This window comes from Bradyrhizobium sp. WYCCWR15520 (assembly GCF_056174665.1).
In genome coordinates this window covers 56,666-112,377 of sequence record NZ_JBWBWM010000024.1, presented here as the reverse complement: position 1 = coordinate 112,377, position 55,712 = coordinate 56,666, and the positions used below count along the sequence as shown (strand labels likewise).

Genomic DNA, 55,712 nt, shown 5'->3' with positions numbered 1-55,712 from the left:
ACGCCCTCCTGTTACGCGTCTATCACGAAAGGTTTTGGCTAGCGGAACGGCATTGGCGCTCCTTCTGGTCTCTGCAGCCGTCCTCTGGGCCTTGCAGAACAATCGTACACGCGTACCTGCATCCGAAGAACTCTACAGTACCGATCACCACAACGTGGCCGATGGCCTGGCCGGACTGCCACGCGACTATACGGGTACTCCGCGCGACGTGCCTCGCCTCGGACCGCCACTGCCTGGCGATCTCGGTCGTCCCATCGTTGCGGCTCAAGCTCAATCAGGACCGCTTGCGGTCGATGCCGAGCAGCAGCGAATGAACCAGGAAAGCGAGGCCGCGCGCATCAGCAAGGTTTTTACGTCAACGAATGTTCGGCCATCCGCGGCAACCACTCCCGCCGAGCCTAGCCCGAATGCCGTGTCATCGCCCGATGAGGCCTATGCTCAGAACGGACAGGATCGCAAGCTCGCCTTCGTCAACGCCTCGATAGATCGCCGGACCACGAGCCCCGATCGTGTGACGAAGCCGGCTTCGCCTTACGTCGTGCAGGCCGGGTCCGTGATTCCCGCGGCGCTCATCACGGGTCTTCGCTCCGATCTGCCGGGGCAGATCATCGCGCAGGTGACCGAACCCATCTTTGATTCGCCGACGGGTCGCTCGCTGCTAATTCCGCAGGGAGCGCGACTCATCGGAATCTACGACAGCCAGATCGCCTACGGCCAGTCGCGCGCCCTCTTGGTCTGGACACGCTTGATTCTGCCGAACGGCCGATCGATCATCCTTGAGCGCCAGCCGGGGGCCGACACAGCGGGATATGCTGGGCTTCAGGACGAGGTCGATCATCATTGGGGCGAGCTATTCAAGGCGGCGCTGCTGTCAACCTTGCTTAGCGTCGGGGCCGAACTCGGCGCTGGCGCCGGCAACGGTGACAGTGCCGTCCTCCAGGCGCTTCGCCGTGGGGCAGGGGACTCTATTAATCAGACCGGCCAAGAGATCGTTCGGCGTAACCTCAGCATGCAGCCTACCCTGACTATTCGACCGGGTTTCCCGGTGCGGGTGATCGTCAATCGCGACTTGGTCCTTGAACCGTACAGAGTGTGAGAGAAGAAATGGCCAAGTTAAAGCTCGGCGCCATTGCCGATGACAAGCCTGTCAAGCTTACTGTGGATTTGCCAGCAAATGTTCATCGGGACCTCGCCGTTTACGCCGACCTGCTCGCCCGTGAGACCGGACAGTCAATAACGGATCCAGCAAAACTGGTCGCGCCGATGCTGGCGCGGTTCATGGCGACCGATCGAGCTTTTGCGAAAGTGCGCCGCAAGAGTCAGCCTGCGCAGGGCAAGGGATAGCGTTCGCTCAACAGTTTGAGAAAATTTGCGAGCGCCGGATTATCGTTATCCTTGCGCCAGTGCGCTGAATAGTGAACTTGGCTCGGCCCTGTGCCGTCACGTACCTCTCGATAGGTGAGGCCAGCAAAATTGACGCCGATGTCGGATTCTGCGACCAGGCTGACACCCAAGCCTATGGTGATGAGGGTCTTGATGATGCCTCTACTAACGTCATGGCGCTCGATTTTGGGACGATCTGCTGTCGAAACGAGCTTGGCCATCAAGAGATCTTCGAGTTCTCGTCCCGGATCATACTGGCTTAGAAGAACCGTCTCATCCCGGAGATCGGTCCAGTAGATCGATTTCCTGGTAGCGAGTTGATGACCCTCTGGCAGGGCAACCAAAATGCGTTCGCTCCACAGCGGCACGACCTTACTTTCAAAAAGAGGCCCCGCATCCGTTGCAATGACAACGTCAATTGCGCCATTGCATAATGCGGTCACCAAGCGCATCCGGGATCTTTCAACCATGCGAAGTTCGACTTGCGGGCACCGCTGCCTGAAATCAACCAACGTCGCCCGCAAGTTGCCGGCGGACAGAGACGTATAAAAACCCACAGCCAGCCTACCGGCCTCTCCGCGGCCGTCGTAGCGCGCGGACGTAACGAGCGCATCCATTTGTTCGAGGATAGATCGCGCCGTTCGGAGGAAGTTTCGTCCAGCCGTCGTCGTACATACGCCGCCACTCGATCGCTCGAACACGGTCACGCCGATGGATTCTTCGAGTTGACGAATGCAACGGCTCAGCGTCGACTGTCGCATAAGCAGGACCTCGGCAGCCCGGCGAAAGCTTCCGTATTCCGCGGAAATTACGGCGTATCGGAGTTGCTGGAGGGCGACGGTCGACGATTGATTGCGAAGAGACAGGTACTTGTATTCTGGTTCGTTGATCATTCTCGATCGTCTGATGCTTTTTAAAAGGCAACAGCACCGACAAAATACCCAGAATTGGGTGATTTTCAGCGGCTGGTTGTGTTCTTTCTTGGGCGTTGTCATTTGGCGCCGTGGTGCCGGCCTCTAGTGCTGGGGGACGTTGGGGCCCGCGCGTTCCTGCGTCCATGAGCATACCGTAAGCATCACGGTGCGGAAGCCAACGAGCCGATTTAATTGCGATTGGAGGACTCAGGTGAAGATTCGGGTCGGCTATGAAATAATCTACGACTTTCCGCAGCCCACACCCATGATCATGGTACTGGGTGCACATTTTACTCGCGCTTCGGATGTTATCGTACCCGATTATCTAACAACTGACCCCTCAGTTGCGATCGTCCCATACCGTGATGGCTTCGGTAATTGGTGCAGCCGCATCGTTGCTCCAACTGGTCGGATACGCCTGGCGGCTGACGGCATAATTCGCGACACAGGCTTGCCGGACATCATTGCGCCCTCGGCTTCCCAACACGCGGTCCAGGACTTGCCGGCAGAGACGATCGTATATCTCCTTGGCAGTCGCTATTGCGAAACCGACCAGCTGTCCGATGTCGCCTGGAAGCTCTTTGAGAAGGAGCCGCCCGGATGGAGGCGCATTCAGGCGGTCTGCGATTTTGTTCACAATCATATTCAATTTGGCTATGAGCACGCGCGTGCAACCAAGACGGCACGGGATGTGTTCAACGAGGCAAGGGCGTTTGTCGCGACTACCTGGCCATTACATTCTGCCGCTGCATGAACGTTCCGGCAAGATACTGCACCGGCTATCTAGGCGACATCGGCATGCCACCGCCATTCGCCCCAGGCGATTTCGCTGGTTGGTTCGAAGCCTACATTGGCGGGCGTTGGTACACGTTCGATCCGCGTAACAACATCCCACGAATTGGACGTATACTGATTGCTCAAGGGCGTGACGCTGCTGACGTCCCGATTACCCAGACGTTTGGACCCAATACCCCGGTCAGTTTTAAGGTGTGGACCGATGAGATCACGTCCTAGCGCCCCGTCGCTCGATTTCTGCTGGAGCTGGTGCAGTACTGCCCATCAAAGAGCCAGTTGATCTGAATCAAAACGTCCCTTGCGCAATTTAACTACGGTATCGCACATACCGCAAAGGTGATCTCTGCCTCGTAAGGTATCCGCGGGGAGTGCCATGAAGAAGCGGTGCCGCTTTAAGCAGACAAAGTCCCTCGACGAGCGCCTTGCCGAAGAGGAAGCGGTTGCGTGAGGCAGCCAAAATGGCTTCCGACAGGCGCGAAGCGCCAGGAACTGATACGTAAAGCCCGGCAGGCCGAAATCGGCCTGAACATAAGCGAATGGCTACGAAGACCGGGTCTCCAGCCGGCGGATTAGCCCTCCTACTTGGCCCCGGGGTGGAATACCGGGTTCACCACGACTGTTGCTTTTGGAGTAGACCATGAGTGACGCACCCACGTCTCGGCAACAAACTTTAGTTCAAGCAGCGGCATTTCAACGGCCCCAAGATTGCCCACGCGCATTTTGCATTGCGATTGAGGCGGGGCAGAAGGAAATCGAAAGGCTAAATCACACAGAAGCCCAATTACGAGACGCTCTCGCGCGCGAACAAGTGCTGTTAGATCAGAAAGAGGAATTAATTAAGCACAAAGATCTTATGGGCCGTGAGTCTGACCATAGACTGATGAATGGCCTTCAAATGGTTGCAAGCTTGCTTTCATTGCAAAGCCGTGAAACGCGGAACGCGAAGGCAGCCGAGCAATTAAAAATCGCCGCAAATCGCGTCGCCACAATAGGCAGCGTACATAAACGTCTTCACGCTCTTGATCACGTCGGAAGTGTCGAGCTTAAAAACTATCTTGAGAACCTCTGCCACGACCTGAGCGGGATCCTTCCGGGCGAGCATCGCGAGCGTAATCTTACAGTTGAAGGGATTGCGCTGGAAGTGCCGACCACGATCGGAGTACCGCTGGGATACATTGTCAGTGAGCTTGTTACGAACTCCGCCAAACATGCCCATGGAAAGATTACAATAAGGCTGGGCATGAATGCGGGAGGCTACGAACTTTCGGTCTCTGACGATGGTCCCGGCTTTCCGAGAGGGTTTGATCCAACGAAATCGAACGGTCTCGGGATGAAGATCGTTTCATCTCTGGTCAATCAAATTGGTGGTCAGGCGATTTGGGGCGCAAATCATCCTGGGCAAGGCGCGCGTTTCACCGTGCGGTTCGCGCTCGACCCGCGCGCAACCGGGGCGGCTAAGATTCCTGTTCCGGAACGCGTATCATCTGGCTTGGGTGGTAAAGAGATGACTGGATCTCTAAACACGCGGCCTATGTGTCCGGTATGTAAGCACCGGATGGCGTTGGCGCGCATATCTCCGGGCAAACGTGGATTCGAGGAGCGCACTTTTGAATGCTCGACATGCGAACGCACAGAAGTTGTATCTTTCGCCGTGGATCCAATGAAGACGGATGCGGTCGGCTGGCGGGCAGGCGAGGTAAAGCCGCCGCACTAATTTGGCAGCTTCGTGTTTTCACTGCCACTGGCCTGGTTCATCGCTCCCATGATGATGAGCGGCTCATTCAAGCGCGCCAAAACCACTGATCCGCTCAAGTGCAATCCGTGCGCGAGGATGCCCCGAACTCCGGTATTGAATCGGTGTTTTGAAGTGGGTGTTTTCGAGTAACAAGAGCTGCGAAAGCCGAGAGCGAGCGCGGTTCACCCGGCTCTTAATCGTCCCGACGGCGCAGTGGCAAACTTTTGCTGCCTCTTGATACGAATATCCGGACACACCAACCAAGGTTAGCGCTTCGCGCTGATCGATCGGGAGCTTTGCGAGCGCATCACGGAGTTCCTGGAATTCTAGATGGCTGATTTGACTGGGTTGTGATTCCAGCTTTTCGGCAAAGCTGCCGTCGACGTCTTCGACCTCCCGCCGTTGCTTACGATATTCCGACCTAAAATGATTGCGTAGAATCGTAAAAAGCCACGCCGACATGTTTGTGCCTGGCTGAAACGAGTCAATGTGAGAAAGCGCGCAGTAGGGTCTCCTGCACCAGGTCGTCGGGCCCGGTCGATATTTCGGCACAATGAAATTGCGAAAGCACGAAGGCTCGGGACCGCAGCGAGCATTAAGTCGCGGGATGCAGACACCGGACTTGCCAATGACGTCGCCTCGCTGGCTGACCTCCTGAACCAAGGAAACGGGTTGCCGGATACACAAGGCGTGTGTTGGTTGAATTGCTACGAGGCGGATTGCGGGCAACTCCGCAGAACCGGTCGAACTGACGGCAATCACCGAGTATACTCCAGGTGCGCTTATCCGGTGGACACCGCGCCTTTTGGCAAGTTAGTGGATTGAGTTCTGATATGGGGACGCCGTCCCCAAATGGCCATGCATGATTTCAAGCGCGTTGGAGACATGCGATGTGACCGCTCGACAAGTTCGTACTGATAACCGGCGATGAGATCGGGCGTAAGCCAGAACGCCACAGTACGTTAATTCGGTCTAGCTCTCAGACGGATTCATCGCAGGAACCTTGGTCGGGCGTTGTTGTAGATGGAGCTTTCGTTGATAACACTGAATATTCTCCACACCACGACTTATCGATTCAATGAAAGCGTGCGCTTGTTGCCGCACCGCTTGATGCTTCGTCCGCGGGAAAGTCGCGAGCTCCGTTTGATTTCCAGTGAGGTGACTGTGACGCCGCATGCGGTCTTTGGGCGCATGATGTATTTGGCAACGCGATCGCGACGGCTACTTTTCAGGCGGCGGCTTCTAATCTTGTTATTGCCAGTGTCGCAGAGCTTCAGCTCGACGCGGCAGCATGGCCGGTGTTCGACATCGCGTTTCAGCCATGTCTTACCCATTCCGCTATTCTGATGACGATTGGACCGATCTAGGCGCGTTAACTGTCCCGCAGTTTGCGGCTGAAGCCGGGGTCCTGCGAAACTGGGCACAAATGCTCGTTCAAGGAGCCCAGACTGACACGCTATCGCTGCTCAAAAACCTGAGTATCGGCGTTTCCCAAGCCGTGCGGTATCAAAGCCGTGAGGACGAGGGTACTCAATCGCCCGCAGAAACGCTAAATCGCGGCTGGGGCTCATGCCGGGATTTCGCGGTGCTCTTCACAGAAGCAGCTCGCATTCTCGGCTTCGGCGCCAGGATCGTTTCCGGCTATCTTTACAGTCCGAATCAGCAGAGCGTGGGCTCCAGCGATGCAGGATCAACTCATGCGTGGGCAGAGGTCTTCCTACCAGGCGCCGGTTGGATCACTTTCGACCCGACAAATCGCAGCGTCGGCGGCTTCAATCTGATCCCGGTCGCAGTCGCGCGCGATATCCGGCAGACGATCCCGGTATCTGGAAGCTTCTTCGGTAGCCGCAGTGCTTTAGCCGAGATGTCCGTGGAAGTTCACGTTACATCATAGACCATTGTGGCGTCGGCAGCGGATTGGACCGCCGAGTTCAAACGATACCCGCGAGTTTCATGACGGTGGCACTACCTAGAACAGGTTGATGCAAATCAATGTTGCCCTTTCAAATTTCCGATCTGATTTCAGTGCCTCGAACGGATTGAAGTCCGCGGCTGTCGGAGATGGAGCCTAGTGATGAATTTCGTGAAAACGCTCCTCGGTGCCAGCTTCGTTGCCGCAGCAACGTCGGCGCTCGCGGCCAATGTCACCGGTGCAGGCGCCACGTTCCCCTTTCCGCTGTATTCCAAATGGGCTGACGCCTATCACAAGGAGACCGGAAACAATCTGAACTACCAGTCGATCGGCTCGGGCGGTGGCATTAAGCAGGTCCAAGCCAAGACCATTACATTTGGCGCCACCGACATGCCACTAAAGGTCGAGCAGCTCGAGAAGGATGGGCTGATCCAATGGCCGATGGTGATGGGGGCAATCGTTCCCGTGGTCAATCTCGAGTCTGTAAAGCCTGGTGAGCTTGTATTCGACGGTGAAGCGCTGGCCAACATCTATCTCGGCAAAGTCACCAAGTGGAACGATCCGGCGATCAAAAAGCTCAATCCTAATGTGAAGTTGCCGAACGAAGCGATCACTGTTGTGCGCCGTTCTGATGGTTCAGGCACGACCTTCAATTTCACCAACTACCTGTCCAAGGTTAGCGCGGACTGGAAATCCAAGGTCGGGGAGGGCACCGCGGTTGAGTGGCCGGTCGGCGTCGGCGCTAAGGGTAACGAAGGCGTCTCCGGGAACGTGGGCCAGACGAAGAATTCGATCGGCTATGTGGAGTACGCCTATGCCAAGCAGAACAAGATGACCTATACCGCGATGGTCAATAAGGCTGGCGCGATCGTGCAGCCGAACATGGAGTCCTTCCAAGCTGCTGCCTCGAATGCCAACTGGGCCAACGCCCCGGGGTATTATCTCGTCCTCACTGATCAGCCTGGAGAGAAATCGTGGCCCGTTACCGCATCGACCTTCATCCTGATGCGCAAGGAACCGCCTGACAAAACCGCCTCCGCGGAGGCCATCAAGTTCTTCAGATGGGCATTCGCGAAGGGCTCCAAGACGGCCGAGGAACTCGACTACGTTCCGATGCCTGACGCCGTGATAAAGCTAATCGAGAAGACCTGGTCGGCCGATATCAAGAGTTGAGTCTAATCGTTTTCTGCCCCAAACGCGTCGGCTACTGTCCATTGATGAAGTCGAATTGAACGCATAACGCCGTCGGCGAAACGGATGGAGTTGCGGGTAAGAATCCTGGCGCCTTCATTGAAGACGTGCTTGTAAGCACAGGGCGCCGTTCCCCGACGGCATCACTGAGATGGCGTCGATAGTGCATTGCGAGGCCGTCCCTCGCCAAGGCCACTTGCGGAACGAACGAGCAATAGCCATCTAAGGTTTATCGAGTTTCGGCCGAACGACTTGGCCTCGCCGCTTAGAGCGCGCCTGACTGACGACCCTCCCTCCAGACCTCGAATCAGCTTGCTGCGCGCTTGAGCGCGGCTCCAAACACCTATCCTAAAGGACGATCACCCATGAGCACGGGAACTGTGAAGTGGTTTAACGGCCAAAAAGGCTTCGGCTTCATTCAGCCAGACCAAGGAAGCCAAGATGTCTTCGTTCATATCAGCGCGGTTGAACGCGCTGGCATGAGCACCCTCGACGAGGGACAGAAGGTTTCTTTCGAGGTCGTTGCAGACCGCCGGACCGGCAAGTTTGCCGCAGAGAATCTGCGCGCGGCGTAAGCTCGCAATCGATGCCATGCTGCTTTGACCACGGATGTACTGGCAGAGCCTTTGGTTTCGCCCCGTGACCGGTTTACCGGCCGCGGGGTTGTTTTTTACTACCCCGTTAAGGCTGCCAGCCAGCGCGTGAGCCGTCCTACCAGCGCGACAGTCCGGCACTGAAACAACGAGGTTGCAAGAGTGTCTACCGATATTGATCCAGGTCAGGAACACGACGACATTGTCTACCCGCAGGTCCTCCTATTTCTAATGATCCATGCCGGATGCTTCATGGCGATCTGGTCGGGCGTCTCATGGCCAGCGATTGCGCTGTGCGTCGTACTATATTGGTTGCGCATGTTCGCCATCACCGCCGGGTATCACCGGTACTTCTCGCATCGCGCTTACTCAACGAGCCGGGCATTTCAGTTCATCCTTGCATTCCTCGCGCAAAGCAGCTCCCAGAAAAGTGTCCTTTGGTGGGCCGCGAAACATCGACATCACCATCTTCACTCCGATACTGAGAAAGATGTGCATTCGCCAAGCCACAAAGGGTTTGTTTATAGTCACGTAAGCTGGATTTTCTATCGGCAGAACGAGGCTACCAATCTGACGAAAGTTTCGGACTTTTCCTCATATCCCGAGTTGATGTGGCTGCACAAATTCGAGCTTTTGCCAGCGATCGTGACGTCAGGTCTTTGGGAAGCAATGGCAGAACCACCAATGTCGCGCCGGCGAAGATCAAAGCGTCTCTTACCTCTCCCTCGGTCAGTACCGAACGGACAAAATGATGCAGCGGGGCGCGCGCTGCGAGCAGGACGGCAAGGGCCGCGGCGATGCCGGCTGCCAGTGCCGGCTGTTGCACCGAGAGACCGCCGAGCAGTGTGGTCAGGATCAGGGCAATTTCGGTGGTGAGGCCTGGATCCTCGTCGCGGGATCTGAAATAGGCAATGGCAGCCAGCGCGGCCACGCCTGCAACCGTGACTGCCAACACAAGAGCGCCGCCAACTATTTCGCTGGTTGCCCCGACCAGCGAGACCACCGAGAATGTGCGTATTCCCGCCGGCCGGCGGGCAGGTCCTTCCCCTTTGCGGCGCTCGCGCTCGGCGCCGATCAAAAGTCCGATGCCAAGCGCTACCGCGAGATTAAGGGACAGGGAAGGGAGGTCAACCATGCTCTTCACGTTCGCTGGATGACGCGACATACGTATCAGATCCGATGCAGCAAGTTCAGCAGCTGTTCCCTGCACACCAAGATAATGCTCCCGGCCGTCTCGAAACAGTCAAGGTGTTCGCAATGCAACTGCAAATTTTCCGTCTTGATGACGTGCCTTGATTTTGCTGACCTGAGCAGTCTGGGAATATCCGTTGTCAGTGTTGATGCGCACGGCTATTGCAAAGCCTGCTACCCCGATGCCTGCTACCAGTGCAGCGACCACGATTTTCATGTGGGTTGTTCGATCTGCGCTATAAATTGAGTGGTTCATCGCGAACCTCCAAACAGTGTAGATTCTTGAAGTCGTGTATTACTTGCCTCCGTTGTGCCCGCGGTCAGACGAACGAGTGAGAGTGGTCCTCACGCATCCATATTGTGCAGGCGCTGTCGGTTGCGAAGCACGATCTGGCGGGCTCCGGAGAAGGCAAGCACGCCGTCATTGTGAAGCTGTGAAAGGGCGCGGGAGACTGTTTCAAGCGTCAAGCCCAGATAGTCTCCGATGTCCCTGCGGCACATCGGAAGCGCCATCATGCCAGTCCCGGCCAAACGACGATCCATCTCGAGCAGGAAGCTTGCTACGCGCTCCATAGCGTTCTTGCGGCCGAGAAGCAGCATATGGTCTTCGGCACGTCGAAGCTCGCCGGCCGTCATGGTCCAGAGGCTCCGGGCAACCTGAGCGGTCATGCCGGCTGCCTGTTCGAGGCTGCGACGCTTCACCAGGCGAACCGTCGTGTCGACGATCGCTTCTGCCGTCAGCCGATGGACCGGTCCGGACTCCAGCCCGAAGACATCGCCCGGAAGGTGGAATGCGCCAATCTGTCGCCGGCCATCGGACAATAATTTATAACTCCGGACCGAGCCACAAATTACCTGATAGACGTAGTCCGAAGGCTCATCCTCCCCATAGATTTCCTCATCTTTACTGTAGGAGAATTCTGTGGCGACAAGCCCGGCATGGCCGGTAATTGCATGGAATTGGTCGGGACTGACCGAGGCGCCGACTTTTGGATCTGCGATGGGAGCGCTGATCGATTGGGTGAGCATATGCCATCTCCTGAGCGGACTGATGGCCAATTGTTAGTTTAAGTCACTGCCTCGCGAAATTTCGTTTCTTTTCTTAAGGGCGGGTCCCTAAGTAGTTCACCGGAGGTCAGCCTTTGAAAGCGCTCTCGAAACATCCAAGCAAAAGACGGACACGGCTCGCAAACAAGAGCATCGGCTTCTTGGAGCATCCGCGAAATTCAGGCCCCAAGGATGCATGCTCCGCACCGCAACAGCCGCAAGCTTCCCTCGTCATGGAGACCATGCGATGGATCAATACATCGTATTGCGTCATGGCAATCATTACGTCCGCGCCTGAAGCCGCATCCCGCATTCGAGATTGACACAGATCAACCCCATGCGAGGGCGCGGCCCTAAGCTTTCGTCAAAGGGAGAGAGCCATGGCAATCAGGGACATTTTTCTGCCGCTTGTCAGTTATCCCACGCCGACTACGGTGGCGGCGATTGAAAAGGGTGTCGCGATAGCTGGTTACCTGGGAGCCGATATTTCGGCGACCGCCGTCGAACTTGAAGTCCCCGCGCCTGCGAGACCATTCACCAGGGCCTTTGTGCCAGGGGGCGGTGCTCCGGTTGAGGAGGCCCCCGAACATCAAAAGAGCCTGCTCAATTCCAGGCAGATGCTGGAGGCGTTCGAAGTCGCCGCGAAATCCTCGAAAGTTGGGCACACCCGAACCATCGCACCATGTTCCGCAGAGGATATGGCGGCTCTGCTGGTAAGCCGATCGCGACTCAGTGACCTTTCACTCGTTGCGGTCAAGGACTACGACGGTGGCCAGGAGAAGATGATCGAGAGTTTGTTGTTCGAATCGGGCCGGCCCTTACTGCTGTTTTCGGAACAAGCCGTCGACAAGCTGTCGAATTCATTCGACCATGTTGCCATTGCCTGGGACCACAGCGCACAGGCTGCGCGGGCAGTGGGCGATGCGCTTCCGCTGCTTCAAAGCGCCAAGGTTGTCCATATCCTGACAGCGGCCGACAAAAGCACTCCGTCTCTACTGGAATCCGGCAACGCCTTAGTAGGCCACTTGGCCAAACATGGCGTTGAAGCCAGTTTCAAGATGCCAAAAATCGACGGGAGCTCGGTTGGAAAGATCTTTGAGGCTTATGTCAAAGCCAATAGCATCGACCTTCTGGTAATGGGCGCCTATCGCCACTCGCGGCTAAGGGAATTCGTGATGGGTGGGGCGACATACACCGTTCTGGGCCACCCGCCGTGTTGGGTGCTAATGGCTCATTGATCCGATCGACTACCGTGACGGAACCTGTATCGGCCTTAACAGCAAACTTGGCACTGTGACGCGATCTCGGACAGCAGTGACGTGGACGCAGATGTCTTGGGGGTCGTGCGCCCGGCGCGATTACCCTGAACAGAACGCCAAGGCTAAGGCCATCATCGACCTTTGAGGGCGGTCGTTCTCGATTGTCTCCGGCAAGAGGTTGCCGGAGATCGCCTCGCAATAACCCAGATCGTGCTCAGATGTAGCCGAGCCACCGCCAGTAGGTCGCGCCAAGCAGCATCACCAAGGCCAGCGCAATCACAGTCAGGACCAGGCCCGTGCGCACGAAGTCCTTTGCGTCAAAGGTCTCCGTGCCATAAGCCACCATGTTCTGCGGCGCATTCACCACTAGAATGAAGCCGAAACTGACCACGAACTGAAGTAACATAGTCATTCCGACAATGTTGATGCCGGGCGTAGCCACGCCTTGAAGCACGGCGATTACGATCGGAATCATCGCTGAAGCGAGCGCAGTCGCGCTGGCGAAGCCGAGATGAATCAGGGTGAGGAACAGGCTGAGTGCGCCGAGAATAAACAACGCAGTCGCGAACTGGAATATGAACCTAGCCTCGATGCCACTCATATCGGGGTCGCCGTAGAGAAGGGGGTCGTCACATTGACCGGCCATGTCGCAAGCTTCGCACAGAAGCAGGCGGCGATCACCGCTGTGCGACGAATTCATGGCGTTCGAGCGATCGCCGACGAGATTGAAGTGCGCTATCCTTTCGAGCAGAAAATTGACGATGAGGAAATCGCTAAACGGGCGGTCGATATTTTAGGCTGGAATAGCGTCGTGCCCGATCAGGCGATCCAGGTACTCGTTCGAAACGGCTTGGTGACGTTAGCAGGCGACGTCGATTGGCAGTTTCAGAAGCAATCCGCCGAAGATGCCATTCGAAAGCTCTCGGGCGTCCGCGGCATTGTAAACCGTGTTGCGATCAAACCTCGGGTGCAGGCGGCAGACATTAAGAAGAAGATTGAAGGCGCGCTGCGGCGGCGTCTTGCGTCAGAAGTAAGAGGGATACGCCTTACTGTCGAGGACGGTGGCGAAGTTACTCTTGAAGGCGTTGTGGACAATTGGAATGAACACCAGGTTATCGAGACTGCCGCATGGTCAGCGCCAGGAGTAATAGCCGTCCACAATCGGTTGTCTGTGGGGACATAGCCACCGCTCCAGGGAAGACCGCGGAGCGGGCAAAGTTCTCCGACCTAATCCTTAGTGACATATCCACGATGCTAAAACACTCAAGAGCGTCCGAACCATCAATTGCCGCTGTGGTCGTCAACAGGGGCGTCATGCGAGCAAATGCGCCTGTTGTCAGCGTGAAGGCGGGGCAGCCATTCAAGCATCTCCCGGGGAGACGGGCGTCGCGCGCGACGGTTCAGCGGGCGGCGCTGGAAGTAGAGCTGAAGCTCGATACTGCCGCGGAACATCTCGACATTCTGAAGAAGCACCCTCTTTTTCACAATAGTAGATCGAGCCGAAAGGACGAGGTAGTTTCGATCTATTTGGACACCAAGGACCGCGTGTTTCGCCGACATGGTCTATCGTTTCGTCTTCGGCGTAAGGGTGAGAAGGTTCTTCAGACCATTAAAGGGCCTTATCGCGGAGTTCTTGATCGCAGCGAGCGAGAAACTCCGTTCACTGGCGATGGCGACAATCATCCTGGTGCAGTCGAGGCGTTTATGCGCCACCTTGATGGAAATTTGCCGACATCGCTAAGGCCGGTCTTCAAGACTAGAATTGAACGTGAAATCTACCAGATTGGGGGCATCGAGGTTTGCCTAGACAAAGGTGAGATAATTGCCGGCCGGCGCTCCACTCCGATCGCAGAGATCGAGTTGGAGCTGAAAAGCGGCGACCGAGGAGAGTTGTTCGCTCTTGCGAGGCAGATTTCTGCGATTATACCGGCTGAAATCTCCGTTAAGTCCAAATCGGAGCGGGGTTACGACTTCGTAGATGGAATCAAGGACCGATGTACCATGGCGCGGTATCCGATTTTACCGCGATTTCCTAGCACTGCCGAGGCTTTTCAAATTATCTGTGGCGAATGCCTGCATCAACTGATTTCGAACCGGGCCGGTGTGAGGGCCGAGATCGCAGAAGCGCTTCACCAGGAACGAGTCGCGCTAAGGCGTTTGGATGCCGCCGTAAAGCTCTTCAGAAAGATCCAGAGTGAGAGGGCGACGAAGGTCGCTGGCGAGCTGAAATGGGTTGGTGATGAACTTGCAGGTGCACGCGAGCTAGACGTATTCATGACTGATTTCATTGTGCCTCTCAGGAGCAAACAACCGTCAGACTCGAGTCTGGCGAAGGTTTACGGCGCCTGCGTCCAGTTACGCGAAAAGGCTTATGAAAGAGCTAATACCGCCCTGAGCTCGCAACGATTCCGTAGGTTTCTTATTGATGTCGCAGAGTGGATCGAAACCGGTAACGAAGATCGAAAGGCGAGATCGCGAGTGAAGGGTGAGCCATCGGCAAAGGACATTGTATCCAAGACACTATCCAAAATATCGCGCAAGATGAAGTCCGTAAGACGAATTGGCGATCTCGATTTGCGTCGTCTTCATAAGCTCCGTCTGCGTGCAAAGCGCATGCGCTATACAATCGAATTCACCGGAAGTCTGCAGGACGTAAGTTACGAGCGCATCAAAGGAATGCTTAAACAGCTCGGGAAGTTGCAGACAGCCATCGGGAAGGTGACGGATATGGCGTCAGCGAAGACGATATTGAGCCGAATTGTTGTGGAGGCGAAAACCGACCCCAAGAGTGTGAAGCTGCGCATCCCTTCGGCATTGACGACCATAGCGAGAAATCAAGAAGTGCAGAAATCCAAGCAACTGAAGAGGGCTGCCAAAGCGTTTGAAAAACTGAAGAACATCAAGCCGTTCTGGACCTGAGAGTTACCTGCAAATCGCCGCGCCGGTATCATGTTGGTTCAAGTTTGAAAGACATATGACCCGGGTGCCGGATCACAGGAAGGTAAGCCGCCAGCGGCATTTGGCAGGAATGATGGCGTAACCCTCACAGACGAGCAATGAGCATCAAGCCAGCGTACCCATTCGGGCCACCACGATCCCTGTTTTTGCGAGGTTGAAGCAAGCCACGTATCTGGATCGACGTATTTGTCAGAAGCATCGCAAGTGCTGATGCGATAGTACGCTCCGATCTTGCCCGGCGGACTGACGACGGAGCTATTATGGCCTCCGCCCGTGAGAATGAACTCGGTGTCCGCGGAGCTATAAAGCTCCACCTTGTAGACCGACCGCCAGGGGGCGATGTAATCCCTTTCAGCTCCAAGTGCGAATAAGGGGGTCTTGATATCCTTCAGCGCCACCGCGCGGCCGTCCACAAGATAGTTTCCGTGAGCGAAGCTGTTATCAAGGAACAGTTGGCGCAGATACTCGCCGTGCATTCGCGCTGGCATGCGCGTCGCATCGGCAAGCCAGGCGTCGAGGTCGGTTGGGGTACGAGGCTGGCCGAGAAGGTAGCGTTCGACAAATTGGGAGAAGATCATCTCGTTGGCGCGAAGGAGGGAGAATGCGCCTGCCATTTGCCGTGTATCGAGAAAGCCTTGGACGTGCATCATATCCTCGAGCAAGGCGAGCTGGCTTTCATCGATGAACAGCATCAGCTCGCCGGCCTCTTCGAAATCGGTCTGAGCTGCGAGCAGACTAAGGCTGGCAAGCCTGTCATCGCGGTCTCGATCCATGGCCGCCGCGGCTATCGCCAAAATGGTACCACCCAGACAGTATCCCACGGCGTGCAGCTTCCTGCCGGGGATGATCTCACCGATCGTGTCAATGGCAGTCATAACTCCCTTGCTTCGGTAGTCGTCGAATGATGTGTCTCTGAGTTCTGCGCCGGGGTTCTTCCACGAAATCATGAACACCGTGAATCCTTGGTCGACCAGATAACGAACGAGGGAATTCGCCGGGCGGAGATCGAGAACATAGTACTTCATGATCCAGGCCGGGACGATGAGCAACGGTTCTTCGTGCACTTGCGCTGTCGTCGGAGCATATTGGATCAGCTCCATCAATTCGTTTCGAAACACCACCTTGCCTTCGGTCAGCGCAATGTTCTCACCAATCTTGAACTCCTCCAATCCTTTCAATTTTTCTCCCCGGGTGAGCCGAACAAGATCCTCGGCCAGGAGCACCGCGCCGGCAGCGAAATTGGCGCCGGCTGTCCGCCAGGCGGCATCCAGAACCGTCGGGTTGGTCCAGGCAAAGTTGACGGGCGCGAGCGCGTTCAGCATGAGGCTGCCAAGGAAGTCGACACGTTTGGCGTGATGGCGCCCCATGCCGGGGATATCGCGAGTGGCGGCGCGCCACTGCGCTTCAGCCGCCAGCTGAGCCTGAGCCAGAATATTGAACGGCGAACGCTTCCAACTGGGGTCACGGAAGCGGCGATCATCAGAATTTGGTCCAAGGCCGTCGCCCTGGGCTTCACCTGTCAGAAGCGCGCGATAGAGAGACAACACCGCGCCCGAAGCAAGTTCACAAAGCTCAATCTGCTTGCCGCTTGAGAGCATCAGATGGAAAGCCCAATCCTCCCAGGCTTGCAAGGCGGCCCAGGGCGACTGCCCGCCGAAAAGTATTCCAAAGCGGCCGCGACGTCTGCGATCGAACTCGCGGACAAGCGACGTGGAGCGACCGGGGAGAACGGTTCCGGCGTCAGAGCGCGTCGCCGGCGCTTGGTCGGGAGTCATATTGGTGCTTTCTGACCATGCGGTCGGGATGCGCTCTTCCAGAGCATTTCGAGACGATCGAGAAATGGGCGCTGGCTTGCAAGAATCTTCGCCCGCGCAAGGGGAAGACTGAACCACGCAGCGCGGTCGATTTCGGGAAAATAAGTGGTCCGGCCACTTCGGGGAGGCCATTCAATCGCGACGTCGTTGCTGTGAATGTTACTGATGTCAAGATCGCCTTCCAATGCATAGCCTTGAACAATCTTGCCGGCACGCTGGCGCACCTCGCCAAGCGGCTGCAGTGGCCCGGGACCTTTTACGCCGAGTTCTTCTTCGAATTCGCGTCGAGCTGCGACTTCGGGATCCTCTCCGTCGTTCAGTTCTCCCTTCGGCAGGGACCAGGCGCCCAAATCACGTTGGCGCCAGAAAGGCCCACCCGGATGGACGAGGAGAACTTCGATCCCGTCGCCCGTGCGGCGGTACATCAGGATGCCAGCGCTGTTGATCGGCATGGTGTGAAATCCAATCACCTCATCATTCCGCAGCGGCGGTGGCGGTGGTAGCCTGTGTCTCAAGTACCGCCGCCGAGATCGCATCATCAACCCGCTCGAGCCACACGAACTCCAGCCTGTCGCGGGCACCGACGGGAATTTCGTCGAAGTCGCGACGGTTCCTTGCCGGCAGCATGACGCGGGTCAGTCCAGCGGCAGCGGCGGCGACGACCTTTTCCTTGATGCCGCCGACGGGCAGCACCAGGCCCCGCAGCGAAATCTCACCGGTCATGGCAGTGTCGCTCCTCACGGTGCGATCCGTGAGCAGGGAGGCGAGGGCGGTGAACATCGCGACACCCGCGCTCGGTCCGTCCTTCGGCGTAGCGCCTGCCGGGACATGGACGTGGATGTCACTTTTCTCGAACACCGACGGATCGATACCGAGTTGAGCGGCGCGGCTCTTCACCAGGGTCAGGGCGGCCTGCGCGCTCTCGCGCATCACTTCGCCAAGTTGGCCGGTCAGGATCAGCGTTCCCTTTCCGGGCGTGCGCGTGGCTTCGATGAAGAGAATATCGCCGCCGACCGGCGTCCAGGCGAGGCCCGTTGCCACCCCAGGAACACTGGTGCGCATGGCGATCTCGTTTTCGAAGCGGGGTTGGCCAAGGACAGACCCTATGTCCTTCGTCGTGAGAACAACGCGACTTGTACTGCCTTCAGCGATCTGAACCGCCACGTTGCGGAATAGCTTGCCAATCTCTCGCTCCAGATTCCGCACGCCAGCTTCGCGGGTATACCCTCTGATGATGAGCTTGAGCGCATCAGCATCAATCTCAACCTGCGCGGCCTTCAGGCCGTTGGCCTCGAGCTGACGGCGGACCAGATAGCGCCGGGCGATCTCCAACTTCTCATCCTCGGTGTAGCCGGCGAGACTGATAATCTCCATCCGGTCCAGCAACGGACCCGGGACCGTGTCGAGCATGTTGGCGGTGGCCACGAACACGACCCGTGAGAGGTCGAATGGCACCCCAAGGTAGTTGTCGCGGAAGGTCCCGTTCTGCTCGGGATCGAGCACCTCGAGCATCGCAGCCGATGGATCGCCCTGAATTCCGCGCCCCATCTTGTCGATCTCGTCGAGCATCATCACGCAGTTGCGCGCGCCCGCTTTCTTGATTGCCTGAATAATGTTGCCGGGCAGCGCGCCGATGTAGGTGCGCCGGTGGCCACGGATTTCCGCTTCGTCATGTACGCCACCCAGGCTAACCCGAACGAATGGTCGTCCCATTGAGCGGGCAATGGATTGGCCCAACGAAGTCTTGCCAACCCCGGGCGGACCGACGAAACAAAGAATGGGCGCCTTGCCTTGTGGCGCAAGCTTTCGGACTGCCAGATATTCAATGATGCGGCTCTTGATCTTCTCCAGACCATAGTGATCCTCGTCAAGGATTCGCCTGGCCTCAGAAATGTCGATCGATTTCTCCTCCGGCAAGCTCCAGGGCAGTTCAATCAGCCAATCGAGATAGCTTCGGACCATGCCAGCCTCGGCGGCCGCCTCTGGCATGCGCTCATAGCGACGAACTTCCTTTCGCGCCTGGCTTTCCGCTTCGGCCGGCATCCCGGCCTTGGCGATGGCCTCGTTCAGCTCCGCAACCTCCTGTGCCTTGCCGTCCCCCTCTCCAAGCTGGCGCTGAATGGTCGCCATCTGCTCCCGAAGAATCGCTTCCCGCTGACGCTCATCAAAAGTTGCCTTTGTCTGCTGTCCAATCTCATGGCTGAGCCGAAGCACTTCGATGCGCTCGGCCAGATGGCGCGAAACTTTGTCCATACGGAGCACGAGATCGACGGTCTCAAGGATTTCCTGTTTCTCCTGAGGTTTAATGTCCATGTAGGACGTTGCAAGGTCGGCCAGGTTCGAGGGTGAGGTGGTGCCTTGCAGCACAGCGATCAGTTCCTGGGGAGCTTGTGGAAGCAGCTCTGCAGCCTCAATGGCCTGCCGCTGCAAGTTCAAAAAGCGAGCTTCAATTTCCGGAGAAGTCGCTGTCGGCTCCGGAATGTGAAGAACGCGGGCCGCTAGAAACGGAGTGCCCGGAAGATAGTCGAGCACCCGCATGCGCTGCACTCCCTGACACACGAGGTGATGACTCTCATCAGGCCCGGTGATGTAGCGCACGATATTGGCGACAGTGCCGATGCGGTATAAATCGTCGGGTCCGGGTTCACTCAACTCGCCATCACGCTGAAGCAAGATGCCGATCTGCCGCTGTTCGCGGACGGCCTGTTGTGCCGCAGCGATCGACTTCGCCCGCCCTATGGTGATCGGGATGACGACGCCCGGAAACAAAACCGTATTACGTACCGGCACAATGATGAGGGCGTCGTTCGGAATCTGAACCGGTGAATCAGATGACGAGGCAGAGGCTGGCCCCTGGGCGGGCGTTTCACTGTCCGGTGACATGGCCGTCTCCTCAGTTGGATTTGGCAAGCCGCAATCCGACGCAACCGTTTGTGGCGAAGCGGCTTATGGCGTACCGGCCGGACGGTAGAGCAATGCGACGCTCGAAACGGCCTTGCGGCAGTTCGAGGCGGAGAATGCGCGCGTCGCGGAGTTCGGTGGGCAACGTCCGGCGTCCGCTCACTACAAGGATTCCATTTTCGAGTTTGGCTTCGACCTCATTGGGATCGACGCCCGGCAAGGCGATGAAGATGAGTATCTCCCGATCGGTCTCCAGAACGTCGATGGGCGGCTCCCAGCTCGGCTCACGCGTTCCGGCCAGCGGCTTCAGATTCAAGAATTGCTGGTGCAACCGCTCGGCACGGGCGATCGTTTCGATGGCGTCGGAAAGCATCCAGTTGATGGAATCCTTCGGCGGCATTTCGCTTCTCCGTCCCAGCGTTCGGGCATGAAGTCACCCATGTTCTTTAGCCCAGCTCCCGTTCCTGGGCCGAGGTCAAAGCTGATTGTTCACGCTTGCGACGATTGGTAACGCATATGGAATAGACATTGTTCTCACAAGCCGGCGACTGGTTCGGTGCCGTTCATGCCCTGATTTGGCGAACTGGCTTCCCCCGTCGGGCTGGGCGCGCCGGAGGTTTCTTCGCCCAAAAGGGGGGCCGGTTCTGCCGTGAGTTGCTGGCCTGCGATGACTTTTCGCCAAAGCTTAAGAATGTTCTGCTGGGTTATCCGCGTTATGAAACAATGTCCTTCGCGGTCAAAGCCGCAGAACGTCGCCTCCGCATCGTCGCCCACCCGACTAAACGCCTGACTAATCACATCGAGGCAGGCAATGACTTGACCTACGTTTTGGAGCCGAGCGTGGTGAGCGATATCGAGCAACCGGAACGCCTCGACATCGGGCTGGCCAAAGACAGCGCCCTGGCGACCGAATTCAAAAAATACGTTCACGGCGGGTAACACGCCCTGAATCTGTGAGAGAATTGCCGCGACGTCCTGTTCGCTGCAGGCCGCCAGATGCTCGCCGTGGCTCTTGCTGCCGTTTTCAGGCGCGGCTTGCGGACCCACGGACATCATCACTTCCCGCTCGATCCAGCGGCGAACATCCGCAGGTGCATTGCGAATTTGCTCCGAACTCAACGTAATGCCGATCATGGCCTCGCCTCCTTGATGATCCCCTTTAGTGGCATCGTTCCCCAAAGCCGATATTGATCGGGATCAATCGCAACTTCGCTAACTGTGGGCCAGTACGATCTGCGTCAGCGACGCTGACGTGGAACCCAGCGGTCGCCAGATTTTTTGTATTTATGCTTCACGGCCGCCCAGGCGACACTATGGGCGATCCGTTCGCGCTGTTCGGGACCTCGCGCTTGGTACTCGGTCCAGGCGTTATTGAAGGCGGCTGCGTAGATTTCCTGGGCGTGCGTTGGCAGATGTGCCCGAACAGGGGCCGGGAGATCTTCAATCGATGGATATGGCAAGCGCTGTTCCTCCGCCTTCAGGACAGATGCCGAGAAACCATAGAGCTGACCGATGAAGCCAAATTGATCCAGAACAAGCCGCGATGTCTGAAGCCAGCTAGAGAGGTGGCAGCGTCGTTAGGCGAATTCGGAAAATGACATGGCTCCCGATCACGCATCACGAAAACAAAAAATCGCAATTGCCATTATGGCCGCTGCTGCCCTCGTTTCGCTTGCGCTGCAATGGGTGTGGGTCTCCTACGCCGAGATCGACACAATTCCCTTCAGTCAGTTCGAACAACTGGTGGCTGCGGGCAGTGTTGCTGAGGTGGCCGTCAGTTCGGATACGATCCAGGGCAAGCTGAAGGACAAGCTGCCGAGCGGAAAATCGGCATTCATAACTGCCCGCGTCGATGCGGCGCTCGCCGAGAAATTGGAGGCGAAAGGCGTGATCGTGACAGGTGTGCCGTCGGGCGGGCTGCTTCAGAGCGTCCTGTTATGGATCATGCCCGCTCTGATGTTCTATCTGGGGTGGGTTTTCATTAGCCGCCGCCTTGGAGGTCAGCAAGGCTTCGGCGGATTGATGTCGATCGGCAAGTCGCGAGCCAAGGTCTATGTCGAAAAGGACACCAAAGTCACATTTGCCGACGTGGCGGGCGTCGATGAGGCAAAATTCGAACTGCAGGAGGTCGTATCCTTTCTCAAGGACCCCAAGAGTTACGGCCGGCTAGGAGCTCATGTTCCCAAAGGGATCCTGCTGGTAGGCCCGCCAGGCACTGGTAAGACCTTGCTCGCCCGAGCCGTCGCGGGCGAAGCCGGCGTCGCATTCTTTTCCATTTCCGGCTCGGAATTCGTTGAAATGTTCGTTGGAGTCGGCGCGGCACGGGTTCGCGACCTTTTCGAGCAGGCCCGCCAGGCGGCACCTTGCATCATTTTTGTCGACGAACTCGATGCGCTTGGACGCAGCCGAACTCCCGGCGCGTTCGGTGGCTATGACGAAAAGGAGCAGACTTTGAACCAGTTGCTCGCCGAGCTTGACGGCTTCGATCCCAGGGTCGGCGTGATATTGCTGGCGGCGACGAACCGGCCGGAAATTCTCGATCCCGCACTGCTACGCGCAGGCCGGTTCGATCGACAAGTGCTGGTGGATCGACCGGACAGGAATGGACGCGTTGCCATTCTCAAGGTGCACATTCGCAAAATCCGGGCCGGCAACGACGTCGATCTGGACAGGATTGCGGGTCTCACCACCGGCTTCACCGGCGCCGACATCGCCAATCTGATCAACGAGGCTGCCATCGCCGCAACCAGGCGGAAGGCCGAAAACGTCTGTTTCGATGATTTTACGATTGCCATCGAGCGGATCGTCGCCGGAATCGAAAAGAAAAGCAGGGTACTCAGCAAGGAGGAGCGCCGTAGGGTCGCCTTTCATGAGACGGGCCATGCGCTTGTCGCTGTAAGTCTGCCCGGCGTCGATCCCGTTCACAAAGTATCCATCATTCCCCGCGGCGTTGGTGCGCTCGGCTACACGATGCAGCGACCGACGGAAGATCGGTTTCTGCTTTCCGCCAGCGAGTTGAAAAGCCGGATAGCTGTATTGATGGGAGGCCGCGCCTCCGAACGGCTGATCTTCGACGGCGACGTGTCGACGGGGGCCGCCGACGATCTGCAGCGGGCGACGGAGATTGCAGTTGAGATGGTGACAAAATACGGTATGGATCCCGGGCTCGGGCAGCGAACCTACGCATCCCGGCCGCAGACCTTTTTGTCCGCGACGCAGGACATCGTGGTCAGCGCAGCGGAAGCGACAGGGCGTGAAATTGATCTTGCCGTGCGCCAGTTAGTCGAAGCCGGAGATGCCTGCGCCCAGCAGATTCTGGAGAAGCGGCGGGCGGATCTTGAGGCCGGGGTCGAGCTTCTGATCGCGCACGAATCCCTGACGGCGGAGCAATTCGCTCCGTTGCGCTCCTCGGGCGCGCCACCGGCAGCGGACAGGTGGCGGCCTGAGGAGCAGGTGGCTAAGGTCAGAAGACAAACGTTGAGCTAATTGCGAGGTGGTCATTGACCATCGTGACTCCCGGAATAGCCTCGGCAATCACGCGGATCGCTTGCCGTTCCTCGCCGGACTCAGCATAGCCCCAGAGATCGACAATTCCGTTGGTTACGGTCACGCTCAAATTATGGGTGTGCGCCCAGGAATGCTTTTTCAGTTCACCAAGCAATTGCTGTCGAATGGTCGCGTCGGGAAGGGTCACCTCGAGCTTTGGCCGGGCGCTGGCGACTGCCTGGATCAGGTTGGCGCGGCTAACGATTCCGACGAGATTGCCATCCTTGTTGACAATAGGAACGTGCTTGATCCGGCGTTCCTCGAGCAAGGTCGCGATTTCATGTAGCGGCGTTTCCGGGGCGGCCGTTACAACGTCGGAGGTCATGATATCCTGAACCTTTGCGGCGTGCGATTTGACATAATCTGCAGCGATCGTCGCGTTATCAGTGAGGAAATGCAGCCACCACGAATAGGCCCGTTCGGTTCCGGCTTCCGCGCGATGTATCAAATCGCTTTCAGTTACAATGCCGACCACCTTCTCGGCATTGTCGATTACGGGAACCGCACTTATGCGTTTCTTAAGCAAGATGTTCGCCACTTCTCGAACAGTCGCATTTTTCCCGACGGTAATGACGGGGGAAACCATCACGTCACGCGCTTGCATGGCTGGAACTCCTTGTTTGTCTGACAACATCTATCTTGCGAGTTGCCCCTTGTTCAGAATTGATCCTCATCAAGCGCGCGCACTTGCAGTGCCTCAGCGAGTTGCGGCGCTCAGTCCAGCGTAACGATCGCAAGGATCCATCGGAAGATCTCCCATCCGGCCGCGACCAGCAACGTGCCAACGATCAAGAGCGCGCCGTACCAGGAAACGGTGGTGGTTTTCCGCGAGCCCTGGCGCTCAGAAGCAGTCGCCTCCTTTATCGGCCGTGGCAAAGGTCTTTGACGAGCTTTGGTCGCATGCAGAGAGGAGGGCGAAGTAGTCGTCATGTGATCTCCTACGAAATCCAATCGATCCTGAGAGGTTTTCTCGAAACCAATGGAGGTGTGGACTTCGGGTGCCCAACGACAATTGGGGCAACTGGGATATCGGTGTCGGCTAACTTCAGGGTTGATTTACCCTCGGGTGTTCCGAGCCAACCTTGCGCAAACCCAATCCAGCAGGTGCCGAGCCCTGTCGCGTGCGCCGCGAGCATCAGGTTCTCTGCCGCAAGCGAACAATCCTCGACGGCCGAGGGGCCTGCGGCTGCGGAGATTAGGATCAGCGCGGGAGCGCCGTGAAAGATATCGAACTTCGGATCGTTCAGAATGTGCGGGAAATGGTGCGTGGCCAATGCGGCCGGAGAAGTTCTCAGCATATGGGCTTTCGCGTCAGTTGAAACGCGCGCCAGCAGCTCGCTGTCCCCGACGACCGTAAATAGCCACGGCTTCACGGCGCTGGGAGCCTGGACCGCTGCGTCGATGAGCCAGCGCAATGTCCCTTCGTCCACAGGTTCCCCCGTGAACTCGCGCACGGCTCGCCGCCCGTAGATTGCTTCTCTGACGTCCATCACCGTTCCAATCAGACCGCAGCAGCATTGAGCCAGATATGCAGGGACCGCCCTTGATCTCGATCAAACTGCTCGGCCGGCTATGCGAATAACGTCAACCTAGCGGAGGATAGTCGGGGATAGCCTCGACGCACGGATTACGCGGAGCCGATGTCATGGGAGTGCCGGCCTCGAACGGAGTTCTTTTCAGTGAAGTAACCTCGTTTCCGTCGCGCCGTCAGGAGATGGTTGAGAGAGACATTGCCGCACGCGGCGTGCGCGACGAGTTGGTACTTGATGCCATGCGCAAGGTACCGCGCGAGCCGTTCCTGCCAGAAAAGCTTCGTGAATTTGCCTACGAGGACACCCCGCTCCCAATCGCCGGGGAGCAGACAATTTCTCAGCCCTATATCGTAGCCTTCATGACTGAGGCCTTGATGCTCAAGGGTGGCGAAAAGGTCCTTGAGGTCGGTGCCGGATCCGGTTACGCCGCCGCCGTACTCTCTGAGATCGCGGCCAACGTCTACACGGTCGAACGGCTCGGGCCCCTTGCCGAAAAGGCCGCGGCACTACTTTCCGAGCTCGGCTATGACAATGTCCACGTGCTTCACGGCGACGGCACGAAGGGTTGGCCGGAACATTCCCCTTACGACGCCATTGTCGTGGCCGCCGGCGGGCCTCAGGTTCCAGAGTCGCTCAAGGAGCAGCTGAAGATCGGCGGCCGCCTTGTGATTCCCGTGGGCGCGGATCAGCGCAGCCAAGAACTTGTACGGGTCACTCGGGTTTCGGCCAATGAGTATCGCAGCGAAGATATCGCCGATGTTCGCTTCGTTCCATTGATCGGCGAGGAGGGGTGGGCGACCTTCAGAGGAGATAGTCGCACCCGTGCGCGCCGGGCACCGCGTCCAGTATCTTGGGACGAGGAAGCATTGGTCCGTACCCTTGCGGATGCTGTAGAGCCGTTTTCGTCGATCGAGGCCGCCGATCTCAATCCGCTCATGGAAAGGATCGGCTCAGCACGGGTTGTGCTGCTTGGCGAAGCGACCCATGGTACCTCCGAATTCTACCAGATGCGCGAACGCATTACCCGCGACCTCATCGTCAAGAAGGGGTTTGGTTTTGTGGCGGTAGAAGCGGACTGGCCCGATGCGGCGCGGGTCGATCATTACGTCCGGCATTTCCAATATCCGCCATCTGAGTGGACTGCGTTCGCACGGTTTCCAACCTGGATGTGGCGAAACGCTGAGGTACGCGATTTCGTGAGCTGGCTGCGCAAGCACAATGGCACGGTCGAACGGAACAAACGGGTAGCGTTTCACGGCCTTGATCTCTACAGCCTCTATGACTCGATCCGATCGGTCTTAAATTACCTTGACGAGGTCGATCCGGAGTCGGGGAGGGTAGCTCGCGAGCGCTACGGTTGCCTGACGCCGTGGCAGCGGGATCCCGTAACTTACGGCCATGCCGCGCTGACCGGATCCTATCCGACATGCGAATCCCACGTGGTGCACGCTCTCACCGATCTCCTTTCCAAACGCCGAACTTACGCCGAACATGATGGGGAACGCTTCTTCGACGCCGAGCAAAACGCGCGTCTGGTCGCGAACGCGGAACGCTACTATCGCATCATGTATTACGGCTCGCGCGCTTCATGGAATCTGCGCGACAGTCACATGTTCGAAACCCTGAAAAATCTGCGCGCGTTTCATGGCCCGGACAGCAAGGCCGTTGTATGGGCACACAACTCGCACATAGGCAACGCACAAGCGACCGAGATGGCAGCACGCGGGGAGCACAATCTCGGCCAGCTCTGTCGCAAGGAATTCGGCGAACAGGCCTATCTGGTCGGGTTCGGCACCCACAATGGAACCGTTGCCGCTGCCTCCGATTGGGATGGCCCGATGGAAGTCAAGAATGTCCGGCCGGCGCTATCCGACAGTTATGAGCAGTTGTGCCACGCGACAGGATTTGCGCGTTTCATGCTTGGTCTGCGAGGGCGCAACGATCTATGCGGGCCAGCCGGTCTCGGCAAGCAGCGGCTCGAGCGAGCGATTGGCGTGATCTATCGGCCCGAAAGTGAGCTAGCAAGCCACTATTTCCGCGCAAGCCTACCGGCACAGTTCGACGAGTACATCTGGTTCGATAGCACCCGTGCGGTGACCCCGCTTGAAACTGCCGAAATCAAGGGCCTTCCGGATACTTATCCGTTCGGCGTGTAACGCAAACCGGGTCCGGCTACCGAAGAGACGCCGCGCAATCCTGAGGAGTGTACGAACATGTTGAAAATTCCGCATAACGCGTTGGTGTTTGTCGGTGACGGCCGGAAGGCTTTGTTTCTTCGAAACGACGGCGATGCGAAAGTTCCAAATCTCAGAGCCGAGAGAGTATTTGAGGCGGAAAACCCACCGACCCATGAGCAGGGTAGCGATCGGCCAGGGCGGGTAAGCGAGGCTGCCGTGGCCGGTCGCAGAAGTGCCGTCGAGCCGACCGACTGGCATGACATCGAGGAGCAGCGGTTCGCGCGGACTGTCGCAGCGGCCATGGAGCAACTGGTCCGAAAAAGCGAGACGAAGGCGCTCGTCGTGGTAGCGCCGCCAAAGGCGTTGGCTGAATTGCGAAGCGCGTTCCACCCCGACGTGAAGGCTTGCATTGTCGCCGAGATAAACAAGGATCTGACCAAGCACTCGATCGGAGAAATCGAAAGGCATCTCTCGAGCGATTTGTGAACTTCAGACTATGCAGTCGGGGACACGAAGCTCGCATCGCACGCAGATTTGATCTGGCTCAAGATGGCCGCTCCCGGACGTGGACGTAATTGCAGGTGTGATCGCCAAGGGTGGAGACTGTTATGTCCTACGCAACGCTGATGGTCTGGGTCAATGTGGACCACGTCTCGAAGCAGTTGGTCGGCATCGCTGCGGGTGTAGCAGACAAATTCGCGGCCAAGCTGCTGGGCTTGTCAGCTCTTGCGATCATGCCGCCGTTTGTCGCCGATGGTGTCGTGATCGTCGATAACGCGACGGAATTTGATATCGCCAAGATGAAAGCCAGTCTTGCGGAAGCTGGTAACAAGTTTCAGTCAGCCGCCGGAGCTGGTCGCCAGATTGAATGGCGGTCAGCCTTGGAGTTTCCCACGCAGACGTTGATCGACGAAGCGCGACGTGCTGATTTGATCTTGGTCGAGAAAGGAAAATCGGGCGATATCTATCGGACTGTCGACGTTGGCGCCGCTATCCTGGGAGCCGGCCGTCCTTTCCTGGTGGTACCCGCAGCAGCGAAATCCCTGGCGGCTGACCATGTCGTGGTCGGATGGAAAGATACGCGCGAGGCGCGGCGAGCGGTACAGGATGCATTGCCGTTCCTTCACGAGGCGAAACGCGTAACCATCATGGAGATATGCGGGAAGGACCAGATGGATGCCGCGCGCCATCACCTTGATGATGTCGTTCGCTATCTGGCGCAGCACAGGATTAAAGCTGAACCCCGGGTTGAAATACAGGCCCATGGATCTGGTGCGGATCAGATCATTGGACTGGCTGAGGACGAAGGAGCCGATCTGCTGGTGACTGGTGCCTACGGCCACAGTCGAGTCAACGAGTGGGTCTTCGGCGGAATGACCCGCGATCTGCTAACGTCCAGCCCGATCTCTTGCCTGATGTCTCATTGAGGCGACGAATTGCGAGGGCATATGCGATACTCTGGTTCAGGAAAATGTTCTGAAATTGCGCCGCCTCCGACGAAAAGGCGCACTCCGCCATCAGAGCAGACCGCCGAAGCGTCGGGCCTGATTGAAAGCGAACAGGTCGACGTCGAACGGGAAGCGCCCTTTGAGGGAAACGAGTCCATCGAGCGTAGCGCGCCGCGCGAAAATCCGGGCCCACCGGCGTTTGAAGATTGAACAGTAGGCCAGCCAGGGACGAGCTTGGGTCAATGAAACTTACCAAAGCTGCCTCAGCTATGGCTATGAGGTGACCGGCACCTTTCGCAGATCACATTGCCATCTCCGGCTCGACCGGCCGCTCTCTCTTCGCCTCCGGTATCTCCGTCATCGTCGCCTCAGTCAGCAACAGCACGCTGGCGACTGAAACCGCATTTTCCAATGCGGTGCGAACTACCTTAGCCGGGTCGACGATGCCGGCCTCGACCAGATCGACATATTCCTTGCGCGCCGCATCGAAGCCAAAATTGCCCTGACTCGCAAGCATCCGCGCAACAACCACACCGCCGTCCACGGCGGAATTCTCCGCGATCTGTCGCGCCGGCGCTTCGAGCGCTCGTTTTAAGATCTGAATGCCGGTCTTCTCGTCGCCCTCGCACGCAGTTTCTTCCCGAGCGACCGCCTCTATACACCGCAGCAACGCGAGGCCCCCGCCTGGCACAATTCCCTCGGCCACCGCGGCCTTGGTGGAACTGATGGCGTCATCCAGGGCTTCCTTCTTCGCTTTCATCTCCGCCTCGGTCGGAGCTCCGACGCGGATCACGGCAACGCCGCCGGCCAGTTTTGCAAGTCGTTCCTCAAGCTTTTCGCGATCGTAGTCGCTGGTGGTTTTCTCCATTTCCCGCCGAATTTGCTGAATGCGGGCGTCGATCTGCACTCGATCGCCGCCGCTGCCGATCAATGTTGTATTTTCCTTGTCCGCGACTACGCGCGCGGCACGCCCAAGTTGTTGCAGCGTCACACTCTCGAGCTTCAATCCGATATCTGCGGAGATTACCTGTGCACCGGTCAATATTGCGATGTCTTCCAGGATTGCTTTGCGACGATCTCCGAACCCGGGTGCTTTGACCGCGAGACCCTTGAGAACGCCGCGAAGCCGATTGACCACCAGGGTCGCAAGTGCTTCTCCCTCGATATCCTCGGCGATGATGAGCAGGGGCCGGCCCGATTTGGCAACCTGCTCCAAGACAGGAACAAGATCCGCCAAGCCTCCAATCTTGTGGTCGCATAGCAGCACAAACGGGTCCTCAAGAACCGCTTCCATGCGCTCCGCGTCGGTGACGAAGTAGGGCGATATGAATCCGCGGTCAAACTTCATGCCTTCGACGACATCCAGTGTGGTTTCTGTCGTCTTGGACTCTTCAACCGAAATCACGCCGTCGCCGCCGACCTTTTCTATGGCGTCGGCGACCAAGGCGCCTACTGCGGCGTCATTGTGAGCTGAAATAGTTGCGACCTGTGCCTTCTCCGCTTTGGTCTTTACCGGGCGGGACATAGTATGCAGCGCTTCGATCGCGACGCGCGCCGCCCGATCCAGTCCACGCTTGAGATCGATGGCGCTGGCGCCCGCCACGACGTTACGCACGCCATCGGCGAGAATGGCGTGCGCAAGGATGGTGGAGGTGCTGGTGCCATCGCCGACGACGTCGCCGGTTCTCTCGGCAGCCTGACGAAGCACCTGGGCGCCGAGGTTTTCTTCAGGATCCTTTAGATCGAATTCCTTGGCAATGGTCACCCCATCATTACAGACGATCGGCGCACCCCAGTTCTTTTGAATCAGAACTGATTTCGACTTCGGTCCCAACGTCACACGCACCGCATCGGCAAGAAGCGTCGCCCCCCGCAGAACCTTCTCGCGGGCCGCCGAATGAAATAGGATTTGCTTATGTGCCATTTCGCAGCGTCTCCTGGGCTCAAAATCAAACAAAAGAGTAGCGATTGCAGCGGCCTCACCGATTAAGTGTGATGCGGTGAGGCCAGCAGTTGGCTTACTTGACGCTTACGGGGATCGTCTTCTGCTTCTTCTGCGCTTCCTGCGATTTCGGCAGGTTGACAGTAAGAACGCCGCTCTTAAAGCTCGCTTCGATCTTGTCGGCGTCTACACCGCTGGGTACCTGCAACGACCGGCGGAACGAGCCGTATCGGCGTTCAGAGACGTAGCGGTCCTTCGTCTTCTCTTCCTTCTCTTCCTGCTTTTCGCCCTTGATTGTCAGGACGTTGTCGGAAAGCTGAAGGTCTATGTTCTTGACGTCGAGGCCCGGTAGTTCGGCCGTCACTTCGAAGGCTTTCTCTTTCTCGACGATATCAATGGCCGGTGTGACGTCGAGGCCGAAATCACGGCGCCAGAACGGCTCGATGTCCAGGAACGACCGGTGGGTTGGTGCCTGGAGGAATCCGGTTTGGAAGTCGTTGAACAGCCGGTCTACCTGACTGCGCAGCGCTTCGAAGGGGTGCCAGTCTGAGGTCTTACTGACCTGCGGCGCCGAAGTCGCATCGGACTTGATGGGCAACTTGGTGGCAGCTTCCGCCATGGCAAATACTCCTTTGGGGTTGATAGACCTTAAGAGAATAGGCCCGGCAAAGGGGGGCTCTTTGATCTCAATCAAACAAAGAAGCGTTCGAAAATTGGGTGGCATTTTCGAACATTGAAATGGAACCAGCGATGCGGCAGAGGCAGGAGAAACTCGGACGGCCGATGCGCATGATGATATTCTTGGCATGGTGGAGGAGATGAAGCGATTGAGAAAGCGCCGATCTGGCCTTGTTCGCCAGAGTCTGCGGCCTCGAATGACGACGGCGGCATGCCGTGTTCGTCATGGCGATAAAGCGTCTAAGGATGGGCATGCTTGCGGCATCCTGGACGAGGATGCCGCAGGCGAGGCTATTCAAGCAATCTTAAGGCGATCCTCGACGGATACGACGCCTGGCGCCGACCACGCCGCGTTCTCAACGGCCCGACGTTCATCCCAGTTGTCGACCTTCCCTTCAAGCACGATCTTGTTGCCGTCTTTCACGATGACGCGGATCGCATTGGCTTCAACCTCGGCGTGGCGCTTGAGAGCGGATTCGATCCTGCTCTTTATATTCGAAGAGTCGACGTCGGGCTGCTTGATCGTAATCTTGTTTGTTACGCCGCACACTCCGGACAACTCGCGGATGTCGTCTTCGGCCGCGGTCTTGCTATAGTTCCAATCAACGCGGCCGGTTAAAGTGACCCAGCCATCTTGAACCAGCACATTTACCGTGTCCTTGGGAATGAGGACGTCCCAGTTCAGTATGTCGGAAGCGCGCTTGGCAAGCTGATCGTCTGCGGTCTGTTTCTGAAACGGATAGCGCACCTCAATATTCTCGGCGACGGCGTGGACACCTTTGACACGCTGCACCGCGGCGATGGCCGCAACTTTTTCCGCGTAGCTGTTGACGTGCCCGCTAAGGCTAACGACATTCTTGTCGACAGCAACGCCAATGTGCTCTCCGTCGAATCTCGGGTCGAATTCCAATTCGTCGATAATGTCTTGCCGAAGTTCAGAGTCGGTCACGTTTGCCTCCATCATTAGGTTGGGAGGAAACATGATCTGCTCATCTGCGGGGATCGACTTTGATCCGAGTCAAGGTGTCGGCATCGTGGGCTACCGGCCTGACGATCCTCCGTCCTGTCGAGCCGATTGGCCATATGTTTCAATGAAGAATTGGGGCGGACGCCAAGGTTTCATCCTTCCAGTCGGCCATCCACCACGGGGACCCGTCGGTGCATCTGCGAAGCGAGACTGAGTCGTGTGTGACTGCGACCACCGCCTTGCCGCGAAGCGTTACCAAATCCCGAAGGATTTGAAATACCCGGGAGGTTGCCGGAGTATCCAGGCTGCCAGTCGGCTCGTCCGCAAGAATTGCCGGCGATCGTTGGCAAACGCACGTGCCACAGCAACGCGTTGCCGCTGTCCGCTGGACAATTGATCGGGCGTCTTGTGGTGATGATCGCTGGCCAGGAGGTGGTCGGGGTGGGCCTTACAGGATCACCGTTCATCGCGTCGCGGACTAACAGCAATACCCGGCTGGCATAGTTTCAGTGTATCCTCCGGTTCGCCGGACGCATCGATGAGTGTCCAGTCCAACGCGCCGATATCGTATTGTTCCTGAAGTGCTGCGATCTCAGGGGTGGCGTCGGAGGTGTCGTCGCGGCGGTGACCGATGCGGCGCTGCCTCGTCGCGAGGTCGGTCTGAAGATAGAGACCGACGAACCCAACGCCTAACTTGCGCCCGACATTGCCGATCGCGGTTCGTTCCCGTTGGTCGGCAAAGACCGCGTCGACAACAACGGAATGACCCTGCGAAAGAATGCGAACTGCGCGTTGTGCAAGCTCTTCGTAGATCTGCTGCGTAATCTCCGGTTGGTATGCGCTCTTGGGGAGCCGTTCGGTTTCGTTGGCGTGAAGCAATTGTTTCCGTAGAACGTCGCTGCGTAACACGACGGCGCCCGGATCCGGTCCACGCCAGACGCGAGCGCTCGCGCCAGGACAGATTTTCCGGTCCCGGACAGGCCGCCGATTGCAACTAGCATTGGCGCAGCAGGCCGGATCAATCGAAGCGCAAGTTCAAAGTAAGCACGGGCGGATTGCCTGATATCGGGCTTGTCGTGACAAGTTGGGGCAATACGGGCAAGTATAACGTTGGCGCGGATGGCGGCGCGCAATGACATGAATAGAGGAAGCGTCCTGAGCACATCGAGGTTTTCAAGGGGCGTTCTGCCTAAATAGCGGTTCAGAAGGCCGTTCGCCGCGGCGTGCCGGTCGTACCTCATGAAATCCACCAGAGGAAATGCAAGATCATAGAGCACATCGGTGGATGCGATCGTTGGGTCGAACTCGATTGCGTCGAATAGAACGGGCTGTTCCTTGATCAAAACAATGTTCGCCAGATGGAGATCGCCGTGGCATCGCCGTATGAATCCTGCTCGGCCGCGCTGTTCCAATAGCCCACAGATCCGGCTAAATGCTGAATGAGATGCGTCTCCGAGGTAGTCGATGTCGGGCTCGGGGAAGCACGCCGCGGTACGGAATGCCGTTGTATTGCCGGCGATAGTACCCGGAATCGACTGGATCCAAGGCTCGGCCGGCACGAGCGGTGCAGCGATGTGCGAGTCCGCGATCGCATCGGCAATGGCGTCAATGAGGTCAGGAGTCGGCGGACCGGCTTCCGCGAGATGGTCGATGGTCCGGCTTTCGTCGAAACGGCTCATCTCGACCGCATATTCCACCGGCGTTCCTTTGCCGTCGATGCTCAAAGAACCCTGGCTGTCTTGAGTGATTGGGATAACCCGGCGGTAAATCTGCGGCGCGAACTGACGGTTTATTGCTATTTCCTGGTCGCAGGCCACCTTTCGCTTCGCCAGCGTCGAATAATCGAGATAAGGAAAACGGATTGCGCGCTTGATCTTGAGCGCGCGTTCGCCTTCGAGAAACACCGACGCTGCATGGGTGTCAATCCGGCGAACATGCGGATGGAGAGCGGGGTCCGTAAGAAATGCAAACACGCGCTCCTGGACGCGCGAATCGGCTGGCATTGAGTTTTGTGCTGTGACCGGAGTTGTCATGTCGAAGATCTAGGGTTGGAGGACTGCCGCACCCAAAATCCGACCTGTCCGCAGCTGTTCAAGCACTTCATTGGCCTCGACAAGCGGAAAAGCCGTTGTCTGGGTCCGGAGTCCGGCCTGAGGTACAATCTTGAAGAAATCCAGCCCGTCCTGGCGTGTCAGGTTCGCGACCGACACCAGTTGCCGCTCCTGCCAAAGCAGACTGTAGGGAAAGCTCGGAATATCGCTCATATGAATCCCCGCGCATATCACTCGGCCACCCTTGCGCACTGCACGCAACGCAGCCGGCACCAATTGTCCTGCGGGGGCATAGATGATCGCGGCGTCGAGAGGAGTTTCAGGCAGTTGGTCCGATGCTCCGGCCCACACCGCGCCCAAACGACGGGCAAAGTCCTGCGCCACCGCGTCATCGGGGCGCGTGAAGGCGTAGACAGACCGGCCCTGCCAGCGCGCAACTTGTGCGACGATGTGCCCGGCTGCTCCGAAACCATAAATACCCAGCCGCTCGCCATTGCCTGCCATTGCAAGCGAACGCCAGCCGATTAACCCGGCACACAACAGCGGAGCGATCGAAACATCGTCGCCGAGTTCACCAAGCGGGAAAGCATAACGGGCATCGGCAATGGTGTGCGTGGCGAAACCGCCGTCCCGCGTATATCCCGTAAACAACGGACGGTCGCATAGATTCTCCATGCCCTCTTTGCAGAAGCGGCAGATGCCACAAGTGTATCCAAGCCAAGGGATTCCGACCCGGTCGCCGATCCTGTGCGTCTTGACGTTGCTCCCGACGAGGTCAACGCGGCCGACGATTTCATGTCCTGGAACGATTGGGTATTTGATGCCAGGCAGTTCTGCGTCGACGACGTGCAGGTCGGTTCGGCAAACTCCGCACGCGCTTACCCTGACGCGAATTTCCCCGTCGCGTGGAAGCGGGTCATCGCGCTCCTGAAGCCGGAGAAGCGAGCCAGGAGAGGTGAGAGCCATCGCTTGCAAAATAATTCTCCCGCTTCCACGCTCCCAACCGTCAATGGGACATCAGGGTCGGCACCGTCATGGATTGAAGCATGCTGCGCGTGACGCCACCCAGAATTCGCTCCTGCAGGCGCGAATGACCATAGCCACCCATTACGATCAGATCGAGGCCGTCGTCGGCCGCGATCGATAGGATGGCCGGCTGAATGTCGGCGCGGTCGGCATCCATTCGTTCAATCCGGGCATTCATGCCATACCGCACCAGATGGGCCGATACGGCTTTCGTGGACGCTTCAGCCGGAGCCTGAGCTTCGTTGATACTGATGATGGTGACAGCCTCCGCGCGAGCCAGGAACGGCGCCGCGTCGCGAAGCGCGCGTGCGGCGAGGCGGCTGCCGTCCCACGCGATACCGATCCGCTTGGCTACAAAGGGGCCTTTGTGCGTATATGGAATGAAGAGGACCGGGCCACCCGATTCGAACAGTATTTCCTGCGGCATGATGTTGTCGAACGTGTCGCGATCAGGCTCGGGTTGTAGCACGATCGTCAAATCGTGCAGCCGTGCCAAGGCGCTCACAGATGCCGCGGCTTCTACCGGGACGCTTGCGATTGGCTGGCAATTGTAGGCGATACCGGCGTTGCGGGCTTCGGTTTCAAATACGGCAAGCGCGGCATTGGCTCGCGCCAGCGCGCGTTCCCGTTCGATCTCGAAGACCTCGGCTACCGCTGCGCCGCCAGCCGCAACGGGGAATCCCACGCTAGTAATTTCATATCCGACCGAAACAGCGCGGAGATGGGCAGCGTGTGAGACCGCCAGCGAGATTGCGCTGTCGACTACAGGGCGTATCCTCCGCTCCGACGGAATATAAACCAAGAGTTTCTTCAGCATGATCGCTCTCCGCTTTTCATAAACGGCGGTCGCCGTTGCATCCGCTCTTTCAGTAAAAGCCAAAGTCGGGGCCGCGGTTTGATTCAGCTCAAGTCGGCTTAATTTCGTGCGCATAGCCTCCAAATAGCTATCGGTGGCGTGAGCTTCCGGGCTATGCAGGTCAAATTTGGCGCAACGGACCACGGCGTGATGCAGCGCAGCTCATATCGTTAGAGAGATATTCCAATGAACGTAACCGATGTCATGCGTCGCTCGTTCGCAATGATCAAATCCGATGCGCCGCTTCTGGACGCCGCGCATTTGCTCCTGGAGACCAATCAACGCGGTCTGCCGGTAGTTGACCAGGAAGGGTCGTTGGTCGGCATAATTTCGGAAGGCGATTTCGTGCACCGGAGCGAGCTTGATATCGGCATGCCGGCGGGAAACTGGCTCGAGAAATTGCTTGGGATCGAAGGAGACACGCCCGCTCGCCGACGAATGTGTGCCAGTTTGGTTCATGAAGTCATGACGCGCGATCCCGTTTGCGTCGAGGGGGAAAGTGCCCTCGACGAGGTCGTTGCATTGATGGACGCGCGTCATATTGCACAGCTGCCGGTCGTCTGCGGCGGCACGGTGATCGGCGTCATTGGCCGCGTCGAATTGCTGGCTGCGGTCGCTCGCGTGTTAAGTTCAGCAACGGAGGAAGGCGTCGTGGCGGCTGCCTAACCGCACGAGACCGTAGCCATGCACGCGAGCGGCCGAACGTATCAAACACGTCTTCGGCCCACGAGCAGACGGCGTCGCAGCTTTCGCGGGGGCTGTTTTAGAGCACGGATGACGGCGCGCTCACGTGCTGCGCGACGGAGGCGGCTTAATGGCGTCCGGGTAAACCGGTTCTCGATGAATTTCAGTGCCGGACTCATTGAGCACAACAACACAGAGATTGTCGTCCTTGGCCGGATGTTCGTGGCTGAACCTGCGCGCGAGTGTTTTGCTGTGCTCGATCGCTTGTGAGTCCGTTCGAAATTCAAGTCCTGCCCGATCCCTGATCGGTACTCCGTCCTTCATGTCAAAATAATAGGTTTGCATCGGCCTCTCTCGGGACGGAAAATAACGCGGCCGGATGCCCCCAAGTCCGCAGAGTCCGAGAGCATCCGCAAATCCAGCGTCAAGGGATGTAGGCTCCGAATCTATCAGCCGCCAACCTCCCTTACGTAAATTTAGATTAACGGAAGCAGTGGCAGAGAAGCTTGTCCTAGATCAATTGGCAGCCTGGATGGACGGCGATCGCAATATCTCCGAGCAATGGTGCGCGATCATGGTCTCCTCGCTGGTAGGAATGACACGAACGTCAACCCTGCTGTTCTCAGTGTTGATACATTCGCTCGCCTGATCATTTGCCGAATGATCGATCCGCACTCCCAGCCAGTGCAGCCGTTCGCATATTTGCTGCCTTATCTCTGCACCGTTTTCGCCGATGCCGCCGGTGAAAACGAGGCAGTCCAGCCCGCCCAGCGTATTGGCCATAGCGGCGACTTCCCTGGCGACGCGAAACGTGAATAGCTCGATCGCCTCGGCAGCTCGCGGATCGTCGCTGGCGAGCAAAACACGCATGTCGGCGGAAAGGCCGGAGACGCCGAGCAACCCGGAGTCCTGATAAAGCGTGCGCTGGAGGTCATTGAGTGACATGCCCTGTTGCTGAAGGTACAGAAGCACGCCAGGATCGATGGCGCCCCCGCGCGAGCCCATCATCAATCCGTCCAGCGGGGTGAGGCCCATGGTGGTATCGAGGCTTGTGCCGTTGCGCATGGCACAAAGGCTCGCTCCGTTGCCGAGATGCGCCGCCACGGTGCGCTTGCCTGCCAGGATCGGTGAGATCTTGAACAGACGGTTAGAGATAAACTCAAAGGAAAGTCCGTGAAAGCCAAAGCGGCGTATCCCCATCTCTTCGAACCGCCGCGGAATTGCAAATCGGCTGACGGGTGGCGCGAGGGTATGATGGAAGGTGGTGTCGAAGCAGGCAATTTGCGTGAGACCGGGCCGCAGCGACCTGATGGCCCGCATGGGCGACAAGCAGCGCGGTTGGTGCAAAGGCGCAAGCGGCGTCAGGGCAGCCATCGCGTCGATGGTCTTGTCGGTGACTTCGGCTGGACCGTCGAAATCACGTCCGCCGTGAACGACGCGATGCCCGATGGCGGCTAACGTGCCGCCGGCGAGATAGTCATTGCTCCAATTCAGGACATCGGCCAGCAGGGCTTCGCCGTTATCCGCCGGCGCAAGACGCTTCTCGAACAAGTGATTACCGGCGGCGTCGGTGACGGTGAAGCCTGGCTTGGCTTCGTCTTCATCGAGCAGGCCTTTGTAAAGCAAGCGCGGCTCAGTCCCCGAAATATCGAACAATCCGAATTTGATGCTGGAGGAGCCGGCATTCAGGACCAGGACGGCGTCGGACATCATCGATATTCCTGAGGTGACAGGCGAGGCAATCGTCAGTCCCCAACTGGGGCCGAAGTTTGCCCAGCCGCGTTGCTTGGCCAGACCCAGTTACGAATTTGCGGCATGTCTTCGCCGTGTTCGCGGACGTAGTGCGAATGTTTGATCAGTGCATCGCGAAGCTGCTGCTTGATATGGGCCGCGGCGATGCCGAGGTCGGGAACGCGTTCGATGACCTCGATCGCCAGATGAAACCGGTCCAGCTCGTTCAGCACCACCATGTCGAATGGCGTCGTGGTAGTGCCTTCTTCCTTATAGCCGCGGACGTGCATGCCGGCGTGGTTGGTCCGGTTATAGGTCAGGCGGTGGATCAAATAGGGATAGCCGTGATAAGCAAAGATCACCGGCCGATCACGGGTGAAGATGCCGTCGAAATCGCGATTGCTAAGGCCGTGGGGATGTTGCTCCTTCGGCTGCAACGTCATCAGATCTACCACGTTGACGACGCGGATTTTCAACTCAGGCAAGGATCTTCGAAGCAGGTCTACCGCGGCCAGGGTTTCTAGCGTTGGAACGTCGCCGGCACAGGCCATCACGACATCCGGCTCGGAGCCTTCGGTTTCACTACCAGCCCATCTCCAGATTCCAATGCCTGCGTCGCAATGCGTCGCTGCCTGCTGCATGGTCAGCCATTGCAGCGAGGCCTGTTTGCCAGCGACAATCACGTTGATCCTGTTATAAGTCCGCAGACAATGATCGGTGACCCAGAGCAGGGTATTGGCGTCAGGTGGAAAGTAGATGCGTACGATGTCGGCCTTCTTGTTGGCGACGAGATCGACAAAACCAGGATCCTGGTGGCTGAAGCCGTTGTGATCCTGCTGCCAGACGTGTGACGTCAGGAGATAGTTGAGCGAGGCGATTGGGCGGCGCCAGGGCAGGCTCCGCGAAACCTTCAGCCACTTGGCGTGCTGGTTGAACATGGAATCCACGATGTGGATGAAGGCCTCGTAGCAGGAGAAGAGGCCGTGTCGGCCGGTGAGCAGGTATCCTTCCAGCCAGCCCTGGCAGAGATGCTCGCTCAAGACCTCCATCACGCGGCCATCCTGCGACAGGTGAACATCGTAAGGCTCAATGCTCTCCATCCAGACACGTTCGGTCACCTCGAACACCGCGTCGAGGCGGTTTGAGGCGGTTTCATCCGGCCCCATGATGCGAAAGTTCCGCGCCTCGGCGTTCAGGCGCAAGACGTCGCGAAGGAAGCCTCCCATCGTGCGCGTTGCCTCGGCCTTGACGCCACCAGGCCGGGGCACATCGACGACATAATCTCGAAAGTCCGGCAGCTTCAGGTCGCGCTTCAACGATCCGCCGTTGGCATGGGGATTGGCGCCCATTCGCCGCTCGCCGGTTGGCGCAAGGGCCTGCAATTCGGGAAGCAGGCGACCGGTGTCATCAAATAGAGTTTCGGGCCGATAGCTGCGCATCCATTGGTCAAGCAGCTCCAGATGCTTGGGATTTCCGCGCGGATTGGCGATCGGGACCTGATGTGCCCGCCAGAAACCCTCAACCTTTAAGCCATCGACTTCCTTCGGGCCGGTCCAGCCCTTGGGGCTGCGGAGCACGATCATCGGCCATTTCGGGCGGTCGTTCGTCTTGCGTCCATCGCGCGCGGCTCTCTGGATCGTACGAATGCGCTCAATTGCGTGCTTCAATACGTCGGCCATCTGCCGATGCATCAGTCTGGGCTCGTCACCTTCCACGAACAGCGGTTCGTGGCCATAGCCGGTAAAGAGCTGACGAATCTCTTCGTCGTCCATCCGGCCGAGCACGGTTGGGTTGGCAATCTTGTAGCCGTTGAGATGAAGGATCGGAAGAACCGCGCCGTCATGGACAGGGCTTAGGAACTTGTTGGAATGCCATGAGGCTGCGAGCGGCCCGGTCTCGGATTCGCCGTCGCCTACCACGCAGGCAACGATCAGGTCAGGGTTATCGAAAGCCGCGCCATAGGCGTGCACCAGCGCGTAACCGAGTTCGCCACCCTCGTGGATCGACCCCGGCGTCTCCGGGGCGGCGTGACTGGGGATGCCGCCCGGGAAGGAAAACTGCCGGAACAGACGTCGCAGACCATCGGTATCCCGAGTGACATCAGGATAGATCTCGCTGTAGGAGCCTTCCAGATAGGTATTAGCGACCACGCCAGGGCCGCCATGGCCGGGCCCGCAAACGTAAATGACATTGAGATCCAGGGCACGGATCGCACGATTGAGGTGAGCGTAGATAAAGTTTAGCCCAGGTGTCGTCCCCCAATGTCCCAGCAGGCGCGGTTTGACGTGCTCTGGCCGTAGCGGTTCCTTCAGTAGCGGATTATCGAGTAGATAAATCTGACCGACCGACAAATAGTTGGCGGCGCGCCAGTAGCGGTCAAGCAAGTTCAGGTCGTCTGTAATCGGCAGCTCATCGTGTGCCCTTGTCGTTCCCATCTTGATCCCTCCCGGACAGCCTGCATATCAACCGGATCGAAGGCCGATCGATCCGTCCGTTAAAAGCAAAGATCCGCATTGATGGTCGGCGCGGCGAGCAGAGAAAAGTTGCGTTTGGTGTGCTCCCATCTAGAGTTCGCGTCGCGCTTTCCATGCCACGGCGATGGCAGCGGCGCCGATGATCAACGTGATCATTATCAAAGTTTGCATGATGCCAAAATTCAAGGCGTCGCGCGCGACGAACAGCGAGGTGATCGTCGCTGCAACGACCGAGAGGAGACGAAGGAGCCAAGCCATTTGCAAGTCTTTCCGTGTGGCAACGGCGTCAGCTCGCGGCCTTCATATCTTCAGGCGATTCCGTGTAAAAGCCCGACCAGGTATCGACAAAGCACAGATGGTCATGCACCTCCTTGACGCCCGCGATGTTTTCCGCCGCGACGATCGCAGCCCGGCGCGCGATGTCGTCGTTGATGATGAGGCCGTGCAGGTGAACGACGCCGTTGCGGACGGCGACCTGAAGCCCGGTCGGCCGCCAGTCGGTGGCTTTTAAGGTTCGGATAATCCGGTCGCGGATGTGTTCATCATCCGCTGTGGGATCCGGAATCTCCCTGGCCATGCTGGCCACGGCTCGAAGCAGATTCGCACGGGTGATAATGCCGACCAACTTGTCGTCCCGCAGCACCGGCAAGCGCTTGATGCCGCTCTTCTCCATCAGGTGCACCAGTTCATCCAGCGACGTATCTTCGTCCGCGGTGACGGGATCACGGGTCATGACGTCTTCGACTTTGCGGCCGCGTTCATGGATGAAGTCGTTGGCAGAGTGAGCCGGGCTGAGAAAATACTGAAGCCAGCGCGGCCGTTTCCGCTGGGTGCCGATCTCCGAACGTCGCAAGAAGTCGCTTTCCGAGACGATGCCGACGAGCGTGCCAGATGCATCGAGCACGGGTAGCCCGCTCACATGATTTTCGAGCATCTTATGGGCGGCCTCGAGAATCGGCGTCTCGGGCAGCACGGTGATGGCGTTTCGGGTCATGATCTGGTGTGCGCGCATGGTGATCTCCTTTCTTGGAAATATAGGGAAGTGAAGGAGGTCATGTTTGATCTTCATCAAAGGAGCCAACTCCGGGGCAGCCTAAACACGTCGTGCCAGCAAGGTACAAACGTAAAAGGATGATGCTATGTCAGACGTGTCTGAACAAAGTCCCGGGACCAATGAGCCGCTCGCGACTGACGCTGACTCGCAACTTACCAGGGCGAACAAATATGCGTTCTCTCTTTGGGCGGGCTCACAGAACGTGCTGCTGGACGAGATGATATTTGCCGGAAATGAATTTCTCGAACGCGCAATTGCGGAGACACGAATCTTCAACGAATTCATCCACAAGCTGGCGGAAGCGCACTCGGTTAAGGACCTGGGGACGATGTACCAGGAGTGCACCAAGCATCAGCTAGAGTTCATACGCTGCGATACGGAGCGACTCCTGAAACACACCAATCGAGTGATCGACAACACCTCGAAACTTGTCGAAGCCTGGCGGCAGAACTGAACGCTCTGCTCCACCGTTCTTGAGCGGGGCAATGGATTCTTTAGTCGTCAGGGATGCACGATATTCCGGTCAAATATGTCATTGTGCCAATCCAGATTGGTAACCGCCTGCGGCGTGAGCCGACGGCGGCGGTGTGGTTTGTCGATCAGCGTCGGCGCAGGGCCCGAAAGCTCATAGACATCATCTAGAACCGGCTTAAAAAGCATGGCGGTTGGGATAACCCGTTCTGCGACGCGCTCTGCCAGCCCGGCGATTGCCTGCTCCTCGCCGTGCAGCAGAAAAACGCCTTTTCGGATGGGGCGGCGTGCTGCGATCCATCTTGCGAGTTCTCGGCCGTCGGCGTGGCCGGAATAGTCGTCGATCATGCGGATACGAGCGGCCGCCTTGATCTCGTCACCCTGGATGCGAACCGCTTGAGTACCGTCTTGCAGAAACCGGCCGAGCGTTCCGTTCGGCTGAAAGCCAACCAGCAGTATGTGGCCCGGCTATTCCATGACCAATGCTTTAGATGGTGCCGGATTCGACCGGCGTCGCACATACCGCTGGCGGCGATGATGATGTGGAAGCCTGTGCGTTTCGCGATCGACTTGCTCTCGTCGACGTTTCCGTGAACCGGAGGTGCGGCGAACTACCTGAGAACGGCGCGTCCATACTACCACAAGCGGTATCGGACAATCGCTCGTCTGGTCGTCAGCGCAAAAGGAATAGCGCGAAGGCGTTGACGCCGACTAGGAGAGTGGTGCTCGCCACAGTGAGCCCAAGAAACACGTCACTCGCGGAGAGAATTGTCATTGTATGCCTCCTGCTATAGCGCTGGTCCTATTGGAGGCTCGGGCGATCTTCAATATCGTGGTGGAACAATGCAGCGACCTTTCGCGCGCTGGAAAGAACTAGATAACGGCGGCGAGAGGCGCGGGATCGATCAAGGTCAAAATCGACGATCCGCTGCGAAGTCAGACGATCCGTGTCGGCGTAGGAGCTGGGTTGCGAACTGAAAGCATTTGAAAGTGCCGTGATCATGGAAGCCTCCTTGTTTGGCCGCTCATCGATGCCTACGTCCAGTTCTTCTTTTTCATATCCTAACGAGTCCGCTTTCGAAATTCGGGTGGATTGCTTAAGGGCCTCTACGAATGATATCGGGCGATATCATCTGCCTCGCGCTCAACGAGGGCTGGCCGTTGTTCGCCTTCGCCGGCATCTGGACCACTGCGGCATGTGGCGTGGTCACGTGCCTCGGTCAAATCGGCCATTGCCCGGACGATAGATGTCGCCAAGCAAAGGTTGTGCTAGATGCACGGGATTCCTGATGGGGCTTTGCATGCAGAGCGTTCGAGGTGAAGGCGGCCGACTTTTCATCGTAGACAATGGAAGGTAGCGGATTCGATCTCCCGGAGTGTCGCCGCGAACACTCGCGATCGGCACACGTCCAAACAAGAGGAAGCCCCTAGCAATGCGTCAGCATTGCTCGGGACTTGCAGCGGGTTTGGCGTCAACGGCGGCAAGAGATGAGCCGCCGTTGAAAGCTCGATCAATCAGACGTCCATATTGCGCAAGCGCTGGCGGTTGCGGAGCACGATCTGCCGGGCGCCGGAAAAGCCGAGCACGCCTTCATCGTTCAATTGCGACAGTGCTCGTGACACCGTTTCAAGCGTGAGGCCGAGATAGTCGCCGATATCGCGACGGCACATAGGCAGCGCCATCATGCCGGCGACAGCAAGTCGTCGATCCATCTCGAGGAGGAACGTAGCGACGCGCTCCATGGCCTTCTTGCGTCCGAGAAGCAGCATGTGCTCTTCGGCGTTCTTGAGATCGCTTGCCGTCATGGTCCAGAGCTTGTGAGCGACTTGAACATCGGTGCCTGCGGCCTGGTCGAGGCTGCGGCGCTTTACCAGGCGCACCGTCGTGTCGGTGATGGCTTCGGCCGCCAGGCGGTGGGTGGCGCCGGATTCCAGGCCAAAGACGTCGCCGGGCAAGTGAAACGCGCCGATCTGGCGCCTGCCGTCGGAGAGGAGTTTGTAGGTGCGGACGGCGCCGCGGATAACCTGGTAGACATATTCCGCCGGCTCATCCTCGCCATAGATTTCTTCGTCCTTGCGGTAGGTGAACTCGGTGGCGATCAGGCCGGCATGCCCGGCGAGGCCGCAAAAGGCTTCGACAGGGGCAAACGATCCAGGAACGACCCGGTTGACGTTGAGGGAAGCGGCGGTCGATTGGGTGAGCATTTGAACCATCTCCTCTGCGGCGGATGGCGTATTGGTAAATGGAACAGACCCGCTCGAAAATTTCGCTCGATGCCTTAAGGGCAAGCCCGTACGTAGAGTCCCGGAGGTCAGGGATTATCGCGCGAACGCCCGGGAATCGCTGCTGATCGCGTCCCAGATATGGCCGGAGAGGCTGTTCTCGACATGCGGCTTGACCAGCACATGCCGGATGCCGGCGGCTGCGGCCTTGGCTGGAATGGACGTGTCGGGGTGACCGGTAATGAGAACGATTGGCGTATCGATGTCGCGTTCCCGCGAGAGACCAGCGAGGTCAAGGCCACTCATGCCCGGCGTCCTGTACTCGATCACCAAGCAATCGGCTCCGCCCATCGTGATGGCGTTCAATAGCGAGTCGGGGCTGCGAAATGTACGGACTGAGAAACCCTCGGCTCCAGCAGGAATCGGAGCGAGACGAGCACGTCTGTATTGTCGTCGACGACGAAAACGAGGGGCATTCTGGTGGAATTAATCGGCTTGCGGACCGACTATTCGGTCCAAGACCCAAACATAAAACCTGCCAGTGTCGTCAGGCTTGATTCAGCTCAATCTTTCAGGGCGCCTGCCCGCATGGCCAAGCGGACCAGTTCCGAAAGGCTGGAAGCCTGCATCTTGGTCATCACATTAGCTCGGTAGATTTCGATAGTGCGAGGGCTGATATTGTAATCGCGTGCGATCATCTTGTTGGAGAGGCCGGCCGCCAATCCCTCCATCACCTGCCGTTCGCGCGGGCTCAGCGAATTGATCCGCGCGACGATATCTTGGGTCAACGCCTCATCGCGCGCGCCAGTCTCGGCCTGCTGCAGCGCGGCGTCGATTCTAGCTACCAAGCGGTCGTCCTCGAATGGCTTTTCAAGAAAGTCGATCGCGCCGAGCTTCATGGCCTCAACGGCGAGGGGGATGTCGCCGTGGCCGGTCATGATAATCACAGGCAAGGGAGCGCGGCTCAGCTTGATGCGCTTCAACAGCTCGATGCCGTCGATGCCGGGCATGCGGATGTCAGAGACCACGCAGCCGAATTCGATCGTGGAAAGCGTATCCAGAAAATTCTGCGCCGTTTCGAACAGGCTGACTTCAAAGTTGGCAGAATCGAGCAGGAATTGCAGTGAATCCCGCACCGCTCCGTCGTCGTCAATGACATAGACATGTCCTCTATGTGTCATCGGTCAAGCTCTCGTTGGGTGCGGCCGGTAGCGTGAAGCGAAAGGTCGCTCCGCCTGCGTCGTTGGACTCTGCCCACATCCGCCCGCCGTGGGCCTCGATGATGGAGCGGCTGATGGAGAGTCCAACCCCCATGCCGGCTTCCTTGGTGGTGAAGAACGTCTGGAAGAGGTTTTTCTCGACATCCTCGGGAAATCCATGTCCGGTATCGGACACCGAGACTTCGATCATGTCGTCGTCGACGGGCCGGTTTGACGCGATCAGCTCACGCCTCGTGGATTGCGCCATCGCCTCCAGAGCGTTGCGGAACAGGTTGACCAGGACCTGCTGGATCTGGACGCGGTCGACCAGGACCAGGTCATATTGCGGGTCCAAGCCGGAGCGGATCCGCACGTCCTGCTCGCGTGCGCCGGCGAGCCCTAGCGCACCAGCTTCCTCGATCATCTTCGAGAGCCGCTCCACGCGCTTTTCCGATTCGCCTCGGGCGACGAAGTCGCGCAGTCTCCGGATAATCTGACCGGCGCGGATCGCTTGCTCGGCGGCGCGGTCCATCGCGTCCTCGATCTTAGCCCGGTTCGGAGCGCTGTCGGCCAGCAGCCGGCGCGATCCCTTCATGTAGTTACTGATGGCAGCCAGCGGCTGGTTGAGCTCATGCGCGAGCGCAGAAGCCATCTCGCCCATTGCGCTGAGGCGAGAGATGTGGACGAGTTCAGTCTGCAGTTCCTGCAGCCGCGCCTGGGTCTGCTGATGCTCGGTGAGGTCACGGACGAAGCCGGTAAAATAGGGGTTTCCACCAGATTGCATTTCGCCGATCGACAGATGCATCGGGAAGGTGGCGCCGTCCTTGCGCCGACCGGTCACAATGCGACCTATGCCGATGATGTGCCGCTCGCCGGTCGCGCGATAGCGCGCCATATAGCTGTCATGGCGCGAGTGGTCGGGATCTGGCATAAGGATGCTGACGTTCTGTCCAATGGCCTCTTGCTCGAGATAGCCGAACTGCCGTTCCGCAGCGCTTGAAAAGTATTGCATGACGCCCTTGCCGTCGATGACGATCATGGCGTCGGGGATCGTCTCCAGGATCGACTGCAGGTGGCGTTCGCGCGTGCGAAGGTCTTCCTCAAACCGCTTCTCCTTGTCGATATCGAGCACGACCCCGGAGAGGTGGGAGGGAGCACCATCGTTGTCTTCGGTGAGGCTGCCGCGGGCACGGACCCAATGGCGGCGGCCGTCCTGCCGCTTCAGACGGTAGGAGAGGTCGAGAGGGACGCCACTCTCAATCGTCTGTGAAACGGCAAGTTCAGTGCGTTCGCGATCATCGGGTTCAAGGAGCGAGAGGAACAGGTCATAGGTAATCGGAATGCCTTCGGAAACGCCGAACAGTTTTCGCGCTGCATTCGACCAAAAGAGTGCCCTGGTGGCCAGGTCGAGATCCCAGCCGCCAACGCCGGCGCCCTCTGCCCCCAGCCGAAAGCGCTGATCATGGGTACGGGCGTCAGGCGGTGATGAAGCCGGGCCGGTCAACGGACTATCCAGGTTGGGCCGCGTAAGACGGCTTGGGGCGACGGTTCCCGATTATGGTCCGAATGACCCGTCCCCTCAAGGGCGGGGCTGCGACCGCTTGGCGCGCATCGGGTCATTGCCCGGCGGCCCACACCGCTAGCTCAGCGCTGCCTGAGACGGCTCCTGTACAAGGACATCATGGTCCGATCGCGGGAGAGTAGAATGGCGTTTGCTACGGTCATGGTTTGCTTGGCACTCGATCAGCCGAACGGGGCACGGCTTGAGGTCGCGGCTCAGCTCGCGGAGCGATTTGGCACCACCGTGATCGGGGTTGCCGCCGCCGAATGCGAGCCGCCGCTCTATCTCGCTGATGGCGTGCCAACCGATCGGCTGATTGACCAAAGCCGGCTCGCCATCAAGAACCGGCTCGCTGATCTCGAGGCCGAATTCCACGGTGCGATGCACAATCGCGCCACACAGGCCGAATGGCGTGCGGCCGAGGATTTTCCGACCCCATATATCGTTGGCCAAGCGCGCGCCGCCGATATTCTCGTAGTCGGGGCATCGGCGGGAAAAAGCGGCCCCGGCGACGCTTTTTCTCAGAGCGATCCGGGCGACCTCGTCATGCAAGCCGGACGGCCATCGCTCGTCGTCCCCGAATCCTGTGAGTGGCTCGATTTGCGCAGTGTCGTGGTTGCATGGAAGGATACAGCTGAAGCGAGGCGGGCGGTTGCCGACGCCCTGCCGATTCTGAAAGCTGCAAAAGAGATCACGATTGCAGAGGTGATCGAGGAGCAGAACGAGTGGGACGCCGCATGGGTGCGCCTGCATGATGTTTCGGCCTGGTTGGCGCGCCATGGCGTGCAAGCTTTCGAGCGGGTGGAGCGCGGCGAAGCCGCGCCGCAGCTCGAGAAAATCGCCTCAAGCCTGGCCGCCGGTCTGATCGTTGCCGGCGCCTACGGGCATTCCCGCCTACGTGAATGGATTTTTGGCGGCGTGACGCAGCACCTCATCTTGTACCCCAGGCGCTGCTCGCTGCTGTCTCGTTGAGGAAATTTTCTTGACCTCGATCAATATGTCTGCCGCCCCGTATGCTTGAACTGATCTTGAACGAAAGCGAGGGTGCACCTTGTACAAATTCCTCGAACAGATCGTTGCCGACTACATGACCCGCGAGCCGAGGACGGTCGCGCGCAACATGACGATGCGCGAGCTCGGCGAGCTCTTCGAGAAGGATGACTTCAACGCCTTTCCCGTCACCGATGGCGGGCAGGTGCTCGGCATCGTCTCAAAATTCGACTACCTGTCCTGCTTCGTCTTCACGCCAGCGCGCATGATTCCGCGCTACCACGATCTGATGCAGCGTACGGCGGCCGATGTGATGACTGCAGAATTCATCTATGTTGCGCCGGACACGCGGCTGACGCGAGTGCTCGAACTGATGGTCAATCACCGGCTCCGCAGCATGCCCGTACTCGAAGCGGATCAGCGGCTCGCCGGCATGATTTCCCGGGACGATATCATGCGCGCGCTCCAGGATTGCGCCGCTGCGGGAGTGGCGCAATCCTGATCGAGAATGTTCCGTGAACGTCGGAGCGAGGTTCAGCCCGCCTTTGCCCAATGCTCGCCTTCCGGCGCATACAGGCTGGCCGGCTTCGGCCCTGCCTGTATTAACCGATCCGAACTTTGCGTTCCGTTAGTTTTCCGGGGCGCAATTCGTCCAGTTGTTTGCGCTAATCAAGTCAACTTTCCTGCGCTCGAGTGAAAGTAGCGAACGCCAAACCGCTCGACGATCGAGTTGTCGCGAGGACCGGGGTTCCGGACAACTCTCGGACCTCGCTTTTCTCCTTTCTTAGGCGTGGGCCAATGTCACATCACAACAGCAATAAGCACCGCCATCCTCAAATCTTCCTCCATGAGAAACCTGATGAGCTTGAAGCCGAAGAGGCCGCGTCCATTCATGCTCGGACAAGACCGGGACTCTAACCGTCAACCAGATGACCGTACGGGCATTCACGTTCGGCCGCGATCGCTACGCCGTGTCGGGCGAGGGCTATGGCGCTGAAGGGAAGATCGCCCGGGCGTCCGGCGGAAAGGTTCCTGACCTTATGCCATTGCTGGTGCCTGCTGTCCTTTCCAACGTCAGCGAGATCAGAGAGGAGCAACTGATCGGCGAACTCATAAACGCCGGGTGGCGCCAATAAGCGGAAATCTGCTGCGCGACCCGCCCTTCGGGGTCGAGCCAGGAACGGTCATTCTGACGAATATGTTGCATACCCAGCCGGCAAGGAACGGCGTTCACGCCCATTGATTCAAATCAATTCGCCAATCGCATAAACGCGCGAATAAACAAGACATTTATACCCGCGTGCAAACATCAATCCAGGAGTGCAGCATGACTAAGCTTAAGATGTTGATCGCTGCAATCGTTGCCGCCGGAATTATGTTTGGCGCACAGAGCGCGCAGGCTCACTGCGATTCACTCGACGGGCCAGTCGCAAAAGCCGTTCAAAAGGCGCTTGAAACCGGGAATATCAATCCGGTGTTGGCCTACGCGCCGGCAACGGCCGAGGCGGAAATACGTGCGGCGTTTGAGAAGTCGCGCAAGGTGCGCGGCCTCGGGGCCGATGCACGGGAGCTCGCGGACCAAGCCGTCATGGAGACGGTGATTCGACTGCACCGCGCCGGCGAAGGCGCCGCGTATACGGGGCTAAAGCCCGCCGGCATCGACTATGGGCCAGTAATTCCGGCTGCGGAGCATGCGGTAGAAACCGGCGATCTGGCGAAGCTCAAGGCAGTGCTCATGGAAAAGATCGAGCATGCGTTGAACGAAAGACTCGCGCACGTGCGCGAACTCCAGAAGGCACCTCTGGAGCCCAAGACCGCCGCCGAAGTGCCGCACAGCCGGGAGCGCGTCAGCGCAGAACTCGGCTTTATTACCTTCGCCGAGAACCTGCACCAGGCGGCGCTCGGAAAAGGCGCCGAGCAGCACGCTGATTAACGTCAAAGATACTTACTAAAGGCCGGGCGCTTGGCAGCGCTCGGCCCGTGACAACGAGAGAGCCATGAAGTTCCAGATACCGCCTTCACTAAAGGCCGAGCACGAGGAACTACACAGCGACTTGGCGCGCGCAACCAAGGCCGGCGGACGCACCGGCGAAGCGGCAAAAGCCGTCGCCAAACTGATGCATCCGCATTTCGTCAAAGAGGAAGAGTGTGCCTTGCCGCCGCTTGGCCTGCTCGGTGCGCTGTCGAAGGGTCAGATCGAGTCCGGTTGGGCGAGGCACTCAAGATGACCGACAGGCTCGAAGCCGAACTGCCGCATATGCTCGCCGAGCACAAGGACATCGTGACGGCGCTCCAGGGTTTGGTTGAAGCCGCAAAGGCGGAAAACAAGCTAGAATACGTGCACTTCGCCGAGAAGTTGATGGCACATGCCCGCACTGAAGAAGAAGTGTCCTATCCGACGGCATTGCTGATCGGTCGATACCTCAAAGCCGCCCTGCCTGGGCCTTAAGGTCCAGGCCGCCTGACGGTTTGAGGATCAAGCAAACGTGCGAGAGCACGGCAGCGGACCGTGGCGGCTAAACGGAGGGAGGTACGTCCATGAAAATGAAAGCAGCCATCTTCGTCGAGCCGGGGAGGATCGTGCTGGACCAGAAACGGATTCCCGATGTGGGGCCACTCGATGCCCTGGTCCGCATCACCACCACGACCATCTGCGGCACCGACGTCCACATCCTGAAGGGCGAGTATCCGGTCGCAAGAGGACTGACCATCGGGCACGAGCCTGTCGGCGTGATCGAGAAGCTCGGCTCGGCGGTGCGGGGCTACACGGAAGGACAGCGGGTGATTGCCGGCGCCATCTGCACCTCAGGTCACAGCAATGCGGCGCTGTGCGGTTGCCATGCCCAGGACGGGCCCGGCACGAAGCACGGCTGGAGGGCCATGGGAGGCTGGAAGTTCGGTAACACTATCGACGGCACGCAGGTCGAGTACGTGCTCGTGCCCTACGCAATAGCGAATCTCGCACCAGTTCCGGATGGCCTGAGCGACGAGCAAGTGCTGATGTGCCCAGACATCATGTCCACCGGATTTTCTGGAGCGGAAAGCGGAGCCATTCGCATTGGTGACACGGTCGCTGTTTTTGCCCAAGGCCCTATTGGCCTGTGCGCGACCGCCGGTGCACGACTAATGGGCGCGACCACCATCATCGCCGTCGATTCCGTGCCCGCCCGCATGGAGATGGCCCGTCGCATGGGCGCTGACCACGTGGTGGACTTCACCAAAGCAAATCCGGTGTCGGAGATAATGCGGCTCACCGATGGTCGCGGGGTCGACGTGTCGATCGAGGCTCTCGGACGTCAGGAGACCTTCGAGGGGGCGCTACGCGTGTTGCGACCCGGCGGCACGCTCTCGTCCTTGGGCGTCTACTCGGGCGACCTTAAAATCCCGCTCGATGCCTTCCTGGCCGGGCTTGGGGACCACACCATTCGGACTACGCTTTGTCCGGGCGGCAAGGAGCGCATGCGCCGTCTGATGGAAGTGATCGCATCGGGGCGGGTCGATACTCGTCCCCTCGTTACTCACCGCTTCAAGCTGGACGAGATCGAGAGGGCTTATGACCTATTCGCGAATCAGCGGGACGGAATGCTGAAGGTGGCAATCACGCCGTGAGAGCATCAGATTTGTCGGGACACGGTAGTGAGGCGAGGGTCCCCCAAGCATCTGAAATAGGCTGACGCTGACGACTAGCTCGAACTTTCCGCATGCTGCTCGCTTTCAATACGGCGCCAGCAGGTTTGCGCGCATTCGAAGGACGACCGAGTACCTTTGCCGAGATGGGCCAGCCGTTCCGGCAACCGCCAATTTCGCATCTATAGGGAACTAGAGCACGCCGTTTTGGCTAAGTGGATGCTTCGCGTGCCACTTTGGGCCCGGGCCTCGCATGTAGTGACGCTCGGGCGGATAGGGATCGCGGGCAGTTTCAAGCAGCTTCCGCCACCTCGCCATGGTCATCTTCAAGTGGTGACCTATAACCACCACTGACCGTCGGGCGACTGACATGGCGCCCTCTCAATGTGGCTTGCCGAGCACAAAGGCGAAGGGCATGACGAAGATCTCATCGCCGCGATCATCACTGACGTGCAAGACCCAGCCGCGCCAATCTTCGGAGCGGCGCGTCATAAGGAGCGAGCGCACCACGCTAGTGGCGTGGTCACGTGCCTCGGCCAAATCGGCTACCGCGGCGCCGGATCGATTAGGCAATGTGCCTCTTGCGTTGGAGCAATGGAAATAGAGCTGACCCATGTTCCGCCTCCATTCGGGAAACGAAATTCACGGTGTCATTGATAGCACTGCGAAAATCAGGGGAAAATTCGGGGCGATGCCTTAAGGGCAGGCCCCGAGGGACCGTCGGTATCGGTGGGCATGATGGCCATCATGCTCCGGACGCCGGCTCCGCCAGTCAGTGGATGGTCCTTGTCAAAAGGCAGCGATCGTAGGAATTCGAGCGCCTTCCGCGCGTCCCGTTCCGTGTAGAGCGGCAGCGCCGGCTTGTGCTTTGAGAAGCCGTGGCGATTGGCGAACTCGGCGTCCTTCTCCTGCAGGTGTCCTGAGTCCGGCAGGACGATCCCGCACAGGTCGATGGACGCGAACAGAAAATTTTGCCGGAAAAGTCAAGCTTCACAAGGAGGGGTAGGGCGCCGGAGTGATCGAGATTCGTATGGGTCAGGACAACGCTCGCCGCAGGCGCCTGATGATAACGCCGCGCGCGCGATCGTCGGCGGCGACCTCGATGCGGTCGTTGATGTCGAGGACGAGCTTCGACAGGTCATTGTGCCAGTCGAGCGCAACCACGGCCTCCGGGGCCAGCCGCCGGCGGCGCGCCGCGTCGAGCGGCGTGGGCACAGCGGCGGACAATTCGTATATGTCATCCAGCAGCGGCTGAAACACCCGCGCCGCCGGAATGATGCGCTCGGAAACGCGTTCGGCGAGGCCGGCAATGGCGGGCTCCTCGCCATGGACGAGAAACAGGCCGCGCAGAATCGGGCGGCGCGCGGCGATCCATCGTGCCAGTTGCGATCCGTCGGCGTGTCCGGAATAATCGTCGATGCTGCGGATGCTTGCCGCGACCTTGATCTCGTTGCCCTGGATGCGGACGGCCCTGGCGCCATCGGCGAGAAACCGGCCGAGCGTTCCCTGGGCCTGGAAACCAACCAATAACACGGTAGCTCTGGCGTTCCACAGCCAGTTCCGCAGATGATGCCGGATACGCCCAGCGTCGCACATGCCGCTGGCCGCGATGACAATGTGAAAGCCAGTCAGCTTGGCAATCGCCTTGCTCTCATCGACCGTCTCGGTGAACCGCAGCTGCGCCGAGTTCAACAGCCGGCGGAGGTCGACTTCGGGATCGAGGCTTTCTGCGTGCTTGCGGAATACCTCCGTCGCGCGGATCGCCAACGGAGAATCGAGAAAGATCGGAGCAGGGGGGATGTCGCCGCGTTCCATCAGGTCGACCAGATCGACGAGAAGTTCCTGGGTGCGCTCCACCGCGAAGGCCGGAATTAGCAGCGCGCCCTTGCGGGTTGCGACGTCGCGGACTTCCTCGGCCAGACGCGCGCGGCGCGCATCTGGGGAGGTCACGGGTCGCTCCCTGTCGCCGTAGGTCGATTCAGCGATGACATAGTCGAAGCTCGAAGGGGCGCTGGGATCGGGCTGGAGCAATTTGGCGTCCGGTCCGATATCGCCGGATGCGAGAATGCGCATTGGCTTACCTGGTGTATTCCCATCGGCAAACTCGATCTCGATCGAGGCAGAGCCGAGCAGATGTCCGGCGTTCCAATAACGCGCGCGAACGCCTGGTATCACGTCGATCCATGTTTCATATTCGACCGGAGTGAACGATTGCAGCGAGGCGGTCGCGTCGGCCTGTGTATAGATCGGACTGACCTCAGCGCGACCGCGGGCAGTGTTGCGCCGATTTAGCGCTAGGACCTCCGATTCCTGGATGCTGCCGGCGTCCGGCAGCATATAGGAACAGAGATCGATCGTGCCGCGCGTCGCATGGATACGGCCGGCGAAGCCGTTGCGCACGAGTTTGGGCAGCAGTCCGCTATGATCGATATGGGCGTGGGTCAGCAGCACCGCATCGACGTCGGCCGCGCGAAACGGAAAGGCTCCATAGTTCAGTTCCTTCAGGGTTTTTTGTCCCTGAAACAGGCCGCAGTCGACCAGGAAACGTCCGGCCCGGGTTTCAAAGAGATAGCAAGAGCCCGTGACGGTGCGCGCTGCGCCGCAAAACCGGATGGTCACACTCATCGAGAAATCTCCGAAGCATGTTCGTGCATCAATTCGCCTTTCACGGCATCGACGAGCAAGTTGTCGAGCGCGATGGCGTTGGTGGAATGAGGCACGCTGTAGGTCGATCGGATCGAGCGAATGCCTGTCGAAGTCATTTCACGGCAAAGTTCTTCCGGAAACAGCGCGTGGGTGACGACGGCATCGATCGTCGTCGCGCCGGCCGCGGAGAGCGCCTTGGCGCAGGCGATCATGGTGCTGCCGGACGACACGATATCGTCCACAATCAGGGCGGGACGGCCGGCAACGCATGCCGGGTTCGGAAATTCGATTGCGACGGAGCGGTCGCCGCGGCGGGTCTTTTTCGCAACTGTATAGGATAGGCCGAGCCGGTCGGCGAGGTCGCTGACCCAGGGCAGAGACTCCGCATCCGGTCCTGCCACAACAGTCATGGGATCGAGACCGGTCTTGCGCAACGCGTCTGATATGGCCGGCATGGCCGAGAGATTATCGGACTCGATACCGGGAAATACGATCCTGATGTCAGCGGTGCGATGCAAATGTGCATCAACGGTGATGACGCGGTCCATGCATCGGGCGAGGAGCGGGCCGATCACCCTCTGGCTGATCGCTTCACCCACGTGGAAGACCGTATCCTGCCGCATGTAGCAAAGATAAGGCGCGACCAGCACGAGGCGTTGCGCGCCGCCCCGCCGCAGTGCTTCGGCAGCAAGTGTCAGGGCAATGAGCTTGTCGTTGGGACGGTCGAGCGAGGCATAGATGATCGTCGTGGACGCTGCCCGTCCGGCGGTCACCCGCATTTCGCCGTCGGGGAACGTATGGATGGCGATCTCGTGAATCGGTAAGGCAAGTTGCGCGGCGAGCCGGGATGCGTCGCGGGATGACGATGGCAGGCTTTGAATGACGGCTACGCTCACGGGGCGGCCTCGATGGGAGCCGGATGGCGGGCGCCGACGAAGTAGCCGCTGTTGCGCCTTGCAGCGGCGACGGCAAGATCGAGTTCCGCCCGGTCGTAGGCGTGGATTCGGTAGAGTGGCTGGCCCTTCTCTACACGATCGCCGATCTTGCAGAACAGCTTAATGCCAGCACCCTTGTCGATCGGCGCGCCCGCGGTCCGTGCCAGACGGTTCAGTTGCAGGCAGTCGATCTCGGAAATG

General features: G+C 58.6%; 56 protein-coding genes and 6 pseudogenes (2 of these 62 running past the window's edge). 25 read left to right on the top strand and 37 right to left on the bottom strand.

The window, feature by feature from the left end; translation table 11 throughout:
- Positions 1–1,096, top strand: partial view of a TraB/TrbI/VirB10 family type IV secretion system protein gene (locus AC0QUY_RS26495; RefSeq protein WP_475389153.1) — the 3' portion only. Its footprint begins 74 nt before the window's first position; the window shows 1,096 of its 1,170 coding nt (coding positions 75–1,170); its start codon lies off the left edge, out of view; the stop codon is at positions 1,094–1,096.
- 8 nt (positions 1,097–1,104) lie between these two features.
- Positions 1,105–1,344, top strand: coding sequence for a DUF2274 domain-containing protein (locus AC0QUY_RS26490; RefSeq protein ID WP_475389152.1), 240 nt, complete (start codon positions 1,105–1,107; stop codon positions 1,342–1,344).
- Here AC0QUY_RS26490 and AC0QUY_RS26485 read toward each other — a convergent pair.
- Positions 1,320–2,276: a LysR family transcriptional regulator gene (locus tag AC0QUY_RS26485; RefSeq protein WP_475389151.1), complete on the bottom strand. Its 957-nt coding sequence runs from the start codon at positions 2,274–2,276 to the stop codon at positions 1,320–1,322. The two genes, AC0QUY_RS26490 and AC0QUY_RS26485, sit on opposite strands and share 25 nt — an antisense overlap.
- Positions 2,277–2,508: 232 nt before the next feature.
- Between AC0QUY_RS26485 and AC0QUY_RS26480 the strand changes: the two are divergent.
- Positions 2,509–3,311 (top strand): annotated as a pseudogene (locus AC0QUY_RS26480) (transglutaminase-like domain-containing protein).
- Between the two features lie 418 nt (positions 3,312–3,729).
- On the top strand, positions 3,730–4,806 hold the full coding sequence (locus AC0QUY_RS26475; RefSeq protein ID WP_475389150.1) for a sensor histidine kinase: 1,077 nt from the start codon (positions 3,730–3,732) through the stop codon (positions 4,804–4,806).
- Positions 4,807–4,869: 63 nt separating this feature from the next.
- Here the strand turns inward: AC0QUY_RS26475 and AC0QUY_RS26470 are convergent.
- Positions 4,870–5,423: pseudogene (locus AC0QUY_RS26470) on the bottom strand (sigma-70 family RNA polymerase sigma factor).
- A 439-nt stretch (positions 5,424–5,862) separates the two neighbouring features.
- Between AC0QUY_RS26470 and AC0QUY_RS26465 the strand changes: the two are divergent.
- From AC0QUY_RS26465 to AC0QUY_RS26450, 4 genes and pseudogenes are all read left to right on the top strand, one after another.
- Positions 5,863–6,721, top strand: a pseudogene (locus tag AC0QUY_RS26465) (transglutaminase family protein).
- Between the two features lie 180 nt (positions 6,722–6,901).
- Positions 6,902–7,912 carry a phosphate ABC transporter substrate-binding protein PstS gene (gene pstS, locus AC0QUY_RS26460; RefSeq protein WP_475389176.1) on the top strand — a complete coding sequence of 337 codons (1,011 nt, stop codon included), beginning with the start codon at positions 6,902–6,904 and terminating at the stop codon, positions 7,910–7,912.
- A 383-nt stretch (positions 7,913–8,295) separates the two neighbouring features.
- Positions 8,296–8,505 carry a cold-shock protein gene (locus AC0QUY_RS26455; RefSeq protein WP_475389149.1) on the top strand — a complete coding sequence of 70 codons (210 nt, stop codon included), beginning with the start codon at positions 8,296–8,298 and terminating at the stop codon, positions 8,503–8,505.
- Between the two features lie 249 nt (positions 8,506–8,754).
- A pseudogene (locus AC0QUY_RS26450) lies at positions 8,755–9,183 on the top strand (fatty acid desaturase); the annotation flags it as partial.
- Here AC0QUY_RS26450 and AC0QUY_RS26445 read toward each other — a convergent pair.
- From AC0QUY_RS26445 to AC0QUY_RS26435, 3 genes are all read right to left on the bottom strand, one after another.
- Positions 9,086–9,658 carry an MgtC/SapB family protein gene (locus tag AC0QUY_RS26445; RefSeq protein ID WP_475389175.1) on the bottom strand — a complete coding sequence of 191 codons (573 nt, stop codon included), beginning with the start codon at positions 9,656–9,658 and terminating at the stop codon, positions 9,086–9,088. The pseudogene AC0QUY_RS26450 and the gene AC0QUY_RS26445 sit on opposite strands and share 98 nt — an antisense overlap.
- A gap of 108 nt (positions 9,659–9,766) precedes the next feature.
- Positions 9,767–9,970 (bottom strand): hypothetical protein, encoded by a 204-nt coding sequence (locus AC0QUY_RS26440; RefSeq protein WP_475389148.1) that lies wholly within the window; start codon positions 9,968–9,970, stop codon positions 9,767–9,769.
- Positions 9,971–10,059: 89 nt separating this feature from the next.
- Positions 10,060–10,743 (bottom strand): helix-turn-helix domain-containing protein, encoded by a 684-nt coding sequence (locus AC0QUY_RS26435; protein ID WP_475389147.1) that lies wholly within the window; start codon positions 10,741–10,743, stop codon positions 10,060–10,062.
- Between the two features lie 398 nt (positions 10,744–11,141).
- Between AC0QUY_RS26435 and AC0QUY_RS26430 the strand changes: the two genes are divergently transcribed.
- A complete protein-coding gene (locus AC0QUY_RS26430) occupies positions 11,142–11,999 on the top strand; it encodes a universal stress protein (protein WP_475389146.1) in 858 nt (285 codons plus the stop codon).
- 235 nt (positions 12,000–12,234) lie between these two features.
- Here AC0QUY_RS26430 and AC0QUY_RS26425 read toward each other — a convergent pair whose 3' ends face one another.
- Entirely contained in the window at positions 12,235–12,621 is a 387-nt protein-coding gene (locus AC0QUY_RS26425) for an anion permease (RefSeq protein ID WP_475389145.1), read from the bottom strand.
- On the opposite strand from AC0QUY_RS26425, the gene AC0QUY_RS26420 reads away from it, so the two are divergent.
- Entirely contained in the window at positions 12,532–13,203 is a 672-nt protein-coding gene (locus tag AC0QUY_RS26420) for a BON domain-containing protein (RefSeq protein ID WP_475389144.1), read from the top strand. The two genes, AC0QUY_RS26425 and AC0QUY_RS26420, sit on opposite strands and share 90 nt — an antisense overlap.
- Positions 13,204–13,271: 68 nt before the next feature.
- Positions 13,272–14,939 carry a CYTH and CHAD domain-containing protein gene (locus AC0QUY_RS26415; RefSeq protein WP_475389143.1) on the top strand — a complete coding sequence of 556 codons (1,668 nt, stop codon included), beginning with the start codon at positions 13,272–13,274 and terminating at the stop codon, positions 14,937–14,939.
- A gap of 38 nt (positions 14,940–14,977) precedes the next feature.
- On the opposite strand, the gene AC0QUY_RS26410 is transcribed toward AC0QUY_RS26415, so the two are convergent.
- The 6 genes from AC0QUY_RS26410 to AC0QUY_RS26385 all read right to left on the bottom strand — a co-directional run bounded on the left by AC0QUY_RS26410 (position 14,978) and on the right by AC0QUY_RS26385 (position 21,153).
- Positions 14,978–16,753, bottom strand: a complete 1,776-nt coding sequence (locus tag AC0QUY_RS26410; protein WP_475389141.1) for a PHA/PHB synthase family protein — start codon at positions 16,751–16,753, stop codon at positions 14,978–14,980.
- Complete coding sequence (locus tag AC0QUY_RS26405) at positions 16,750–17,244, bottom strand: NUDIX hydrolase (protein WP_475389140.1); 495 nt, start codon at positions 17,242–17,244, stop codon at positions 16,750–16,752. The genes AC0QUY_RS26410 and AC0QUY_RS26405 overlap by 4 nt, the downstream gene beginning before the upstream one ends.
- 22 nt (positions 17,245–17,266) lie before the next feature.
- Entirely contained in the window at positions 17,267–19,675 is a 2,409-nt protein-coding gene (gene lon / locus AC0QUY_RS26400; RefSeq protein WP_475389139.1) for an endopeptidase La, read from the bottom strand.
- Positions 19,676–19,685: 10 nt separating this feature from the next.
- Complete coding sequence (locus tag AC0QUY_RS26395; RefSeq protein ID WP_161853478.1) at positions 19,686–20,093, bottom strand: Hsp20/alpha crystallin family protein; 408 nt, start codon at positions 20,091–20,093, stop codon at positions 19,686–19,688.
- Between the two features lie 134 nt (positions 20,094–20,227).
- The gene (locus AC0QUY_RS26390; RefSeq protein WP_246738118.1) at positions 20,228–20,827 is read right to left on the bottom strand and encodes a hypothetical protein; all 600 of its coding nucleotides are present in this window, start codon (positions 20,825–20,827) and stop codon (positions 20,228–20,230) included.
- A 104-nt stretch (positions 20,828–20,931) separates the two neighbouring features.
- Positions 20,932–21,153 (bottom strand): ChaB family protein, encoded by a 222-nt coding sequence (locus AC0QUY_RS26385; protein ID WP_475389138.1) that lies wholly within the window; start codon positions 21,151–21,153, stop codon positions 20,932–20,934.
- Between the two features lie 187 nt (positions 21,154–21,340).
- Between AC0QUY_RS26385 and ftsH the strand changes: the two genes are divergently transcribed.
- Positions 21,341–23,179, top strand: coding sequence for an ATP-dependent zinc metalloprotease FtsH (gene ftsH, locus AC0QUY_RS26380; protein ID WP_475389137.1), 1,839 nt, complete (start codon positions 21,341–21,343; stop codon positions 23,177–23,179).
- On the opposite strand, the gene AC0QUY_RS26375 is transcribed toward ftsH, so the two are convergent.
- Both AC0QUY_RS26375 and AC0QUY_RS26370 read right to left on the bottom strand, forming a co-directional pair.
- On the bottom strand, positions 23,157–23,843 hold the full coding sequence (locus AC0QUY_RS26375; RefSeq protein ID WP_475389136.1) for a CBS domain-containing protein: 687 nt from the start codon (positions 23,841–23,843) through the stop codon (positions 23,157–23,159). The genes ftsH and AC0QUY_RS26375 overlap by 23 nt on opposite strands.
- A gap of 334 nt (positions 23,844–24,177) precedes the next feature.
- A complete protein-coding gene (locus AC0QUY_RS26370; RefSeq protein WP_475389134.1) occupies positions 24,178–24,729 on the bottom strand; it encodes a nitroreductase family protein in 552 nt (183 codons plus the stop codon).
- Between the two features lie 155 nt (positions 24,730–24,884).
- Between AC0QUY_RS26370 and AC0QUY_RS26365 the strand changes: the two genes are divergently transcribed.
- The 3 genes from AC0QUY_RS26365 (at position 24,885) to AC0QUY_RS26355 (ending at position 28,375) form a co-directional block, all read left to right on the top strand.
- Positions 24,885–26,927, top strand: coding sequence for a protein-L-isoaspartate(D-aspartate) O-methyltransferase (locus tag AC0QUY_RS26365; RefSeq protein WP_475389133.1), 2,043 nt, complete (start codon positions 24,885–24,887; stop codon positions 26,925–26,927).
- Positions 26,928–26,984: 57 nt separating this feature from the next.
- A complete protein-coding gene (locus AC0QUY_RS26360) occupies positions 26,985–27,434 on the top strand; it encodes a baeRF12 domain-containing protein (RefSeq protein WP_475389131.1) in 450 nt (149 codons plus the stop codon).
- Between the two features lie 122 nt (positions 27,435–27,556).
- Positions 27,557–28,375, top strand: coding sequence for a universal stress protein (locus AC0QUY_RS26355; RefSeq protein WP_475389129.1), 819 nt, complete (start codon positions 27,557–27,559; stop codon positions 28,373–28,375).
- A gap of 322 nt (positions 28,376–28,697) precedes the next feature.
- Here AC0QUY_RS26355 and groL read toward each other — a convergent pair whose 3' ends face one another.
- The 6 genes and pseudogenes from groL to AC0QUY_RS26325 all read right to left on the bottom strand — a co-directional run bounded on the left by groL (position 28,698) and on the right by AC0QUY_RS26325 (position 32,892).
- Positions 28,698–30,320: a chaperonin GroEL gene (gene groL / locus AC0QUY_RS26350; RefSeq protein ID WP_475389127.1), complete on the bottom strand. Its 1,623-nt coding sequence runs from the start codon at positions 30,318–30,320 to the stop codon at positions 28,698–28,700.
- 94 nt (positions 30,321–30,414) lie between these two features.
- The gene (locus tag AC0QUY_RS26345; RefSeq protein ID WP_475389125.1) at positions 30,415–30,957 is read right to left on the bottom strand and encodes an Hsp20/alpha crystallin family protein; all 543 of its coding nucleotides are present in this window, start codon (positions 30,955–30,957) and stop codon (positions 30,415–30,417) included.
- 67 nt (positions 30,958–31,024) lie between these two features.
- Positions 31,025–31,315 (bottom strand): hypothetical protein, encoded by a 291-nt coding sequence (locus AC0QUY_RS26340; RefSeq protein WP_475389124.1) that lies wholly within the window; start codon positions 31,313–31,315, stop codon positions 31,025–31,027.
- Complete coding sequence (locus tag AC0QUY_RS26335) at positions 31,312–31,965, bottom strand: BON domain-containing protein (protein WP_475389123.1); 654 nt, start codon at positions 31,963–31,965, stop codon at positions 31,312–31,314. The genes AC0QUY_RS26340 and AC0QUY_RS26335 overlap by 4 nt, the downstream gene beginning before the upstream one ends.
- Positions 31,966–32,135: 170 nt before the next feature.
- A pseudogene (locus AC0QUY_RS26330) lies at positions 32,136–32,421 on the bottom strand (ATP-binding cassette domain-containing protein); the annotation flags it as partial.
- An 18-nt stretch (positions 32,422–32,439) separates the two neighbouring features.
- Complete coding sequence (locus tag AC0QUY_RS26325; protein WP_475389122.1) at positions 32,440–32,892, bottom strand: P-loop nucleotide/nucleoside kinase family protein; 453 nt, start codon at positions 32,890–32,892, stop codon at positions 32,440–32,442.
- A gap of 665 nt (positions 32,893–33,557) precedes the next feature.
- Between AC0QUY_RS26325 and AC0QUY_RS26320 the strand changes: the two genes are divergently transcribed.
- Entirely contained in the window at positions 33,558–33,989 is a 432-nt protein-coding gene (locus AC0QUY_RS26320; protein ID WP_475389121.1) for a hypothetical protein, read from the top strand.
- 36 nt (positions 33,990–34,025) lie between these two features.
- On the opposite strand, the gene AC0QUY_RS26315 is transcribed toward AC0QUY_RS26320, so the two are convergent.
- Entirely contained in the window at positions 34,026–35,009 is a 984-nt protein-coding gene (locus AC0QUY_RS26315; protein WP_475389120.1) for a zinc-dependent alcohol dehydrogenase family protein, read from the bottom strand.
- Between the two features lie 31 nt (positions 35,010–35,040).
- Complete coding sequence (locus AC0QUY_RS26310) at positions 35,041–35,991, bottom strand: universal stress protein (RefSeq protein WP_475389119.1); 951 nt, start codon at positions 35,989–35,991, stop codon at positions 35,041–35,043.
- A 111-nt stretch (positions 35,992–36,102) separates the two neighbouring features.
- Here AC0QUY_RS26310 and AC0QUY_RS26305 point away from each other — a divergent pair, with 111 nt between their 5' ends.
- A complete protein-coding gene (locus tag AC0QUY_RS26305) occupies positions 36,103–36,582 on the top strand; it encodes a CBS domain-containing protein (protein WP_475389117.1) in 480 nt (159 codons plus the stop codon).
- A 120-nt stretch (positions 36,583–36,702) separates the two neighbouring features.
- Here AC0QUY_RS26305 and AC0QUY_RS26300 read toward each other — a convergent pair whose 3' ends face one another.
- The 5 genes from AC0QUY_RS26300 to AC0QUY_RS26280 all read right to left on the bottom strand — a co-directional run bounded on the left by AC0QUY_RS26300 (position 36,703) and on the right by AC0QUY_RS26280 (position 41,817).
- Entirely contained in the window at positions 36,703–36,945 is a 243-nt protein-coding gene (locus tag AC0QUY_RS26300; protein WP_475389116.1) for a DUF6894 family protein, read from the bottom strand.
- A gap of 171 nt (positions 36,946–37,116) precedes the next feature.
- On the bottom strand, positions 37,117–38,310 hold the full coding sequence (locus tag AC0QUY_RS26295) for an acetate/propionate family kinase (RefSeq protein WP_475389114.1): 1,194 nt from the start codon (positions 38,308–38,310) through the stop codon (positions 37,117–37,119).
- A gap of 35 nt (positions 38,311–38,345) precedes the next feature.
- Positions 38,346–40,766, bottom strand: a complete 2,421-nt coding sequence (locus tag AC0QUY_RS26290; protein WP_475389113.1) for a phosphoketolase family protein — start codon at positions 40,764–40,766, stop codon at positions 38,346–38,348.
- 129 nt (positions 40,767–40,895) lie between these two features.
- Entirely contained in the window at positions 40,896–41,063 is a 168-nt protein-coding gene (locus AC0QUY_RS26285) for a hypothetical protein (RefSeq protein ID WP_475389112.1), read from the bottom strand.
- Between the two features lie 28 nt (positions 41,064–41,091).
- Positions 41,092–41,817, bottom strand: coding sequence for a CBS domain-containing protein (locus AC0QUY_RS26280; RefSeq protein ID WP_475389110.1), 726 nt, complete (start codon positions 41,815–41,817; stop codon positions 41,092–41,094).
- A 127-nt stretch (positions 41,818–41,944) separates the two neighbouring features.
- On the opposite strand from AC0QUY_RS26280, the gene AC0QUY_RS26275 reads away from it, so the two are divergent.
- Entirely contained in the window at positions 41,945–42,313 is a 369-nt protein-coding gene (locus tag AC0QUY_RS26275) for a hypothetical protein (RefSeq protein WP_475389109.1), read from the top strand.
- Positions 42,314–42,387: 74 nt separating this feature from the next.
- Here the strand turns inward: AC0QUY_RS26275 and AC0QUY_RS26270 are convergent.
- From AC0QUY_RS26270 to fixL, 6 genes and pseudogenes are all read right to left on the bottom strand, one after another.
- Positions 42,388–42,943 (bottom strand): annotated as a pseudogene (locus AC0QUY_RS26270) (MBL fold metallo-hydrolase RNA specificity domain-containing protein); the annotation flags it as partial.
- Positions 42,944–43,132: 189 nt separating this feature from the next.
- Positions 43,133–43,333: a hypothetical protein gene (locus tag AC0QUY_RS26265; RefSeq protein WP_475389107.1), complete on the bottom strand. Its 201-nt coding sequence runs from the start codon at positions 43,331–43,333 to the stop codon at positions 43,133–43,135.
- A gap of 512 nt (positions 43,334–43,845) precedes the next feature.
- Positions 43,846–44,535, bottom strand: coding sequence for a helix-turn-helix domain-containing protein (locus tag AC0QUY_RS26260; RefSeq protein ID WP_475389106.1), 690 nt, complete (start codon positions 44,533–44,535; stop codon positions 43,846–43,848).
- A 114-nt stretch (positions 44,536–44,649) separates the two neighbouring features.
- Entirely contained in the window at positions 44,650–44,904 is a 255-nt protein-coding gene (locus AC0QUY_RS26255) for a response regulator (protein WP_475389173.1), read from the bottom strand.
- Positions 44,905–45,116: 212 nt separating this feature from the next.
- A complete protein-coding gene (fixJ, locus tag AC0QUY_RS26250) occupies positions 45,117–45,734 on the bottom strand; it encodes a response regulator FixJ (protein ID WP_475389105.1) in 618 nt (205 codons plus the stop codon).
- Positions 45,724–47,256, bottom strand: coding sequence for a sensor protein FixL (gene fixL / locus AC0QUY_RS26245; RefSeq protein ID WP_475389103.1), 1,533 nt, complete (start codon positions 47,254–47,256; stop codon positions 45,724–45,726). The genes fixJ and fixL overlap by 11 nt, the downstream gene beginning before the upstream one ends.
- 201 nt (positions 47,257–47,457) lie before the next feature.
- Here fixL and AC0QUY_RS26240 point away from each other — a divergent pair, with 201 nt between their 5' ends.
- From AC0QUY_RS26240 to AC0QUY_RS26210, 7 genes are all read left to right on the top strand, one after another.
- Positions 47,458–48,285: a universal stress protein gene (locus AC0QUY_RS26240; RefSeq protein WP_475389101.1), complete on the top strand. Its 828-nt coding sequence runs from the start codon at positions 47,458–47,460 to the stop codon at positions 48,283–48,285.
- Positions 48,286–48,364: 79 nt separating this feature from the next.
- Entirely contained in the window at positions 48,365–48,805 is a 441-nt protein-coding gene (locus AC0QUY_RS26235; RefSeq protein WP_475389099.1) for a CBS domain-containing protein, read from the top strand.
- Between the two features lie 427 nt (positions 48,806–49,232).
- Complete coding sequence (locus tag AC0QUY_RS26230; protein ID WP_475389098.1) at positions 49,233–49,439, top strand: hypothetical protein; 207 nt, start codon at positions 49,233–49,235, stop codon at positions 49,437–49,439.
- Positions 49,440–49,630: 191 nt separating this feature from the next.
- Positions 49,631–50,236 carry a DUF6448 family protein gene (locus tag AC0QUY_RS26225; protein ID WP_475389097.1) on the top strand — a complete coding sequence of 202 codons (606 nt, stop codon included), beginning with the start codon at positions 49,631–49,633 and terminating at the stop codon, positions 50,234–50,236.
- Positions 50,237–50,300: 64 nt separating this feature from the next.
- Positions 50,301–50,531 (top strand): hypothetical protein, encoded by a 231-nt coding sequence (locus AC0QUY_RS26220; RefSeq protein WP_475389095.1) that lies wholly within the window; start codon positions 50,301–50,303, stop codon positions 50,529–50,531.
- Entirely contained in the window at positions 50,528–50,752 is a 225-nt protein-coding gene (locus tag AC0QUY_RS26215) for a hemerythrin domain-containing protein (RefSeq protein ID WP_475389094.1), read from the top strand. Before AC0QUY_RS26220 ends, AC0QUY_RS26215 begins: the two co-directional genes overlap by 4 nt.
- A gap of 89 nt (positions 50,753–50,841) precedes the next feature.
- Positions 50,842–51,912 (top strand): NAD(P)-dependent alcohol dehydrogenase, encoded by a 1,071-nt coding sequence (locus AC0QUY_RS26210; protein WP_475389092.1) that lies wholly within the window; start codon positions 50,842–50,844, stop codon positions 51,910–51,912.
- Between the two features lie 399 nt (positions 51,913–52,311).
- On the opposite strand, the gene AC0QUY_RS26205 is transcribed toward AC0QUY_RS26210, so the two are convergent.
- From AC0QUY_RS26205 to AC0QUY_RS26190, 4 genes are all read right to left on the bottom strand, one after another.
- Positions 52,312–52,545 carry a DUF6894 family protein gene (locus AC0QUY_RS26205; RefSeq protein ID WP_475389091.1) on the bottom strand — a complete coding sequence of 78 codons (234 nt, stop codon included), beginning with the start codon at positions 52,543–52,545 and terminating at the stop codon, positions 52,312–52,314.
- Positions 52,546–52,965: 420 nt separating this feature from the next.
- Complete coding sequence (locus AC0QUY_RS26200; RefSeq protein ID WP_475389089.1) at positions 52,966–54,555, bottom strand: MBL fold metallo-hydrolase; 1,590 nt, start codon at positions 54,553–54,555, stop codon at positions 52,966–52,968.
- Positions 54,552–55,472 carry a ribose-phosphate diphosphokinase gene (locus AC0QUY_RS26195; RefSeq protein ID WP_475389088.1) on the bottom strand — a complete coding sequence of 307 codons (921 nt, stop codon included), beginning with the start codon at positions 55,470–55,472 and terminating at the stop codon, positions 54,552–54,554. Before AC0QUY_RS26195 ends, AC0QUY_RS26200 begins: the two co-directional genes overlap by 4 nt.
- Positions 55,469–55,712 carry the end of a thymidine phosphorylase family protein gene (locus tag AC0QUY_RS26190; RefSeq protein WP_475389086.1) on the bottom strand. Its footprint extends 1,310 nt past the window's final position, so 244 of the gene's 1,554 nt are visible here — the last part of the coding sequence; the start codon falls outside the window, past its right edge; its stop codon occupies positions 55,469–55,471. Before AC0QUY_RS26190 ends, AC0QUY_RS26195 begins: the two co-directional genes overlap by 4 nt.

Coding starts and splice junctions, on each gene's coding strand:
- AC0QUY_RS26425 (WP_475389145.1), bottom strand. CDS start 12,621: ATGAGTGGCATCGAGGCTAGGTTCATATTCCAGTTCGCGACTGCGTTG.
- AC0QUY_RS26455 (WP_475389149.1), top strand. CDS start 8,296: ATGAGCACGGGAACTGTGAAGTGGTTTAACGGCCAAAAAGGCTTCGGC.
- lon (WP_475389139.1), bottom strand. CDS start 19,675: ATGTCACCGGACAGTGAAACGCCCGCCCAGGGGCCAGCCTCTGCCTCG.
- AC0QUY_RS26435 (WP_475389147.1), bottom strand. CDS start 10,743: ATGCTCACCCAATCGATCAGCGCTCCCATCGCAGATCCAAAAGTCGGC.
- AC0QUY_RS26265 (WP_475389107.1), bottom strand. CDS start 43,333: ATGATCACGGCACTTTCAAATGCTTTCAGTTCGCAACCCAGCTCCTAC.
- AC0QUY_RS26290 (WP_475389113.1), bottom strand. CDS start 40,766: ATGGGAACGACAAGGGCACACGATGAGCTGCCGATTACAGACGACCTG.
- AC0QUY_RS26205 (WP_475389091.1), bottom strand. CDS start 52,545: ATGGGTCAGCTCTATTTCCATTGCTCCAACGCAAGAGGCACATTGCCT.
- AC0QUY_RS26225 (WP_475389097.1), top strand. CDS start 49,631: ATGACTAAGCTTAAGATGTTGATCGCTGCAATCGTTGCCGCCGGAATT.
- AC0QUY_RS26390 (WP_246738118.1), bottom strand. CDS start 20,827: ATGATCGGCATTACGTTGAGTTCGGAGCAAATTCGCAATGCACCTGCG.
- AC0QUY_RS26295 (WP_475389114.1), bottom strand. CDS start 38,310: ATGTCCGACGCCGTCCTGGTCCTGAATGCCGGCTCCTCCAGCATCAAA.
- AC0QUY_RS26445 (WP_475389175.1), bottom strand. CDS start 9,658: ATGGTTGACCTCCCTTCCCTGTCCCTTAATCTCGCGGTAGCGCTTGGC.
- AC0QUY_RS26215 (WP_475389094.1), top strand. CDS start 50,528: ATGACCGACAGGCTCGAAGCCGAACTGCCGCATATGCTCGCCGAGCAC.
- AC0QUY_RS26285 (WP_475389112.1), bottom strand. CDS start 41,063: ATGGCTTGGCTCCTTCGTCTCCTCTCGGTCGTTGCAGCGACGATCACC.
- pstS (WP_475389176.1), top strand. CDS start 6,902: ATGAATTTCGTGAAAACGCTCCTCGGTGCCAGCTTCGTTGCCGCAGCA.
- AC0QUY_RS26200 (WP_475389089.1), bottom strand. CDS start 54,555: ATGAGTGTGACCATCCGGTTTTGCGGCGCAGCGCGCACCGTCACGGGC.
- AC0QUY_RS26305 (WP_475389117.1), top strand. CDS start 36,103: ATGAACGTAACCGATGTCATGCGTCGCTCGTTCGCAATGATCAAATCC.
- AC0QUY_RS26240 (WP_475389101.1), top strand. CDS start 47,458: ATGGCGTTTGCTACGGTCATGGTTTGCTTGGCACTCGATCAGCCGAAC.
- groL (WP_475389127.1), bottom strand. CDS start 30,320: ATGGCACATAAGCAAATCCTATTTCATTCGGCGGCCCGCGAGAAGGTT.
- AC0QUY_RS26345 (WP_475389125.1), bottom strand. CDS start 30,957: ATGGCGGAAGCTGCCACCAAGTTGCCCATCAAGTCCGATGCGACTTCG.
- AC0QUY_RS26360 (WP_475389131.1), top strand. CDS start 26,985: ATGTTGAAAATTCCGCATAACGCGTTGGTGTTTGTCGGTGACGGCCGG.
- AC0QUY_RS26405 (WP_475389140.1), bottom strand. CDS start 17,244: ATGCCGATCAACAGCGCTGGCATCCTGATGTACCGCCGCACGGGCGAC.
- ftsH (WP_475389137.1), top strand. CDS start 21,341: ATGGCCGCTGCTGCCCTCGTTTCGCTTGCGCTGCAATGGGTGTGGGTC.
- AC0QUY_RS26255 (WP_475389173.1), bottom strand. CDS start 44,904: ATGGGCGGAGCCGATTGCTTGGTGATCGAGTACAGGACGCCGGGCATG.
- AC0QUY_RS26370 (WP_475389134.1), bottom strand. CDS start 24,729: ATGGACGTCAGAGAAGCAATCTACGGGCGGCGAGCCGTGCGCGAGTTC.
- fixJ (WP_475389105.1), bottom strand. CDS start 45,734: ATGACACATAGAGGACATGTCTATGTCATTGACGACGACGGAGCGGTG.
- AC0QUY_RS26355 (WP_475389129.1), top strand. CDS start 27,557: ATGTCCTACGCAACGCTGATGGTCTGGGTCAATGTGGACCACGTCTCG.
- AC0QUY_RS26230 (WP_475389098.1), top strand. CDS start 49,233: ATGACCGTACGGGCATTCACGTTCGGCCGCGATCGCTACGCCGTGTCG.
- AC0QUY_RS26430 (WP_475389146.1), top strand. CDS start 11,142: ATGGCAATCAGGGACATTTTTCTGCCGCTTGTCAGTTATCCCACGCCG.
- AC0QUY_RS26375 (WP_475389136.1), bottom strand. CDS start 23,843: ATGCAAGCGCGTGACGTGATGGTTTCCCCCGTCATTACCGTCGGGAAA.
- AC0QUY_RS26420 (WP_475389144.1), top strand. CDS start 12,532: ATGAATCAGGGTGAGGAACAGGCTGAGTGCGCCGAGAATAAACAACGC.
- AC0QUY_RS26275 (WP_475389109.1), top strand. CDS start 41,945: ATGTCAGACGTGTCTGAACAAAGTCCCGGGACCAATGAGCCGCTCGCG.
- AC0QUY_RS26300 (WP_475389116.1), bottom strand. CDS start 36,945: ATGCAAACCTATTATTTTGACATGAAGGACGGAGTACCGATCAGGGAT.
- AC0QUY_RS26210 (WP_475389092.1), top strand. CDS start 50,842: ATGAAAATGAAAGCAGCCATCTTCGTCGAGCCGGGGAGGATCGTGCTG.
- AC0QUY_RS26490 (WP_475389152.1), top strand. CDS start 1,105: ATGGCCAAGTTAAAGCTCGGCGCCATTGCCGATGACAAGCCTGTCAAG.
- AC0QUY_RS26410 (WP_475389141.1), bottom strand. CDS start 16,753: ATGACTCCCGACCAAGCGCCGGCGACGCGCTCTGACGCCGGAACCGTT.
- AC0QUY_RS26415 (WP_475389143.1), top strand. CDS start 13,272: ATGCTAAAACACTCAAGAGCGTCCGAACCATCAATTGCCGCTGTGGTC.
- AC0QUY_RS26220 (WP_475389095.1), top strand. CDS start 50,301: ATGAAGTTCCAGATACCGCCTTCACTAAAGGCCGAGCACGAGGAACTA.
- AC0QUY_RS26310 (WP_475389119.1), bottom strand. CDS start 35,991: ATGCGCACGAAATTAAGCCGACTTGAGCTGAATCAAACCGCGGCCCCG.
- AC0QUY_RS26365 (WP_475389133.1), top strand. CDS start 24,885: ATGGGAGTGCCGGCCTCGAACGGAGTTCTTTTCAGTGAAGTAACCTCG.
- AC0QUY_RS26260 (WP_475389106.1), bottom strand. CDS start 44,535: ATGCTCACCCAATCGACCGCCGCTTCCCTCAACGTCAACCGGGTCGTT.
- AC0QUY_RS26280 (WP_475389110.1), bottom strand. CDS start 41,817: ATGCGCGCACACCAGATCATGACCCGAAACGCCATCACCGTGCTGCCC.
- AC0QUY_RS26485 (WP_475389151.1), bottom strand. CDS start 2,276: ATGATCAACGAACCAGAATACAAGTACCTGTCTCTTCGCAATCAATCG.
- AC0QUY_RS26440 (WP_475389148.1), bottom strand. CDS start 9,970: ATGAACCACTCAATTTATAGCGCAGATCGAACAACCCACATGAAAATC.
- AC0QUY_RS26395 (WP_161853478.1), bottom strand. CDS start 20,093: ATGCCGCCGAAGGATTCCATCAACTGGATGCTTTCCGACGCCATCGAA.
- AC0QUY_RS26475 (WP_475389150.1), top strand. CDS start 3,730: ATGAGTGACGCACCCACGTCTCGGCAACAAACTTTAGTTCAAGCAGCG.